Origin of the sequence: Bradyrhizobium ontarionense (assembly GCF_021088345.1) — a bacterium.
Classification (GTDB): Bacteria; Pseudomonadota; Alphaproteobacteria; order Rhizobiales; family Xanthobacteraceae; genus Bradyrhizobium; species Bradyrhizobium ontarionense.
This window is the reverse complement of record NZ_CP088156.1, coordinates 6,109,057-6,165,827: the sequence shown is the minus strand read 5'-3', so window position 1 is coordinate 6,165,827 and position 56,771 is coordinate 6,109,057. Positions and strand designations below refer to the sequence as shown.

The 56,771-nt window shown below is 65.1% G+C and carries 55 protein-coding genes and 1 riboswitch (2 of these 56 only partly in view); of the genes, 24 read left to right on the top strand and 31 right to left on the bottom strand.

From position 1 onward, the window contains the following. Positions 1-612: the 5' end (the start) of a benzoate-CoA ligase family protein gene (locus LQG66_RS27065; protein ID WP_231327965.1), read on the bottom strand. The gene continues 906 nt to the left of window position 1, outside the view; 612 of the gene's 1,518 nt are visible here — the first part of the coding sequence; the start codon lies at positions 610-612; its stop codon lies beyond the left edge, outside the window. A 128-nt stretch (positions 613-740) separates the two neighbouring features. Here LQG66_RS27065 and LQG66_RS27060 point away from each other — a divergent pair, with 128 nt between their 5' ends. Continuing rightward, positions 741-1,658: a helix-turn-helix transcriptional regulator gene (locus tag LQG66_RS27060; protein WP_231318677.1), complete on the top strand. Its 918-nt coding sequence runs from the start codon at positions 741-743 to the stop codon at positions 1,656-1,658. Positions 1,659-1,733: 75 nt separating this feature from the next. On the opposite strand, the gene LQG66_RS27055 is transcribed toward LQG66_RS27060, so the two are convergent. From LQG66_RS27055 to LQG66_RS27030, 6 genes are all read right to left on the bottom strand, one after another. Beyond that, a complete protein-coding gene (locus LQG66_RS27055) occupies positions 1,734-2,096 on the bottom strand; it encodes a hypothetical protein (protein ID WP_231318676.1) in 363 nt (120 codons plus the stop codon). 118 nt (positions 2,097-2,214) lie between these two features. After that, positions 2,215-2,616: a hypothetical protein gene (locus LQG66_RS27050; protein WP_231327964.1), complete on the bottom strand. Its 402-nt coding sequence runs from the start codon at positions 2,614-2,616 to the stop codon at positions 2,215-2,217. 128 nt (positions 2,617-2,744) lie between these two features. Next, entirely contained in the window at positions 2,745-3,950 is a 1,206-nt protein-coding gene (locus LQG66_RS27045) for an agmatinase family protein (protein ID WP_231318675.1), read from the bottom strand. Positions 3,951-3,990: 40 nt separating this feature from the next. Continuing rightward, positions 3,991-4,764 carry an ABC transporter ATP-binding protein gene (locus LQG66_RS27040; protein ID WP_231318674.1) on the bottom strand — a complete coding sequence of 258 codons (774 nt, stop codon included), beginning with the start codon at positions 4,762-4,764 and terminating at the stop codon, positions 3,991-3,993. After that, positions 4,764-5,585, bottom strand: coding sequence for an ABC transporter permease (locus LQG66_RS27035; protein WP_231318673.1), 822 nt, complete (start codon positions 5,583-5,585; stop codon positions 4,764-4,766). Before LQG66_RS27035 ends, LQG66_RS27040 begins: the two co-directional genes overlap by 1 nt. A 148-nt stretch (positions 5,586-5,733) precedes the next feature. Next, positions 5,734-6,804, bottom strand: a complete 1,071-nt coding sequence (locus tag LQG66_RS27030) for a putative urea ABC transporter substrate-binding protein (RefSeq protein WP_231318672.1) — start codon at positions 6,802-6,804, stop codon at positions 5,734-5,736. Between the two features lie 74 nt (positions 6,805-6,878). Further along, a riboswitch (guanidine-I (ykkC/yxkD leader) is annotated at positions 6,879-6,980 on the bottom strand. 220 nt (positions 6,981-7,200) lie between these two features. On the opposite strand from LQG66_RS27030, the gene LQG66_RS27025 reads away from it, so the two are divergent. Continuing rightward, positions 7,201-7,539, top strand: coding sequence for a hypothetical protein (locus LQG66_RS27025; protein ID WP_231318671.1), 339 nt, complete (start codon positions 7,201-7,203; stop codon positions 7,537-7,539). Positions 7,540-7,556: 17 nt separating this feature from the next. Here the strand turns inward: LQG66_RS27025 and LQG66_RS27020 are convergent, their stop codons facing one another. The 10 genes from LQG66_RS27020 to LQG66_RS26975 all read right to left on the bottom strand — a co-directional run bounded on the left by LQG66_RS27020 (position 7,557) and on the right by LQG66_RS26975 (position 17,383). Next, positions 7,557-7,760 (bottom strand): transporter, encoded by a 204-nt coding sequence (locus tag LQG66_RS27020; protein WP_231318670.1) that lies wholly within the window; start codon positions 7,758-7,760, stop codon positions 7,557-7,559. 168 nt (positions 7,761-7,928) lie between these two features. Further along, entirely contained in the window at positions 7,929-9,077 is a 1,149-nt protein-coding gene (locus LQG66_RS27015) for an IS4 family transposase (RefSeq protein ID WP_231327783.1), read from the bottom strand. 287 nt (positions 9,078-9,364) lie between these two features. Further along, the gene (locus LQG66_RS27010; RefSeq protein ID WP_231327963.1) at positions 9,365-10,069 is read right to left on the bottom strand and encodes an ABC transporter ATP-binding protein; all 705 of its coding nucleotides are present in this window, start codon (positions 10,067-10,069) and stop codon (positions 9,365-9,367) included. A 16-nt stretch (positions 10,070-10,085) separates the two neighbouring features. Then, entirely contained in the window at positions 10,086-10,856 is a 771-nt protein-coding gene (locus tag LQG66_RS27005) for an ABC transporter ATP-binding protein (protein ID WP_231318669.1), read from the bottom strand. Continuing rightward, positions 10,849-11,796, bottom strand: a complete 948-nt coding sequence (locus tag LQG66_RS27000; RefSeq protein ID WP_231318668.1) for a branched-chain amino acid ABC transporter permease — start codon at positions 11,794-11,796, stop codon at positions 10,849-10,851. Before LQG66_RS27000 ends, LQG66_RS27005 begins: the two co-directional genes overlap by 8 nt. Continuing rightward, positions 11,793-12,710, bottom strand: a complete 918-nt coding sequence (locus LQG66_RS26995; protein ID WP_015663807.1) for a branched-chain amino acid ABC transporter permease — start codon at positions 12,708-12,710, stop codon at positions 11,793-11,795. The genes LQG66_RS27000 and LQG66_RS26995 overlap by 4 nt, the downstream gene beginning before the upstream one ends. Before the next feature lie 141 nt (positions 12,711-12,851). Beyond that, positions 12,852-14,024, bottom strand: a complete 1,173-nt coding sequence (locus LQG66_RS26990) for an ABC transporter substrate-binding protein (protein ID WP_231318667.1) — start codon at positions 14,022-14,024, stop codon at positions 12,852-12,854. Between the two features lie 503 nt (positions 14,025-14,527). After that, entirely contained in the window at positions 14,528-15,748 is a 1,221-nt protein-coding gene (locus LQG66_RS26985; RefSeq protein WP_231318666.1) for an ABC transporter substrate-binding protein, read from the bottom strand. A gap of 73 nt (positions 15,749-15,821) precedes the next feature. Beyond that, on the bottom strand, positions 15,822-16,145 hold the full coding sequence (locus LQG66_RS26980; protein ID WP_231318665.1) for a 2Fe-2S iron-sulfur cluster-binding protein: 324 nt from the start codon (positions 16,143-16,145) through the stop codon (positions 15,822-15,824). Positions 16,146-16,153: 8 nt separating this feature from the next. After that, complete coding sequence (locus LQG66_RS26975) at positions 16,154-17,383, bottom strand: cytochrome P450 (RefSeq protein ID WP_231318664.1); 1,230 nt, start codon at positions 17,381-17,383, stop codon at positions 16,154-16,156. A gap of 77 nt (positions 17,384-17,460) precedes the next feature. On the opposite strand from LQG66_RS26975, the gene LQG66_RS26970 reads away from it, so the two are divergent. From LQG66_RS26970 to atzF, 3 genes are all read left to right on the top strand, one after another. Then, a complete protein-coding gene (locus LQG66_RS26970; RefSeq protein ID WP_231318663.1) occupies positions 17,461-17,967 on the top strand; it encodes a MarR family winged helix-turn-helix transcriptional regulator in 507 nt (168 codons plus the stop codon). 352 nt (positions 17,968-18,319) lie between these two features. Beyond that, positions 18,320-18,862, top strand: a complete 543-nt coding sequence (locus LQG66_RS26965) for a DUF805 domain-containing protein (protein WP_231327962.1) — start codon at positions 18,320-18,322, stop codon at positions 18,860-18,862. A gap of 247 nt (positions 18,863-19,109) precedes the next feature. Beyond that, positions 19,110-20,900: an allophanate hydrolase gene (gene atzF, locus LQG66_RS26960; protein WP_231318662.1), complete on the top strand. Its 1,791-nt coding sequence runs from the start codon at positions 19,110-19,112 to the stop codon at positions 20,898-20,900. 190 nt (positions 20,901-21,090) lie between these two features. Here the strand turns inward: atzF and LQG66_RS26955 are convergent, their stop codons facing one another. From LQG66_RS26955 to ugpB, 10 genes are all read right to left on the bottom strand, one after another. Continuing rightward, on the bottom strand, positions 21,091-21,822 hold the full coding sequence (locus LQG66_RS26955) for a GntR family transcriptional regulator (RefSeq protein WP_231318661.1): 732 nt from the start codon (positions 21,820-21,822) through the stop codon (positions 21,091-21,093). 3 nt (positions 21,823-21,825) lie between these two features. Next, the gene (gene hpxZ / locus LQG66_RS26950) at positions 21,826-22,218 is read right to left on the bottom strand and encodes an oxalurate catabolism protein HpxZ (RefSeq protein ID WP_231318660.1); all 393 of its coding nucleotides are present in this window, start codon (positions 22,216-22,218) and stop codon (positions 21,826-21,828) included. Beyond that, positions 22,199-23,599, bottom strand: a complete 1,401-nt coding sequence (locus LQG66_RS26945; protein ID WP_231327961.1) for an AtzE family amidohydrolase — start codon at positions 23,597-23,599, stop codon at positions 22,199-22,201. Before LQG66_RS26945 ends, hpxZ begins: the two co-directional genes overlap by 20 nt. 10 nt (positions 23,600-23,609) lie before the next feature. Continuing rightward, on the bottom strand, positions 23,610-23,789 hold the full coding sequence (locus LQG66_RS26940; RefSeq protein ID WP_231318659.1) for a DUF4089 domain-containing protein: 180 nt from the start codon (positions 23,787-23,789) through the stop codon (positions 23,610-23,612). Positions 23,790-23,827: 38 nt separating this feature from the next. Then, positions 23,828-25,624, bottom strand: coding sequence for a dipeptide ABC transporter ATP-binding protein (locus LQG66_RS26935; RefSeq protein ID WP_231318658.1), 1,797 nt, complete (start codon positions 25,622-25,624; stop codon positions 23,828-23,830). Between the two features lie 13 nt (positions 25,625-25,637). Further along, the gene (locus LQG66_RS26930; protein ID WP_231318657.1) at positions 25,638-26,540 is read right to left on the bottom strand and encodes an ABC transporter permease; all 903 of its coding nucleotides are present in this window, start codon (positions 26,538-26,540) and stop codon (positions 25,638-25,640) included. Then, entirely contained in the window at positions 26,537-27,550 is a 1,014-nt protein-coding gene (locus LQG66_RS26925) for an ABC transporter permease (RefSeq protein ID WP_231318656.1), read from the bottom strand. Before LQG66_RS26925 ends, LQG66_RS26930 begins: the two co-directional genes overlap by 4 nt. A 118-nt stretch (positions 27,551-27,668) precedes the next feature. Then, positions 27,669-29,291 (bottom strand): ABC transporter substrate-binding protein, encoded by a 1,623-nt coding sequence (locus LQG66_RS26920; protein ID WP_231318655.1) that lies wholly within the window; start codon positions 29,289-29,291, stop codon positions 27,669-27,671. 243 nt (positions 29,292-29,534) lie between these two features. Further along, positions 29,535-30,488, bottom strand: a complete 954-nt coding sequence (locus LQG66_RS26915; protein ID WP_231318654.1) for an aminoglycoside phosphotransferase family protein — start codon at positions 30,486-30,488, stop codon at positions 29,535-29,537. Further along, complete coding sequence (gene ugpB, locus LQG66_RS26910) at positions 30,488-31,813, bottom strand: sn-glycerol-3-phosphate ABC transporter substrate-binding protein UgpB (RefSeq protein ID WP_425601250.1); 1,326 nt, start codon at positions 31,811-31,813, stop codon at positions 30,488-30,490. Before ugpB ends, LQG66_RS26915 begins: the two co-directional genes overlap by 1 nt. 474 nt (positions 31,814-32,287) lie before the next feature. Here ugpB and LQG66_RS26905 point away from each other — a divergent pair, with 474 nt between their 5' ends. The 10 genes from LQG66_RS26905 to LQG66_RS26860 all read left to right on the top strand — a co-directional run bounded on the left by LQG66_RS26905 (position 32,288) and on the right by LQG66_RS26860 (position 43,863). Continuing rightward, positions 32,288-34,279 (top strand): sensor histidine kinase, encoded by a 1,992-nt coding sequence (locus tag LQG66_RS26905; protein WP_231327959.1) that lies wholly within the window; start codon positions 32,288-32,290, stop codon positions 34,277-34,279. Next, on the top strand, positions 34,249-35,994 hold the full coding sequence (locus LQG66_RS26900; RefSeq protein WP_231318653.1) for an ATP-binding response regulator: 1,746 nt from the start codon (positions 34,249-34,251) through the stop codon (positions 35,992-35,994). Before LQG66_RS26905 ends, LQG66_RS26900 begins: the two co-directional genes overlap by 31 nt. After that, entirely contained in the window at positions 35,991-36,734 is a 744-nt protein-coding gene (locus LQG66_RS26895; RefSeq protein ID WP_231318652.1) for a response regulator, read from the top strand. Before LQG66_RS26900 ends, LQG66_RS26895 begins: the two co-directional genes overlap by 4 nt. 243 nt (positions 36,735-36,977) lie before the next feature. Continuing rightward, positions 36,978-37,589, top strand: coding sequence for a sigma-70 family RNA polymerase sigma factor (locus LQG66_RS26890; RefSeq protein WP_231318651.1), 612 nt, complete (start codon positions 36,978-36,980; stop codon positions 37,587-37,589). 362 nt (positions 37,590-37,951) lie between these two features. Further along, a complete protein-coding gene (locus tag LQG66_RS26885) occupies positions 37,952-39,358 on the top strand; it encodes a cytochrome ubiquinol oxidase subunit I (RefSeq protein WP_231318650.1) in 1,407 nt (468 codons plus the stop codon). Further along, positions 39,355-40,365, top strand: coding sequence for a cytochrome d ubiquinol oxidase subunit II (cydB, locus tag LQG66_RS26880; protein ID WP_231318649.1), 1,011 nt, complete (start codon positions 39,355-39,357; stop codon positions 40,363-40,365). Before LQG66_RS26885 ends, cydB begins: the two co-directional genes overlap by 4 nt. Further along, a complete protein-coding gene (locus LQG66_RS26875; RefSeq protein WP_231318648.1) occupies positions 40,365-40,490 on the top strand; it encodes a DUF2474 family protein in 126 nt (41 codons plus the stop codon). The genes cydB and LQG66_RS26875 overlap by 1 nt, the downstream gene beginning before the upstream one ends. Positions 40,491-40,608: 118 nt before the next feature. Then, positions 40,609-41,202, top strand: coding sequence for a L,D-transpeptidase (locus LQG66_RS26870; protein ID WP_231318647.1), 594 nt, complete (start codon positions 40,609-40,611; stop codon positions 41,200-41,202). A gap of 66 nt (positions 41,203-41,268) precedes the next feature. Then, entirely contained in the window at positions 41,269-42,306 is a 1,038-nt protein-coding gene (locus LQG66_RS26865; protein ID WP_231318646.1) for an amino acid ABC transporter substrate-binding protein, read from the top strand. Between the two features lie 1,101 nt (positions 42,307-43,407). Then, positions 43,408-43,863: a fasciclin domain-containing protein gene (locus LQG66_RS26860; protein WP_231327958.1), complete on the top strand. Its 456-nt coding sequence runs from the start codon at positions 43,408-43,410 to the stop codon at positions 43,861-43,863. A gap of 202 nt (positions 43,864-44,065) precedes the next feature. Here the strand turns inward: LQG66_RS26860 and LQG66_RS26855 are convergent, their stop codons facing one another. Both LQG66_RS26855 and LQG66_RS26850 read right to left on the bottom strand, forming a co-directional pair. Beyond that, entirely contained in the window at positions 44,066-45,205 is a 1,140-nt protein-coding gene (locus LQG66_RS26855; RefSeq protein ID WP_231318645.1) for an acyl-CoA dehydrogenase family protein, read from the bottom strand. Between the two features lie 151 nt (positions 45,206-45,356). Beyond that, positions 45,357-46,541, bottom strand: a complete 1,185-nt coding sequence (locus LQG66_RS26850) for an acyl-CoA dehydrogenase family protein (protein ID WP_231318644.1) — start codon at positions 46,539-46,541, stop codon at positions 45,357-45,359. Between the two features lie 172 nt (positions 46,542-46,713). On the opposite strand from LQG66_RS26850, the gene LQG66_RS26845 reads away from it, so the two are divergent. After that, the gene (locus tag LQG66_RS26845; protein ID WP_231318643.1) at positions 46,714-47,259 is read left to right on the top strand and encodes a carboxymuconolactone decarboxylase family protein; all 546 of its coding nucleotides are present in this window, start codon (positions 46,714-46,716) and stop codon (positions 47,257-47,259) included. Between the two features lie 252 nt (positions 47,260-47,511). On the opposite strand, the gene LQG66_RS26840 is transcribed toward LQG66_RS26845, so the two are convergent. Continuing rightward, a complete protein-coding gene (locus LQG66_RS26840) occupies positions 47,512-48,753 on the bottom strand; it encodes an MFS transporter (protein WP_231318642.1) in 1,242 nt (413 codons plus the stop codon). A 216-nt stretch (positions 48,754-48,969) separates the two neighbouring features. Between LQG66_RS26840 and LQG66_RS26835 the strand changes: the two genes are divergently transcribed. Further along, positions 48,970-51,048: a prolyl oligopeptidase family serine peptidase gene (locus LQG66_RS26835; RefSeq protein ID WP_231318641.1), complete on the top strand. Its 2,079-nt coding sequence runs from the start codon at positions 48,970-48,972 to the stop codon at positions 51,046-51,048. A 107-nt stretch (positions 51,049-51,155) separates the two neighbouring features. On the opposite strand, the gene LQG66_RS26830 is transcribed toward LQG66_RS26835, so the two are convergent. Beyond that, the gene (locus LQG66_RS26830) at positions 51,156-51,833 is read right to left on the bottom strand and encodes a DUF938 domain-containing protein (protein WP_231318640.1); all 678 of its coding nucleotides are present in this window, start codon (positions 51,831-51,833) and stop codon (positions 51,156-51,158) included. A 150-nt stretch (positions 51,834-51,983) separates the two neighbouring features. On the opposite strand from LQG66_RS26830, the gene soxX reads away from it, so the two are divergent. The 7 genes from soxX to LQG66_RS26795 form a co-directional block, all read left to right on the top strand. Further along, entirely contained in the window at positions 51,984-52,313 is a 330-nt protein-coding gene (gene soxX, locus LQG66_RS26825; protein WP_231327957.1) for a sulfur oxidation c-type cytochrome SoxX, read from the top strand. Positions 52,314-52,334: 21 nt separating this feature from the next. Next, positions 52,335-52,829, top strand: a complete 495-nt coding sequence (soxY, locus tag LQG66_RS26820; protein ID WP_231318639.1) for a thiosulfate oxidation carrier protein SoxY — start codon at positions 52,335-52,337, stop codon at positions 52,827-52,829. Between the two features lie 12 nt (positions 52,830-52,841). Beyond that, complete coding sequence (soxZ, locus tag LQG66_RS26815) at positions 52,842-53,153, top strand: thiosulfate oxidation carrier complex protein SoxZ (protein ID WP_231318638.1); 312 nt, start codon at positions 52,842-52,844, stop codon at positions 53,151-53,153. Next, the gene (gene soxA, locus LQG66_RS26810) at positions 53,150-53,998 is read left to right on the top strand and encodes a sulfur oxidation c-type cytochrome SoxA (protein ID WP_231318637.1); all 849 of its coding nucleotides are present in this window, start codon (positions 53,150-53,152) and stop codon (positions 53,996-53,998) included. The genes soxZ and soxA overlap by 4 nt, the downstream gene beginning before the upstream one ends. An 8-nt stretch (positions 53,999-54,006) precedes the next feature. Continuing rightward, positions 54,007-54,324 (top strand): hypothetical protein, encoded by a 318-nt coding sequence (locus LQG66_RS26805; RefSeq protein WP_231318636.1) that lies wholly within the window; start codon positions 54,007-54,009, stop codon positions 54,322-54,324. A gap of 10 nt (positions 54,325-54,334) precedes the next feature. After that, the gene (gene soxB / locus LQG66_RS26800) at positions 54,335-56,086 is read left to right on the top strand and encodes a thiosulfohydrolase SoxB (protein WP_231318635.1); all 1,752 of its coding nucleotides are present in this window, start codon (positions 54,335-54,337) and stop codon (positions 56,084-56,086) included. A 106-nt stretch (positions 56,087-56,192) separates the two neighbouring features. After that, positions 56,193-56,771: the 5' portion of an MBL fold metallo-hydrolase gene (locus LQG66_RS26795; protein ID WP_231318634.1), read on the top strand. The gene runs 462 nt beyond the window's last position; only the first 579 of its 1,041 coding nucleotides appear in the window; it begins with the start codon at positions 56,193-56,195; the stop codon falls past the right edge of the window.

Sequence of the window (56,771 nt, the reverse complement as noted above, 5' to 3'; positions counted from 1 at the left end):
AGCCGACAGGCAGATATCGTCCTCGCGGATACCCAGTACCTGGCTGGCGTAGGTTTCAGCGGTCGCGGCGAGATTGCCGTGCAGATGGCGCACGCCCTTGGGCATGCCGGTCGAGCCGGACGAATACAGCCAGAACGCCGGCTCGTCCTCGTGGGTCGCCACCGTCTCGAACTGATCGCTCTCGCGCGCGAGCTCCTCAGTGAGCAGCTTATGGCCGAACGCGTCTGAGCCGGAGACGACGACGCAATCGAGATCGGCCATCCGCCCGACGATGTCCTTCACCGCGGGATACAGCGCCTCGGAGACGAACAGCACCCGGGCGCGGCAGTCCGCGAGCACATAGGCATATTGCTCCGACGTCAGCAGCGTGTTGAGCGGCACCGGGACGATGCCGGCGCGCATGGCGCCGAGAAACACCGCGGGAAAATCGACCGTATCGAGCATGATCATCGCCACGCGCTCCTCGCGGCGGACGCCGAGGCGACGCAGCATGTTGGCGACGCGGCAGGTCTGCTGCTGCAGGGCCCGATAGGTCAGCTCGGAGACCGTGTCCGTGTAGGCGAGCTTCTCGCCACGGCCCGCCTCGACATTGCGGTCAAGCAACCACGACACCGCATTGTACGACTTCACGGCATTCTCCCCGGATTTTTGAATTATAATTCATAGAAGGCCACCAACGGCGCTTGCTGTCAATCCTTCCCGGCATTATGTTTCCGCTTCACAAGAAGTGTCACGGGAATATGACGCCACACAGCGACGCCGCGCGGGACGATACCGGCCAGTCCGAGACCGACTTCCTCGACCAGCTGGGCCAGCGCGTGCGCCGGATGCGCGGCCTGGCCGGCATGTCGCGCAAGGTGCTGGCCGAGGTCTCCGGCATTTCCGAACGCTACATCGCCCAGCTCGAGAGCGGCAAAGGCAACGTCTCGATCGTGCTGCTGCGCCGGATCGCCAATGCGATCAACGCGCCGCTCGAAGACATCATTCCCGGCGGCGAGCCGTCGCCGGACTGGCCCGTCATCCGCGACCTGCTGAAGAAGGCGAGCCCGAGCCAGATCGCCCAGATCAAGGAGCTGCTCGCCGGCGGCCCATCGGCGCCGCTGCGGCGCTCATTCTCCGGCATTGCGCTGATCGGATTGCGCGGCGCCGGCAAGTCGACGCTCGGCAAGATGCTGGCCGAGCGGATCGGCTGGAGCTTCGTCGAACTGAACAAGGAGATCGAGCGGCAGAACGGGCTCTCGGTCGCCGAGATCATCGCACTCTACGGCCAGGAAGGTTTCCGCCGCATGGAGCAAGCCGCCCTGTTACAGCTGCTCGCGCGAAACGAACTGATGGTGCTGGCGACCGGCGGCGGCATCGTCTCCGAGCCTGTGACCTTCGACCTGATCCTCAACGCGTTCTACACGATCTGGCTCAAGGCCGAGCCGGAGGAGCACATGGCGCGCGTGCGCCGCCAAGGCGATCTGCGCCCGATGGCCGACGACCGCTCGGCGATGGCCGAGCTGCGCAACATCCTGGCGAGCCGCGAGCCGCTCTATGCGCGGGCGAATGCGGTGGTGAATACGGCGGGACTGTCCGTCGACGCGGCAGCGACGCGGCTGGGCGAGGCGGTGAAGCCGGTGCTCCGCGACGAGGCAAGGATGTTCGCACGGATGTGAGGCAAGGGCTGCCTCGGTAGCTCGGCAGTCGACGCTTTGCGGGACCGTAAGCAGCGGGTTGGCGCGCTCAACGTGTTATCTCTTCAAGACCTCGCACTCATCAGCATGAAACACCAGACAGCGCCGTGGAGCGAGGAGTTCGCCGGCATTTTCGCGCCACCAGGCTGCGGCCTCCGGGCTCGACTCGGCGAGAATGCCGACCGCGCGATCAGCATACACCGCATAACCAGTGATGCGTTCTGCGCGCCCCAGCAAAAGGCCCCATACGTGGCCGAGCCATGAGCGCGGCCCCGATACAGCGCCAAAGCCGTAAAAGATGCCCGCCGACGAACCGCCCGCCAGCGGCAATTCGAGACCAACCCATTTCTCGCGCACCCAGAGCGGCGGTTCGCCCTTAGGGATCTCGACGATCCGGACCTTTGTGGAGTTCTCTTTCATATCCCCTGACCCTTGCGCCAATTTCTGCATCGTAGCGCAAAAGCAGGTCAAACGCCGACATCACATCATCTTGCACTGGTTTGGGAACGCCGCGGCAAGCACGAGCGTCCCGGTTCAACTATCCTACAGCAGTCGCCTCAGTGGAAGCGGGTGGTTGGATCCCGTACAAGTCGGCGTAGCTGAGCGGCCGCAATGCGGCGCCATCGAAATAGATGAACCGCAACCGCCGCCGGCGGGAGATGAAGTTCGACGGCAGCGGATCGTAGCGGAAGGTGCCGCCGCCGAGATGCGGCGTCAGGCTGCCGACGTCGGTCAGCGCGTCGATCTCGACCCGCAGCAGCTTCAGGCTCGTGCCGTCGACCGTCATTTCGAACGGGATCCGCGCCAATCTGAGAAAGCTGGTCGGATCCGGCGCGGCGATGAAACCGTCGACAAAGGCGGCCTCGACCTTGTCGAGATCAGGCTCCTGGACAGCCGCGGGCCTGGCGCCCTCGGGCTGATGCGGCGTCTGCCACTGCACCGGTGAACGGCCGTGCGGATGGTTGTGCCCGGGGCCGTGCGGCGGATGATCGTGATCATGATGATGACCGTGGTCATGATCATGGTGATGGTGGTCGCCGTGATGATGATGATGACGCATCGCGGGCCTCAATAGCTGACCGGCTTGTTGATGATGTGTTTGTGGCTGCCGAGCTTGCCGTGCGCGACCATCGAACCCAGCGCCTCGACCACGACGCGGACGCCGATCAGCGCGGTGATGTCGGAGGTGTCATAGGGCGGCGAGACCTCGACCACCTCGAGCCCGCACAGGCCTTCGGCCGCGACGAGACCGAGCAGCTTCAGTGCCTCGCGCGGCAGGAAGCCGCCGGGCTCGGGCCAGCCGGTGCCGGGCACGAAGCCGCAATCGATGGAATCGACGTCGAACGAGATGTAGACCGCGTCCGCATCCTTCCAGGCCAGCTCGAGTGCGATCTCGGCGGTCTTCTCCAGGCCGATCTTCTCGATGTCGGCGATGGTCAGCACGTTGGTGTTGCGCTTGCGCGCGACCTCGACGCCCTCGCGCGGCACCTGCCAGCCGCCGATGCCGAGCTGCACCAGGTTGGTCGGCGAGACGTTCGGCAAATTGGTCGCCCAGTACCAGGGCGTGGTGTGCATGCGCTCGTCGAGATCCTTCTCCTGGATGTCGATGTGACGGTCGAAATGGATGATGCCGATCCGCTTGTCGGTGCATTGCGCGATGCCGCGCACGCACGGAAAGCCGATCGAGTGGTCGCCACCGAGCATGATCGGCAGTGCGCCGGACGAGAACACGTGCGCGACGCCGCGGCTGATCTGGTCAAAACTCTTTTCCAGATTGGCGGGAATGGTGAAGACGTCACCGGCGTCGCACAAGGTCATCTGCTCGCGCAGGTCGACGCCGAGCTCGTAGTTGTAGGGCGTGTACAGCGCGGAGATGCGACGGATGCCCTGCGGCCCGAAGCGCGTGCCGGGGCGATAGGTCGTGCCGGAGTCGAAGGGGATGCCGATCACCGCAGCGTCATACTTGCCGACGTCGCGGACGTTCTCGACATAGGGCGCCTTCATGAAGGTGTTGATCCCGGCGAAATGCGGCAGCTCGCCGCGCGCAAAGGTCGGGATCTCGCGATCGGTCAGGCTGTCGGAGCCGGGCAGGCCCATGTCGAGCGCCCATTGCCGCTCCTTGCGCCAGCCGTTGCTCGGCAGTTTGCCCTCGGCCTCCAGCGCCTGCCAGCCCTGCGTGGCCATCTTGTCGAAGTCCGGATGGTGACGGCGCATGGCCTGGCGCTGCGGCTGCAATCCGGCGCGGCGGGTACGCCGCATCGATGGGAATGACATAGAGACTCTCCTTCGTTTCTTTCGACGTTTCTTGGGTTGATTATTGCGCCGCCTGCAGGCTGGCACGGATGAATCCGAGCACGGGCACCGCGCTATCGCGGGTGAGATCGAGATCATAAGTAATGCGCGCGCCGAACCGCTCCGGCGCCTGCGGATCCTTGCGCGGCCGGTCGAGCGCGATCAGCCGCGTGGCGAGGCCGAACGCCTCCTTGATGTCGTGGGTGACCATCACGATGGTCATCTTGTGCTCGCGCCACAGCGGCTTGATCAGCGCGTGCATCTGGGCGCGGGTGCCGGGATCGAGCGCGCCGAACGGCTCGTCGAGCAACAGCACGCGGGGCTGCTTCGCCAGCGCCTGCGCGATCGCCAGCCGCTGCTGCATGCCGCCGGACAGCGCGCTCGGATATTTGTCACAGTGCGGCCCAAGGCCGACGGCTTCGATCAGCGCACGGCTCTTCTCCACCGCCGCCTTGCGCGCGGTGCCGAACAGCCGCGCGGTAAACGGGCTGGCCGCGAGCTCATAGCCCAGCAGCACGTTGCCGAGCACGGTGAGATGCGGGAACACCGAGTAGCGCTGAAACACGATGCCGCGGTCTGGCCCCGGCTCGGCCGGGAACGGCTGGCCGTCGAGCAGCACGGCACCCTGGCTCGGCTTCTCCTGGCCGAGGATCAGGCGCAGGAAGGTGCTCTTGCCGGCGCCCGAGGGTCCGACGATCGACAGGAACGTCCCCGATGATATCTCGAGATTGATGCGTTCGAGCACGACCTGGTTGCCGTATTCGACCCAGACGTTGCGGAACGACAGCGTGCTCATCAGCGCGCTCCCCCGTCATATGCCCAGGGGAACGCGCGCCGGCCGATCCACACCAAGGCAAGGTCGAACAGATAGGCGAGCAGCGTGATCCAGGCGACATAGGGCAGGATCACATCCATCGACAGATAGCGCCTGACCAGGAAGATGCGGTAGCCGAGCCCGACATCGGAGGCGATGGCCTCCGCCGAGATCAGGAACAGGAACGCCGGGCCGATCATCAGCCGTAGGCACTTGATCAGGCGCGGCATGATCTGCGGCAGTACGACACGGATCGCGACCTGCCAGGTCGAGGCGCCGAGCGTCTGCGCCTTGATCAGCTGCTCACGGGGCATGGCCTGCACCTCGAGCGAGAGATCGCGCACCAGCGTTGGCGTGACGCCGATGACGATCAGCACCACCTTGGACAGCTCGCCGAGCCCGAACACGATAAACAGGACCGGCAGAACCGCCATCGGCGGGATCATCGACAGCACCGCGACCAGGGTGCCGAAGCCGGCGCCGGCGATCGGCAATAGGCCAATGGCAAGGCCGAGCACGAGACCGACGACGGCCGCAATGCCGAGCCCGAGCGCCAGGCGCTGCAGGCTCGCTGCCGTATCGGCCCACAGCACGTAGTCGCCGGAGCGGCGATCCGGCTCGGCCGCGAGCCGCTTCGAGGTCGCGACCATCTCCGACACCGGCGGCAGCAGCTTGTCGTCGGGATTGGCGGCCCGCCGCTCGGCGGAGCCGATCACGTAGATGAGGGCGACGAGCAGGAACGGAAGGAAGGCCAGCAGCAGCCGGCTGCCCCGGTTCGGAACGACGTTCATTGCACGCGGCATCGCGAGGCTCCCTCATTCCTCATGGTGAGGAGGCGCGTCAGCGCCGTCTCGAACCATGAGGCCCGGTCTGGGCCTCATCCTTCGAGACGCTTGCTTGCGCAAGCTCCTCAGGATGAGGGGTGACACTGATTGCTCAGTCTGAAAGCGATCAGAGCTTGCCTTCGGCGGCCATCTTCATGAAGGTCGGATCGAAGCGCAGCTTCACATTGCTGGCCGAGCCAAGCGCCTTCGTAGGCGTCGAGATGCCGACCGCATCCTTCGACTTCACTTTCTCACCGAGGAGATTGTGGTCGAAGCAGAAGGTGCGCACGAGATCCATGATCTTCGGCAGCTCGGCACCGGTCATGAAGGCGAGCGCATCCTTCGGCTCGTAGTACATGAACGTCGTCTTGAGCTGGGTCTCGAAGCCCGCCAGATCAGTGCCCGACAGCTTCGCCATCGCCTCGCGCGCGGCCTTGCCCTTCTCGCTTTGGTCCTTCATCAGCGCGATGGTCTCGTACCAGATGCCGGTCAGCGCCTTGCCGAGCTCCGGATTGTCCTTGAGCGTCGCGCTGTTGACGACCAGGAGATCCTCGATCTCGCCGGGGATCTTGCTCGAGTCGAACACCAGGCTCGCGCCCGGCTCCGCCTTCACTTCCAGCAACTGCGGGTTCCAGGTAACGACCGCCGTCGTGTCCGGCGACTTCGCGGCCGCGACGATGTCGGCATCCGAGGTGTTGACGGTCTTGATGTTCTTCTCGGAGAGCTTCACGGTCTCGAGGCCGCGCGCCAGCAGATAGTGCGACACCGAGAGCTCGACCAGGTTGACCTTCTGGCCCTTGATGTCGGCCAGCGTCTTGCCCTTCTTCAGCACCACGCCGTCATTGCCGTTGGAGTAGTCGCCCATGATGATGGCGGAGGTGTCGACGCCGCCGGCGGCGGGGATCGTCAGCGCGTCCATGTTGGTGACGGTGACGCCGTCGAACTTGCCGGCGGTGTATTGATTGATCGATTCGACGTAGTCGTTGATCTGGGTGACCTTGATCGAGATGCCGTATTTGTCGGCCCACTTCTTGACGATGCCGGACTCGGCCGCATAGGGCCACGGCATCCAGCCGACATAGATCGTCCAGGCGATGTTGAATTCCTTCTTCTTCTCAGCGAAGGCGGGCGATAGCGAGGTGCTCGCCAGCGTCGTAGCAGCGATCAAGGCAACAAACAGATTTCGCGCTTTTCCCATGTCCAGTCCCTCATCGGTTTTCTGACCGCGGACTGGCATGAACAACCTCGAGCCTGCCAAGCGCGGCCTCTGAGGTCTCCCGGGCTTTTATCCCGCCGTGCACCAGGGCTCTCCCCTGGCGGCTGCTCTCGGACCAGCATTCTCCATGGAGAACCGGAACCCTAGCTGCCAACTCTAAGCAACTAGAGGAGCAATCCGCATGCCAAAGAAAAACGCTTGCGATTCAAGGGAACACACTGCAGCCTGTGCTCAAAAAACTGGCACCACGAATTGATCTTGGGCGATGAGGCTCATCGGCGGGCGACGGCCATGCCGGGGGAGCATGAACCGGTCGGCGCGCACGGACGACCTCATCAGGCCAGCACGTCAGCCGCCTTGGTTTGGAGTCTCGTTGTTATGATCAAGTTCTCCGGGATCGCAGTTGCAAGCGTCTTGGCTTTGGGTCTCGCAGTCGGAACGGCCTTCGCACAGAGCGCACCGGCCCCGGATACTCCGGCCCAACCCGCTCCCGCCGCAAGCCCCGCCCCTGTCGCAACAGCGAGTCCTGCGCCCGCGGCCTCGACCGACAAGGCCGGCGACACCAAGCCCGCAGGCGATGCGACCACGCCGAAGAAGAAGCGGACCAAGACCACGCGGCAGGAGGTCGAGCACTCGCTACGCACCGGCAAGGTACCCTCGCGCTACCGCAGCCGGGTGCCGAAGGAATACCAGAGGTACATCCCGTTCGAGCGCTGAGAGCCGATCGACGACGCTCAGGGTGGCGTCAGCTTCACGATGATCCCGACGATCAGCATGAAGGCAAGGCACAGCACGGTCTCGACGTCTGACTCCGCCGACCAGAATCCACGTTTGCGGGAGGCGGCTTTGTTCGGCGCTTCGATTCCAAGGTGACGCGCACGCATTTGCTCAACCTTTGATAAAAGGGCAAACAAACTTCTACCTGGAGAATAGTCCACCCCGAACTGCACCTCAATGCGAAAAAACGGCGCATGTCAGCATGGCTGCCGGATCACGCGACGAGGAGTCCTTCGCGAAACGAGCGCCTATGGCGGTCTGCAATCTTGCGCCTGTCTGTCTCCACGTCGTCATGGCCGGGCCTGACCCACGGCTGTCCGGTTTAGTTTTTAGCATATACTTAGGCTCAACTGGCGGTCATCTTGCCTGGCTGGCGGGGGCCGATCGAGTAGTCGATCGATCCGCTTGCGATGCATGAGGTTTTGCGTGATCAGACCTGTAAACGTCTGCAGGCTCTTGACGCTGTTTTGCAGCTTATGGGTCGCGCGCAGCAACAGATGAGCGATCAGCGCCACGGCGATCTGGATGCGAATGGCGTTCTCGGAGGTTCCGAGAAAGTGGCGGATCTTCAGCGTATGTTTGACCCAGCGAAAGAACAGCTCGATCTGCCAACGGCGCTTATAGAGATCGGCGATTTCATCGGCCGATGCATCGAGATCATTGGTGACGATGCGCAGGATTTTTCCGGTTTCCGTAGAGATCCTGATCTCTCTGACAGGATCCTGGAACGGGTTCTTTCGGGACGCTGCGAGCCTCGCAGGCAGGAGGCCGACACGGTCAGACAGGACGGAAGAGTCTTTCGGGATCTTGTTCTCGGTCACATTTCTGAGCTTGGTATTGGCTTTGAGACGGGTAACGAGACGACACCCTTGCTTGTTGAGCTCGGCCCACCAGCCGTAATCATAGTAACCAAGATCGAAGACGTAGGTGGCGCCTAGGCGGATCGGAAGAGACTTCGCCATGGTGATGTCGTTGACGTTTCCCGCGGTCAACTCAGCCGAGGTTGGATTCTCGGTATCTGGATTATAGACGATGTGCAGCTTGAAGCAGTTGATGCCGCGGCTGAACTTGGCCCAGTCGGCACTGAGCGAGTTCAGGGAAAATCTGGTCGAATCGATCAGATAGACCGCATCCGCGACTTCACCTGCCAGCTTCCGTTCACAGCTTTTCATCATCTCGGCCAGAAGCCCGGTGAAGACCTCATAGGGCCGCCGAGCATTGGCATCAGCCAGCGTGGAACGCGAAACCTCCTTTGCGCCAACGTGATAGAGCCGCGCTGCGTGGCTCTCGAAGGACGCTTCAATGGCACGCAGGCTCTCCGCGCGAGCCAGTTGGCCATAAAGCAGAGCGAGAAACTGGTTCTGGGTACTGAGCCGGCGCACGCGCTTGTTCGCCCGATGTGTTTCCACAAGCCGGTCGAAATCCCTCCACGGAACAAGCTTCTGCAGCGCGTGAAATACAGTATTGTGGTGGCGCATGGCGGGACCTTCCTGGCGTGTCTCGAACATTTGGCGATGCTCAAGACCGCAGAAGAATCCACGCCATGCGCCTTGTCCACTCATTCTAAACCGGACAGCCGTGGGCCTGACCCGGCCATCCACGTCACTTGTGGACCCGGAACGACGTGGATGCCCGGGACAAGCCCGGGCATGACGAGCAACTGATTTGCACAATTGCTCGTCGCGGCCGCTATCATCTAGATTGGCCGTGGCATTTCCGCGAACGGATCCGAACCGGCGCTTCATTCAGCGGCGCTGAGCCGCCGTCAAATACCGAGATAGCGATGCTGCAGCTCGGGCTCGGCCATGAGCTGGACCGACGTGCCGCTCCACACGGTGCGGCCGCGCTCGATAATGTAGTGGCGATCGCAGATGCGGGTCAGATGTCCGACGTTCTTGTCGATGACGAGGATCGACTGCCCGCGCGACTTGAGCAGCGACAGGCAATTCCAGATCTCCTCGCGAATCAAGGGCGCCAAGCCTTCCGTGGCTTCGTCGAGGATCAGCAGCTTCGGATTCGTCATCAGCGCACGGCCGATCGCCAGCATCTGCTGCTCGCCGCCGGAGAGCTGATTGCCCATGTTGCCGCCACGCTCGGCCAGCCGCGGAAACAGCGCGTGGATCTTGGCGAGCGTCCAGGGATCGGAAGCTCCGAGCCGGTTGGTGGAGGCCGCCACCAGATTTTCGGTCACCGTCAGATTGGGGAAGATCTGCCGACCCTCCGGCACCAGACCGATGCCGAGCTGAGCGATCCTGTAGGACGGCAGCCGTCGCGTCTCCTGTCCGCTGAAGCGGATCGTGCCGGCGCGCGCCTGGGTCAGGCCCATGATCGAGCGGATCGTGGTGGTCTTGCCCATGCCGTTGCGGCCCATCAGCGAGACCATCTCGCCGGGGCGAATCGACAAGGACAAGCCGAACAGGACCTGACTGAGACCGTAACAGGTCTCGATGCCGTCGACGGCGAGCAGCATGTCTTCTGCTTTCTGGTCAACCATGGCCGACCACCACATGCTGATCGCCGAGATAGGCGCGCTTGACCTCCTCGTTCTGCCGGATCTCGTCCGGCACGCCCGAGGCGATGATGCGGCCATAGACCAGCACCGAAATGCGGTCGGCCAGCGCGAACACCGCTTCCATGTCGTGCTCGACCAGCACGATCGACACCTCGCGGCGCAGCTCCAACAACAGCTTCACCATGCGCTGGGATTCGGTGACGCCGAGGCCCGCCATCGGCTCATCCAGCAGCAGGAGCTGCGGCTTGGTCGCGAGCGCCACCGCCAATTCGAGCTCGCGCTGCTCGCCATGGCTGAGCTTCAACACAGGCACGTCGGCACGATGACGAAGACCGACGCGATCGAGCGCCGCGTGGGCGGCGTTGCGCAGCGCCTTCTCCTTGCGCGCATTGGCCAAGAAGCGGAACGAATGCCTGCCGTCATGCGCCTGCGCCGCGAGCGCGACGTTGTCGGCCGCGGTGAAGTCGGTCAGCAGCGAGGTGATCTGGAACGAGCGTGCCAGCCCGAGCGCGCTGCGTTTGTAGGCCGGGAAATGCGAGATGTCGCGCCCGCCTAGGAAGATGCGCCCCGAATGCGGGGCGAGATGGCCGGTGAGCTGGCTGATCAGCGTGGTCTTTCCGGCGCCGTTCGGCCCGATGATGGCGTGGATCTCGCCCTTGGCGACGTCGAGGCAGACGTGATCGGTCGCAACGATGCCGCCGAACCGGCGCACCAGATTGTCGACGCGAAGCAGAGGTTCAGCCACGATTCAACCTCCCGAGCATGCCCATGATGCCGCCTCGGCCGAACAGCACGACCAGGAGCAGCAGCGGCCCCATGATGATCGCCCAGTATTCGGTGATCTGCGACAGCACCTCTTCCAGCACCAGGAACGCCACCGAGCCGACGACGGGGCCGAGCAAGGTGCCCATGCCGCCCAGGATCACCATCACCATGAGATCGCCGGAGCGGGTCCAGTACATGACGGCCGGGCTGACAAAATCGGTGTTGTTGGCGAGCAGCGCGCCGGAGAGCCCGCACAGCATGCCGGCGATGACGAAACAGGCGAGCTTGTAGCGCTTGGACGGGAAGCCGATCGCCTGCATGCGCTGCTCGTTGGAGCGCAGGCCCTGCAGCACCAGGCCGAAGCGCGAATTGACGATGCGCCAGATCAGCACCACGACGGCAAGCAGGCAGCCAAGGCAGAGATAGTAGAACTGCACGCGGTTGCCGAGATTGATCAGGCTGCCGAAATCGCTGCGCTTATAGACCGTGAGGCCATCGTCGCCGCCGTAGCGGGCGAGGCCCGAGGCGACGTAATAGGCCATCTGCGCGAACGCGAGCGTGATCATGATGAAATAGACGCCGCGGGTGCGCAAGCTCAGCGCGCCGATCACCAGCGCGTAAAGCGCGGAGACCGCAATGGCGACGGCGAACTGGGCATAGCCGGAGCCTATCCCCTCTTGCGCCAGGATGCCGACGGCATAGCCGCCGATGCCGAGATAGGCGGCATGGCCGAAGCTCATCATGCCGCCGTAGCCCATGATCAGGTTCAGGCTGACCGCTGATAGCGCCAGGATCACGATGCGGGTGAACAGCGTCAGGATGAAGATGTTGCCGCTGAGGTTCGAATAGACCGGCAGCAGCACGAGACCGGCAACGACCGCGGCCGCGACGATGTTCTGGACAGTGAGCGAGGATTTCATCTGCGATTGGCCGGAAACAAGCCTTCAGGCCGCGCCACCAGCACGATCGCCATCAGGAGATAGATCAGCATCGACGACAGCGCCGGCGCCGCCGTCGAGGCCGCGGCCGAATTCAAGACCTGGCGCAGCAGGTTGGGCAGGAAGGCGCGCCCCATCGTGTCGATCAGGCCGATCATGATCGCAGCGATGAAGGCGCCGCGGATCGAGCCGATGCCGCCGATCACGATCACGACGAAGGCGAGGATGAGAATGTTCTCGCCCATGCCGATCTGCACGGTGAGGATCGGCGCCTGCATCAGCCCGGCGAGGCCGGCGAGCGCGGCGCCAAGCCCGAACACCAGCGTGTAGAGCAGCTTGATGTTGATGCCGAGCGCGCCGATCATTTCGCGGTTGGAGGCGCCGGCGCGGATCAGCATCCCGATGCGGGTGCGCATCACGCCGAGATAGAGCAGCAGCGCAACCAGCAGCGCCACCACGATGATGGCGAGCCGATAGGCCGGATATTGGATGCCGGGCAGGATCGTCACCGGGAAGGCGAGCCAGGACGGCAGCGGCAACGCGAGGCCGGCGGGGCCCCAGATCAACCTGACGGCTTCGTTGAAGAACAGGATCAGGCCGAAGGTCGCCAGCACATGATCGAGATGGTCGCGGCCATAGAGGTGCCGCAGTGCCGTAAATTCGAGCACGATGCCGAGCAGAAGCGTGGCACCCAGCGCCAGGATGGCGCCGAGCACGAAGCTGCCGGTCCAGGCCACGAAGGTCGCCGCGAAATAGGCGCCCATCATATAGAGGGAGCCATGGGCGAGGTTCACGAGGTCCATGATGCCGAAAACCAGCGTCAGGCCGGCAGCCAGCAGAAACAGCAGCAGTCCGAACTGCAGCCCGTTCAGGAATTGTTCGACGACGAGAAGCATGCCCCTCACTTCACGCTCAAAAAGAGGGCGGCAGAACCGTTTCAGGCGCTGCCGCCATGTCCGCCCCGATCTTAGGCCGGAGATGTTTTAAGCTTCAAGCAAATTCCAGGCCTGTTTTCGTCCAGGCCGGATTCTTTTCGCCTATTTCATCGGACACTTGTCGTGAAAGCGGTCCTGGTCGTTCTCGACGATGGTCGCGACGGTCTTCAGCGAAAGCTGGCCCTCGGCATCCTTCACCACGTCCTGCAGGTAGAAATTCTGGATCGGGATGTGGTTGTTGCCGAACTTGAACCCGCCGCGCAGCGACTTGAAGTTGGCCTTCTCCATCTCGGCCTTCATCGCGTCCTTCTTGGACGTGTCGCCCTTGACCGCAACCACGGCGCTATTGATCAGCTGCGCCGCGTCGTAGGCCTGGGCGCCGTAATAGGTCGGACGCAGACCGGTGTACTTCTTGCGGTAGTCCGCGACGAACGTCTTGTTCTGCTCGTTCGGCAGGTCGTTGACCCATTCCTGCGCGCCGGGCACGCCGATCGCATTGTCCTTCTGCAGCGGCAGCGCCAATTCGTCGACCGTGAAGGCGGTATAGAGCGGCATCTTCTCCTTGAGGCCGGCCTGCGTGTATTGATTGAGGAACTGCACGCCGGCCGCACCCGGATAGAACACGAAGATGGATTCGGCACCGGAGGCGCGCGCCTTGGAGAGCTCGGCCGAGAAGTCGAGCTGGCTCGGCCACACCGTGTATTCCTCGCCGATCACCTGGCCCTTGAAGGTGCTCTTGACGCCGGCCAGCATGTCCTTGCCGGCCGCATAGTTCGGGCCGATCAGGAACACCGACTTGACGCCCTTCTGGTTCATGTAGAGGCCCATCGCGGCGGGCGTCTGGTCGTTCTGCCAGGAGGTCGAGAACACGTAGGGCGAGCACAATTCGCCGGCGAGCTGCGACGGGCCGGCATTGGCCGAGATCAGGAAGGTCTGCGAATCCACCGCGGTCTTCAGCGACGCCAGCAGCACGTTCGACCAGATGTAGCCGACGATGAAGTCGACCTTGTCGGACTGAACCAGCTTCTCGGTCTTCTGCTTGCCGACATCAGGCTTCTGCTGGTCGTCCTCATAGATCACTTCGACGGGCTTGCCATCGATCTTGCGGCCGAGATGGTCGAGCGCGAGCTCGAACGAATTGCGCATGTCGTTGCCGATCACCGCGGTCGGACCGCTGAACGTCGAGACGAAGCCGATCTTGATGGTGTCGCCGGCACTGGCCGCGTTCGCGAACAAAAGTGCGGCGGCGCCTGCCAGCCAGAAGCTCGTCTTCATGGTCTTCCCTTCCCCTGTCAGATCGTTCTTATCGTTGTTTCATCAGCGGCACCCAGCAGCACGGCGGCGTTTCGCCGCAGCGTCCCGTCGCGTGGTCCTCGTTTCGCGCGCCACCGATCGATGCACCATAATTCCCGGAAACGGCCAAAGGCAAGAACTATAGTGCCTATTAAGGATACTGCACCACAGCACAAGCCAGCCACCTCCTTGTGACATGGCCGGCAGCAACATTCTATCGATGTCATCGGGCGCCGTGCGATCGCCTGCGGCGATCCAATCTCGTACCCCGCACGCCGCCATGGCCGGGCTTGTCCCGGCCATCCACGTCGTCGAAGCCCGGCGCAGCGAGACGTGGATGCCCGGGCCTCCGCCGCGCCGACGCGGCTTCGGCCGCGCAGGCGGGACAGGCCCGGGCATGACGAAGCAACTGATTAGCAGCCTCTCTCGAGGTATCTACCTTCAGGTGTCACAATCGCCCTCTCGGCCGACAGGCGGTTGACGCACTACTTGACGAGCGCACACCCACCATCGGCGATCGGCCGGAACGCCTGCTCCGCCGGGATCGTCGAGACCAGACGATAGTAGTCGTAAGGATATTTCGCCTCGTCCGGCTTCTTGACCTCGAACAGATACATCGGATGGATCACGCGGCCGTCGGCGCGGATGGTCACGTCGCCGAACAGCCTGTCCTTGCCCTTGACCGTCTTCATCTGCGGGACGACGTCCTTGGCGTCATCGCTGCCGGTGGCCGCCACCGCGTTGAGATAGGCGAGCGTGGAGGCATAGACGCCGGCCTGGTTGCCGCTCGGCATCTTGCCGTTCATGCCGGGACGCGCCGCGAAGCGCCTGGCGAACGCGCGGGTGTCGTCGTCCATGTCCCAGTAGAACGCTTCGAGCAGCTGCAGGCCCTGCGCCGCCTTCAGGCCCATGCCGTGGATGTCGTTGATGAACAGCAGGAAGGCGACCAGCGACTGCCCGCCCTGCTGGATGCCGAACTCGGACGCCTGCTTGACCGCGTTGATCGTGTCGCCGCCGGCATTCGCAAGCCCGATCACCTTGGCCTTCGAGCCCTGCGCCTGCAGCAGGAACGAGGCGAAGTCTGCCGTGCCGAGCGGATGCTTGGCCGATCCCAGCACCTTGCCGCCATGCTTCTCGATGTAGTTGGTGGCTTCCGCCTCGATGCCCTGGCCGAGCGCGTAGTTCACCGTGATGAAGTACCAGTCCTTGCCGCCGCGCCCCATCATTGCGGCCGCCGTCGTGTTGCCGGTGGCCCAGGCGTCGTTGACCCACTGGATGGTGTTCGGCGAGCACGCCTTGCCGGTGAGATCGGAGCTCGCGGTCGACGACGCCAGGAAAGCCATGCGGCTGTTGCGCAGCAGCTCGTTGACGGTGAGGCCGACCGCCGAATTGGGGACGTCGACCACGGCGTCGACCTTGTCGACATCGAGCCATTTGCGCGTGATCGCCGAGCCGACATCGGCCTTGTTCTGATGGTCTGCATAGACGATCTCGACCTTGATGCCCTTAGCCTCGCCGTTGAAATCCTCCGCAGCCATGCGCGCGGCCTCGACCGAGCCCATGCCGTTGGTGTCCTGGAAGATGCCGGAGATGTCGTTGAGCACGCCGACGCGCACGACGTTGTCAGAGATCTCCGCGTGCGCCGCCGTCGCCGCCATTCCGAGCGACGCGACCAGCGCGAGCGCGCACCTATTGAGCTGCTTCATGAAGTCCCTCCCCGTATGTTGCTTGTTTTGCTTGTTGTCGTTGCGGCCGGAGATCGGATCCGGCCGAGAATCATTAGCTCTGCCGGTCCGGAATGCGGACCACGAGTCCGGCGACCGCCGGCTGCACCTTGATCTGGCAGGACAGCCGGCTGTTCGGCAGCCGCTCGGCGGCGGTGCCGTCGAGCAGCGCGTCCTCGTCGTCGGAAACGGGATCAAGCTTCGCGGTCCAGGCCTCGTCGACATAGACATGGCAGGTGGCGCAGACGGCATTGCCGCCGCACTCGGCGACGATGCCATCGATGCCGTGGGTGAGCGCGGCCAGCATGACGCTGGCGCCGTCCTCGGCCTCCACGGCCTGGTTGCGGTTGTCGGGATGGATGAAGGTGATCGTCGTCATGGCATCGCTCAGGCTGGAGTGAACGTGACCGGCAGGCTCTCCAGCCCGCGCAGCGTGTTGTTGTAGCGCCGCTTCGGCGCGCCGCTCATCGTGATGGTCCCGACCTTGCGGGCGAGCGCCGTCAGCACCGCCTCGCCTTCGAGCCGCGCGACCAGTTGTCCGACGCACATGTGAATGCCGGAGCCGAAGCCGACATGGCCCGAGACCTTGCGCGTGATGTCGTAACTGTCCGGCTGCTCCCAGCGGCGCGGATCGCGGTTCGCAGCGCCTAAGAACATCAGCACCTTCTCGCCTTCGGGAATGGCGACGCCGCCGAGCGCGACGTCGCGCGTCGTGGTGCGGAAGAACGTCTGCACCGGGCTCTCGAAGCGCACCGCCTCCTCGAACGCATTGCGCGCCAGCGACGGGTCTGCGCACAGCCGCGCCCATTGATCCGGGAAGCGCGCCAGGCAGTAGACCGCAGCGCCGATGCCATAGACGGTGGTATCGAGCCCGGCCGAGAGCAGCGAGCGCACCAGGAGCGGCGCCTCGGCCGGCGTGATCTCACCGCTATCACTGAACGCATGGATGCAGGCACCAAAGCCGCCGGGTGTGAGATTGTCGCGCTGGCACTGCGCGGTGACATAGGCCTGGTGCGGCGCCGAGCGCTCGATGGCCTGCTGGCGCAATTCGTTCGGCGGCCCGAACGCATTGAACACCAGGCTGGCATAGGGAATGAGATGCTCACGTCCCTCGGGCTTGAGCCCGAGCGCATTGGGGAACACCGACAGCGGATAGGCTTCCGCAAGATCGGGGATGGCATCGAACGATCCGCGAGCCACGAGCTCATCGACCTTGGCCTCGGCCGCCGCCATGAAGCCGTCGCGCAGCCGCTTCATCACTGCAGGTGACAGCACCTTGCTCAGCACCGCGCGCGTGCGCGTATGAGCCGGCGGATCGGCCTCGAGGATCAGGCTCGGCGGCCGCCACGGTTTCTCCTTGGCGAAGTCGCTGAGGCCGACGCCGCGGCTGGAGCAGAAGATCTGAGGATCGTTCAGCACCGCATAGACCTCGGCATAGCGGGCGACGCCGTAGACGTTCCATGTGTCGAGATAGACGACCGGCCCGGCCTCGCGCATCTCCTGATGCGCGGGATAGGGATCGTCGAAGAAGTGGAGCGAGAACGGGTCGATGGCGAGATGCGGGATCGCCGGCGGCGGCGCGCCGGCTTCGCTTGCGGAAAGACCTGTTGGGTTCATGCGTTCCTCCCGAAATTTGGCCTTGTCATGCGGCTTTTCGTATCCCTATGACTGGCGATGCATGGACGCTGGGGATCATGAGCGAGAAAACCGGGACGCCGCGCAAAGCGCCGCCGCGCGAGCCTGAGGGGCAAGGCCTCACGCTCGATCTCGACCGCTATGTGCCGGCCTTCATCACCTTCATCGCCAACAAGCTGTCGAACAGCGCCACCGCGTTCTATCAGCGTAATTTCGGCGTCAACGTCACCGAATGGCGGATCATGTCGCTGCTGGCGATCGAGCCGGGGATTCCGGCCTCGCGCATCTGCAGCGTGATCGGCTTCGACAAGGGCCCGGTCAGCCGCACGCTCGCGCTGATGAAGGGCCGCGGCCTGATCGCGATCCGCAACGATCCGGAGGACGGCCGCAGCCATTCGATCTCGCTGACGGCCAAGGGGCGCGCGACCCACGACAAGGTCATCGTCGCCGCGCTGGAGCGCGAGCGGCGCCTGCTGGCTTGCCTCGACAAGAATGAGCAGGAAGTCCTGATCGCGCTGCTGCGCCGGATCCACGACAATCTCGACGCCGTCACCGGCGCGAGCTGAGCGGGCCAGAAACACTCCTTTGCGGAACTGACTGTGCGGGCTCGGCCCTCTGATGGCGCGCGCGCAAGCGGCCGCGCCTGCGGCGTGCAGGCTGCGCATGGCGTTTCCGTCCCCTGGCTCAAGGCGCAGATCATCCGCGCCTCCATTCTTCGTGAGGCCGATCGTTCCACGGATTAGTTGCTTTGGCAACGATAAATTTCGGGCCGACGGATCTATCGCGGCGCCGCAAATGCTATCGCGCGCGATCGCTCCAATTTTAGTCATCGGCGAAGGCGCGCAGCAATTTCGCCCTGTTATGCCATCTCGGGGCAACGCCCTCGGGCGACGGGCCGCCCTGCGGGAGAGGCGGATGTTGGGGTTCATCTTCGGTTTCAATATGCGCCTCGGGCGGCTGCAGTATTTCCTGGCATCGCTCGGTCTCGGCGTCGTTTTCATCGTTCTGGCTGTCGTGATGGCCGCGGGGCTCGGGGCTGTGACCGCACAGACGTCGGCCCTGGCCATCAGTTGGCCGATCATTGCGATGATCGGTTTGTTTCTCATCGCGAACCTGATGCTGCAGGCGATGCGTTTCCGCGACATCGGCTGGGATCCGGTCTGCGTGATCCCGGCCTGGATCGCCGTCATGGTGCTGGATTACGTCATCGCCGGCCGGTTTCCCGAGTATGCGGCGACGTCATCCCATCACGGCACATGGGTCGGCGGGTTGATCAATCTCGGCCTGAGCGTCGCGCTGCTGTTCTTCCCGAGCGGCGCCGACGACGCCCAAGCGTCCGGGGGACCTCCGGTGAGCCGCACGCCGTCTGCGCCCTTACGGAGCGCCCGCAGCGCAGGCTCTGCGACCGAGGCGCGGCTCGCGCGCATCACCGGCGGCGACACGGCGCGGCGCGGGTGGTAGACGGGTCCCCAGGCCTCGAGCTGCCAATTAATTAGGCAATCCGCCGCGATCCGCGACGATCATCGCCCAGAGGCGTCGCCAGCTCGCTCTCAACCCTCTGACATACAAGATTTTTCGTCCCAGCCGCGGCACCTCTGCCGTGTACACAATGGCATGTGCCTTGCTACGTACGCAGCAGCATCGGCGAAGCGGAGCGCAGGGAAATGGCAAGCCAGACATCGGGCTCACGACAGATTCGGAGCCCCGCGTGACCGAGACCGTCGCCGAGATCCTTGCCGCCCACCGCGCGGGCCTGATGACCCCGAAGGAGACCGTCGCGCGCACGTTCGCCCGCATCCGCGCGCACAACGACCCCGCCGTCTTCATCAGCCTGCGCGACGAGACGGATGCGCTCGCCGAGGCCGAGGCTCTTGCGGGCAAGGACGCCGCGGCGCTGCCGCTCTACGGCGTGCCCGTCGCGGTCAAGGACAACATCGACGTCGCGGGTCTGCCGACCACGGCCGCCTGCCCGGCCTTTGCCTATACGCCCGCCCGCGATTCCACCGCGGTGGCGCGGCTGCGCGCGGCCGGCGCCATCATCATCGGCAAGACCAATCTCGACCAGTTCGCCACCGGCCTCGTCGGTGTGCGCTCGCCCTATGGCATCCCGAAAAATCCGGTGCGCGCCGACCTCGTGCCGGGCGGATCGAGCTCCGGCTCGGCCGTCGCGGTGTCGGCCGGTCTCGTTCCGCTGTCGCTCGGCACGGATACCGCGGGCTCCGGCCGTGTACCGGCGATGCTCAACAACATCGTCGGCCTCAAGCCGAGCCTCGGCATGATCTCGACGGCAGGGCTGGTGCCGGCCTGCCGCACGCTCGACTGCATCTCGGTGTTCGCGCTCACGGTCGACGATGCGGTCGCGGCACTGGCCGTCATGGCGGCGCCTGATCCGGTCGATCCGTTCTCGCGCGACCGGCCGCTGGCGACCCTCACCGCATTTCCGCGAGGAGTGCGGCTCGGCATTCCCCGCCCCGGACAACTGATCTTCTTCGGTGACAAGGCGGCCGAGGCCGCGTACGGCGCCGCGGCGGCGCGCTTTGCCAAGCTTGGCGCCGAGCTCGTCGAGTTCGACCTCGAGCCATTCTACGAGACCGCGCGGCTGTTGTACGAAGGCCCCTGGGTCGCCGAGCGCTATCTCGTCATCCGCGATCTCCTGGCATCCGATCCCGAGGCAATCCATCCGGTGACGCGCGAGATCACCATCGGCGGCGCGCGCGGCAGCGCAGCCGACACCTTTGCTGCGCTGTATCGGCTGCAGGCCTTGCGCAAGGTGGCCGAACGTACCTTCGCAGGCGTCGACGCGCTGCTGCTGCCGACGGCGCCGACCGCCTACACGACAGCGGAGGTGCTCGCCGATCCTATACTGCTCAACAGCCGGCTCGGCACCTACACCAACTTCGTCAACCTGCTCGATCTCTGCGGACTGGCCGTGCCGGCCGCGATACGCGGCGACGGGATTCCGTTCGGCGTCACGCTGCTGGCGCCGGCCGGGCGCGACGCGGCACTGGCCAGTCTCGGCCGCGCCTTCCATGCAGACACGGCGCTGCCAGTCGGCGCCAAATCGATCCCGCAGCCGCCGCTTGCCGCGCCATCCTCATCGCTGCATGGCGACGAGATCGCCATCGTCGTCGTCGGCGCGCATCTCTCCGGCATGGCCCTCAATCACGAGCTGACCAGTCTCGGCGGCCGGCTGCTGCAAGCGACCAAGACCGCCGCCGACTACAAGCTCTATGCGCTGTCGACCACGCCGCCGAAGCCCGGCATGCTGCGCATCGAAGAGAGCAAGGGCAGTGCGATGGAGGTCGAGCTCTGGGCGCTGTCGGCAGCCAGCTTCGGCAGGTTCGTCGACCTCGTGCCGCCGCCGCTGTCGATCGGCACCATCAGGCTGGCGGACGGCCGCACCGCCAAGGGCTTCCTCGTCGAGCCAGCGGCCCTCGACGGCGCCCGTGACATCTCGGAGTTCGGCGGCTGGCGCGCGTACATGGCGCAGAAGGCCTGATCGATTTCGCACGTCGTCATCGCGAGCGCTGCCGTAGGGTGGGCAAAGCAGCCGCCGCAAGGCGGCAGCGTGCCCACCGTCGATCAGCGAACTCATCAGTCAGCCGGATGGTGGGCACGGCGCCACCGCGATCTCGGCCGGTGAGACAGCACGAACGCGCCTTTGCCCACCCTACCGCTCAAACTAAGAGCTACACTGACACAGCGTAGATCTCATATTCGCCGCGCACCAGCTCGATATGGGCACGCATCGCATTCGCCGCGCCAACTTTGTCGCCGCGCAGGATGGCGACGACGACGCGGTCATGCTCGGCGTGGGACTTGGCGAGACGGCCGAGATTGCGGAACTGAGCGCGGCGGAACGGCTGCACGCGCACCCGCGTCGCGAGTGTGATCTCGGCGATATAGGCGTTGTGCGCGCCGGCATAGATCGCGTTGTGGAAGCGCTCGTTCACTTCGTGGAAGCGCTCCGGGTTGCCGGCGTGACTGAGATTGCGCAACTCTTCGTGAATGGCCTCCAGACGCTGCCGCTCCACCGGAGTCATCCGCTGCGCGGCGAGGCCGGCGCACAGGCCCTCGAGCTCGGCCATCGCCTCGAACATGCCAGTCAGGCGCTCGACAGAAGGCCGCGCCACGACGGCCCCGCGATGCGCGCGCGCCTCGATCAGGCCCGAGGCTGCCAGCTGTCGCAACGCCTCGCGCACCGGCGTGCGCGACACGTTGAAGCGCTTGGCGATTTCGGTCTCATCCAGCGGGGCGCCGGGGGCCAGCGCGCCGCGCACGATCTCGTCGGCGAGCTGCAGGCGCAGCTCTTCGGCCCGGGTGATCTTGGCCACGACAGCAGGCGCACGATCCACGCGCGGCACATCGGATTCAGGAACGAGCCGCTGACGTGTCCGCGGCGGAAGATCGTCCAGGCTCATGCCTCAGCCGCCCTTTGTTTCGTCGATGATGCTGACATGGGCGGCAACGATTCTCCAGCCCTCGGGAAACCGGATCCAGGTCTGCATCTGGCGCCCGACCTTGCCGGGCGCATTGTCGCGATAGAACAGGGTCGAGGCGACCGCGGTGTCGCGGCCGTAGGTCGAGATGACGGTGCGCGCGGTGCGCCGCATCAGTCCGGCCGGCGAGCGCGCGACGCGAAAGGCCGAGATCTCGCCATGGCCGTAGAGATTTTCGCCAATGCCGTAGCGCAGCGTGCGCGTATCTTTCCGGAACAGCTCGTCGAGCACGGCGACGTCGTTGCTGACCAGGGCCTGTTCATAGCGCTGGAACTGCGCGGTGACTTCCGCGACGACGTCAGGTAGATCGACTTCCATTCTCCAGAACTCCTCTCGGGGCCGGCGCAGCGGCGACGCCAAGCTGTTGCAAGGCGTGGGCCACACGCAATGCGACATGTTCGCACCAGGGCGCGGCGACGATCTGCACGCCGATGGGCATGGGCTCGAGCGGAATCGGAACCGCAACGACGGGGAGTCCGATGAACGAGATCGGCTGGGTGTGAATGCCGATGTTGGCGCGCACCGGCAATTCGACGCCATCGAGCACGAAGGTCGCCTGGCCGAGCTTGGGCGCAATGCACGGCGTTGCGGGCGCGATCAGCACATCGACGGACTTGAAGAGTTCCAGAACCTGGGCCCGGTACCAGCGGCGGAACTTCTGCGCCCGGTCGACCATCGGCGCCGGAATCATCGCACCCGCAATGAGACGATCACGCACCGCCGGATCGAAATCATCGGCGCGCGTCCGCAGACGCTCGAGATGGAGCGAGGCGCCTTCCGTCGTAGAGATGACATAGGCCGCTGCGCGCGCACGCGCGGCTTCCGGCACCTCGACGACGTCTGTTGCGTTCAACGCCTTCGCGACGCGGGCGACAGCTTCGATCGCCTCGGGAAACAGGTGCTTCTGGAAATGACCACCGGCGATGGCGATGCGCAGATCACCGATCCCTTGCGACAACCGGCCGGACACCGGCTCCGGCACGCGCGTCGTACACGCGGCATCATCGGGATCAGGCCCCTGCATGACGTCGTAGGCGAGCGCGAGATCCTCGACCGAGCGCGCGAACGGACCGAGATGATCGAGGCTCGCGACGAACGGAAACGAGCGCGCGCGCGACAGCCGGCCATAGGTCGGCTTGAGACCGAAGATGCCGCAGAACGATGAAGGGACTCGGATCGAGCCGTTGGTGTCGGAGCCGAGCGCGAGCGGCACCAGGCCGCCGCCGACCGCGCTGCCAGAGCCGCCCGACGAGCCGCCGCTCATCCGAGTCGGATCATGCGGATTGCGCGACGGACCGTCATGGATGTTCTCGCCGGTGAAATCATAGGCGTATTCGCCCATGTTGAGCGCGCCGACCAGCACCGCCCCGGCGGCTTCCATGCGCTCGATCAGCGTGGAATCGCGCGCCGCGGGCGGCCGGTCGCGGTTGATCTTCGAGCCGGCACGGGTCGGCAATCCCTCGACGTCGAACAGGTTCTTCACCGCGAACGGCACACCGGCGAGCGGGCCGACACTCTGGCCCGCAGCGATCGCGGCATCGACCGCGCGCGCCTTCGTCCGCGCGCGCTCCGCCGTCACGTCGGTGAAAGAGTTGAGCACGCCGTCACGCTGCCCGATGCGGGCGAGTGCCGCCTCAGTCGCCTCCACGGCAGAGAGTTTGCGGGTGGTTACCGCGGCGGCGATGGCAGCCGCAGTCATCTCGGTGGGATCAAGCGGAGAAGACACTGGCAGGCTCGATTTCGTCAGGCAGGGAGAATTCGTCGACCAGCTTCGCCATCTTCAGCGAGACCTCGAGATTGGCGCGGATCGCGGGACGCCAGGCGTCCTCGATCGGCAGGCCGAGGGCGCGTCCGACGGCGTCGATATAATCATCCAATGGCTCAGCCATCCGCTTTCCCTCTTGGGCTTGCCCTCGCAAGCTCTCCGTCAATGCGCCGGGAGCGGCGGGTGTGGAATCGCCGTCAGCAGCTCGCGCGTATAGGCGTCCTGCGGATCACCCAGCACGCGCTCGGAGCTGCCTTCCTCGACGATTCGGCCCGACCGCATCACGATCACACGATCGCACAACAGCCGCACCACATTCAAATCATGGGAGACGAACAGATAGCTCATACCTAACTGCTGCTTGAGGTCCTGCAGCAGATTGAGCACGACCGCCTGCACGGAAACGTCGAGCGCCGCGGTCGGCTCGTCGAGAATGACGAGCTTCGGGTGCAGCGCGATGGCGCGTGCGATGCCGACGCGGGCCTTCTGGCCGCCGGACAATTGATGCGGAAAGCGGTCGAGCAGGCTGAGCGGCAGGCCGACCATGGTCGCAAGCTCCTCGCAGCGCGTGCGGATCGCATTGCGTCCCTTGATGTCACTGAGCTGCAGGATCGGATCGGCGATGGCCCGGACGGCGGTGAAGCGCGGATTGAGGCTGTCGGTCGGATCCTGGAACACCATCTGGATCCGACTGCGGTCGGGCAGCCGGGCAAAGGCCTGCGGCAGGATGTTGCCGATCTCCTCGCCGTCGAAGCTGATGCGGCCCGAGGTCTGGTCGAGCAGCCGCATCACCATCATCGACGTGGTCGACTTGCCGCAGCCGGATTCGCCGACCAGGCCGACGCTCTCGCCATGACCGACCGTAAAGCTGATGCCGTCGACGGCGCGAAACACCTCCGGCTCGATCGAAGGCTTGCGGCCGAACAGTTTTGACAAGGTCGCCGACGCGCCCTGGCGCGGATATTCCTTCACGAGCTTGTCGACGAGGAGAAGCGGCCTCGCGCTCCCAGCCCTCTGCTCGTCACCCCCGGGCTTGACCCGGGGGTCCATCACCTTCGACGAGTCTTGCGCAACGGGATGGATGGCTGGGTCAAGCCCGGCCATGACGGTATGGGTTTTGGGCGACGCTAATGCCTCCTCCTCCGGCAGCAATTCCCGCAAGGACACGCCGAGCCGTGGCGTCGCCCGCATCAGCTTGCGCGTATAGGGATGCTGCGGATTGGCGAAGATGTCGGCCGCCTTGGCGGTCTCGACCACCCGCCCCTTCTCCATCACCACCACGCGATCGCAATAGGCTGCGGCGAGGCCGAGATCATGCGTGATCAGGATCGTCGACATGCCCCGGCTCTTGGTCAGCTCGACGACGAGATCCATCACCGCCTTCTGCGTGGTGACGTCGAGACCGGTGGTCGGCTCGTCGGCGATCAGGAGCTGCGGATTGCACGCCAGTGCCAGCGCGATGACGACGCGCTGGCACATGCCGCCGGACAATTCGAATGGATAGGCGTGATAGCGCTCGCGCGGGCGCGCGATCTTGACCTGCTCGAGCGCGGCGATCGCCTTCTCGGCGCGGTCGCTGGCGGCCGCCTGGGCATGCTGCTTCAGCACGTCCTCGATCTGCTGACCCACCTTGCGGATCGGGTTGAGCGCCGCGCGCGGGTTCTGGAAGATCATCGAGATCTCGCGGCCGCGCAGATCGCGCATCGCGTCCTCGCCGGCCGCCTTGACGTCGATCCCTGAGAACATCACCGAACCCTCGGCGATGCGCCCGGCACGATCGAGAATACGCATCACCGCGTAGGACGTCACCGACTTGCCCGAGCCGGACTCGCCGACGATCGCGAGCGTCTCGCCCTTGGCGACGGAGATGTCGACATGCTGCACGGCCTTGACGATGCCGCGGCGGGTGGAGAACTCGACGGTGAGGTCGCGGACGTCGAGCAGCGGCTGTGCGGTCATGATGCCCTCCGAATTACGTCCGCCGCTGCGGATCGACGATGTCGCGCAGGCCGTCACCGAGCAGGTTGAAGCAGAACACGGCGATCATCAGCGCGAGGCCGGGAAACAGCGCGATCCACCACTCGCCCGACACCATGAACGACGCGCCCTCCGCGACCATGATGCCCCATTCGGCCGTCGGCGGCCGCACGCCGAGACCGATGAAGGAAAGACCCGCGGCATTGAGGATCGCGTAGCCCATGGTCAGCGACATCTGCACGATCATGATCGGCATGATGTTGGGCAGGATGTGGCCGAGCAGGATGCGCATCTCGCTGTTGCCCGACAGCCGCGCCGCCTGCACGAAGCCGGCGTTGCGGCGGACATTGGCCTCGGCACGCGCGACCCGGGCATAGAGAGGGAAGTTCACGATCGCGGTGGCGATGATGATGTTCTGCACGGTATTGCCGAGTGCGGCGACGATGCCCATCGCCAGCACGAACAGCGGAAACGCCATGATGGTGTCGGCGACGCGGCCGACGATGCGATCGGTCCAGCCGCCGAAGAAGCCCGCCGCGACGCCGGCGAGCCCGCCCATCAGGAACACGAGCACGACTGACGCCACGGCGATGAACGTGTCGAGCCGCGCCGCAACCACGACGCGGCTGAAGATGTCGCGGCCGAGCTGGTCGGTGCCGAACCAATGCGCCGCGGACGGCGGCTTGAGCGCGGAGGCTGTGTCGCTGGCCAGCGGATCGTAGGGAACGATCCATGGCCCGAGCACGGCCGCCAACAGGATCACGACGAGCAGCCCGAAGGCGAAGCCGGTGACCTTGTTCTCGGCCAGCACATAGCGCGTGTGCCCGATCAGGGTTGCCAGCCCCGAGGTCCTCGCCGGAACGGCGGCAGGTTCGACGGTCGGTGCGACAGTGCTCATCCTTCCAGCCTCACACGGGGATCAATGACGCCATAGAGAATGTCGATGACGAGGTTGAGGACGACGTACATGACGGCCATCGTCAGCACGAAGCCCTGAACCGGCGCGAAGTCGGAGGCGATCAGCGCCTCGACCGCATAGGAGCCGATGCCCGGCCAGGCGAACACTTTCTCTACCAGCACATTGGCGCCGAGCAGGAAGGAGAACACCATCGACAGCGTGGTGATCACGGGCAGCATCGCGTTGCGGAACGCATAGGTGACCGTGACGGTCGACGGTGACAGGCCGGAGGCCCGCGCCGTGCGCACGAATTCCGACGACAGCACGGACAGCATCGAAGCGCGCGTCATCCTGGCGATCGGCGCCAGCGAGAAGATCGCCAGCGTCGCCGCAGGCAGAAGCAACTGGCTCAGCGCCGAGCGGAACGCCTCGCCGTCACGCGCGATCAGTGTGTCGATCAGGTAGAATCCGGTCACGGTCGGTGGCGCGCTGTAGAACACGTCGAGCCGGCCGAGCGGCGCCGGCGACCAGCCGAGCCGGAAATAGAACACGTAGACCAGCACGAGCCCGGTGAAGAACACCGGCAGCGAGACGCCCGCCGTCGTCACGATACGGCAGGCGTGGTCGATCAGCGACCCCGGCCGCGTGGCCGCGAGCACGCCGAGCGGCAGCGCGATGGCGACCGAGACCAACAGACCGAGCAGGGTGAGCTCGGCGGAGGCCGGCAGCCGGTTGCGGATCTCGGCCGCGACAGGTTGGCCGGTGGTGAGCGAGCTGCCGAGATCGCCACGGGCGAGATCGACGGTGTAGCGGAAGAACTGCTCGACCAGCGGCTTGTCCAAGCCGAGCTTCTTACGGATCTGCTCCACCGCCTCCTTGGTCGCAGCCGGCCCGGCAAAATAAGCGGCGGGATCGCCGGGCAGCGCGCGTGTCAGCAGGAAGGTGACGATCACCACGCCGATTAGCGAGGGGATCGCGAAGGCGAGACGCTTGGTGATGAGAGCGATCATGCCACGACCTCGTCGCAAGCGAACGGCGAATAGCGAATGGCGAATAGTGGCCGGACGGCTTCAATCATGACACTCCCCTATTCGCTACTCGCCACTCGCCACTCGCTATTCGCCAATCTCACCCCTTCACCAGCGCGCGATAGTCGAGCCGGCGGTGGAACCAGTACTGATAGCCCGAGATGTTCTTCTGCATCGCGACGTTGACGAACGGCTGGTACAGCGGAATGCGCGGCACCTCGGCAAAGGCGAGATCGACGAAGCCCTTCACGTCGGTGTCGTACGTTGCCTTGTCGCCGGTCGCGGCCGCGTCGCGCGCGCCGTCGATGAGCTTGTCCATGACCGGCGACTTGTAGCTCATCGTGTTGAACACGGAATTGTTGCCGTGATAGCACCAGTAGAAGAAGTACTCGGGATAATCGAGCCAGCCCGAGAACACGTTGGTGTAGAGCGGCATCTCCTTCTTGTTCAGCTCGGTGCGCCAGTTGGCGCCGGGCACCTTGTTGATCGTGGTCTTGATGCCGAGCTGCGCGAGGCTCTCCTGCACCAGCACGCACAACGGCTCGTTGACCTGCGCGAAATTAAGATCGAACGAGATCGTGGTCTCGAAACCGTTGGCATAGCCGGCCTCGGCAAGCAGCGCCTTCGCCTTTTCCATGTCGGTGGCGTATTTGGTCGGCTGCGGCCAGGCCACCTCGGTCGCCTTGTCGGCCGCCGCACCGAACATCGGATTGGCGAGGCCGAACAGCACGGCATCCATGATCTTCTGGTACGGCATCGCATAGGCCATCGCCTGCCGCACCTTCGGATTGTCGAACGGCGGTTTGGTGACGTTCATGCCGATGTATTGAATGCCGTTGGAGAACGGCAGCGACACCACGCTGAGCTTGCCGCTCGCCTTCATTTCCTGGAAATCCTTGAACGGCAATTCGTAGGAGATGTCGGCATCACCGCGCTCCAACAGCGCGCGGCGGTTGCCGGCCTGCGGCACCATGCGCCAGATCACGCGCTTGATCTTCGGCAGCGGGCCGGACACCCACTCGTCGTTGCGCTCCATGATGACTTCGGTGCCGGCGGTCCACTTCGTCACCTTGTAGGCGCCGGAGCCTGCGGTCTGCTGCTTGGTGAACTCGAGGCCCCACGGATCCTTGTCGGTGGCGTTCTTCTTGACCAACTCGGAGTTGACGACGCAGGGCACGATGACGGCGAGATCGGGGATCGTCAGCCGGTCCTTCTTGAGGAAGTCGACACGCACCGTGTAGTCGTCGACGATGACGAACTGCTCGGGCTTGGTCAGCGAGCCCGCGCTCATCTGGAAGGTCGGGAAGCCGCCGACGCTGACGGCGCGATCGAGCGACCATTTGACGTCCTTGGCCGTGACCGGCGCGCCGTCGTGGAATTTGGCGTTCTTGCGCAGCTTGAACGTTGCGGACATGTCGCCGATGGTCATGTCCTCGGCCAGTTCGGGCTTGAACTTGTCGCGGTCGTAATAGGGCACGCCGCCTGGGCCGCTCTTCATCTCGTGGCTGATCAGGCGGTCGTAGCAATTCCAGGAGACTTCGTAGCCCGGCACGTTGGTGCCGACGCCATGGATGTCGAGATTGTTGGGGCCGCCCTCGGAGACGATCAGCAGCGTCTCGGACCGCGCATCCGCCTTGGCGGCGGAGATGACCGCCGGCGCCATTGGCAGCGCGGCGCCTGCCGCCAGACCGGACACGGATTTCAGGAAATCGCGACGCTTCATCAAATGCTCCCACGGGAAACGACCGGTGAGAGCGGTGATCGCAAGCTTCGTGCCAAGCCCAGGACCTAGCCAAGTCATTGAAATCTAACGATGGCACCTTTGACTACAGGCGACCTGGAAGGACCATTGCATACAAATCCGCAGATTTGCTCGATTTGCGAGCACCTACCGGAACCTGCGACGGATTTACGCACCTCGACGTCGGCGCAAGCCGCGGGCGCGCCGGTAGATGTCGCCGCGGAATCAATCCGGCCAGATCAGCGCCTGCAGCTCATCGAAGTCGCGGACCTTGCTTGGCCAATCCGGAATGCAGATGTGGCGGACGGGATCGCTGGCCTGATGCAGCATCATCAAGGCGAGCAGCCGGCGCTTCAGCTGCCAGCTGATGTCGGCCGGAGCAAATCCGTAGCCCTCGAACAGGGCGCGCACGCGTCCGGGATGGCCGGCGGCCATGAAGGCACTCGGTCCCAGCAGATCGTATTCGCCGAAGCCGGCCATGACGTCGCCGAAGTCGAACAGACCGCTCACCCGCCAGCCGCCGCCCTCACGTTCGACGAGAAAATTCTCCGGAATGTATTCGCCAGTCAGAATGACGGGCTGCGGATTCGGCGGCAGCAACACAGCCGCCTCCTGCAGCAGATCATCCAGGCCGGCCAGCAGCGTCTGCGGCAGTCCAAGTCGCTGATGGCGCGCATGGCACCCAGCCATTTGCGCCTGCAGGAAGTCCGACCAGCGCGGACCTAGCGTGAGCAGCTCGCCGGGCGGAATCCGCTGCACGCTGCCGATCACACGGCCGACCTGCCGGAGCAGGTGCTGCCTGTCCGGTTCGGACAGTTGCGGCCAGACATCGGATGCGGGAATGCCGTCGAGCCGGGTCATGATCAGATAGAACCAGCCGTCCCGCTCACCCTCGTGCAGAAGCTCCGGCGTTGCGACCTCAGCGAGGCGCCGGGCGAGCACGCGCAACGTCGCCCGCTCGGACAAGAACTTGCCGCGATGGAAGGGCGGGAAGACCTTCAGGATCAACCCATCGTTCAGCGCAGCGACGAGATTGGTGCCCGCCGCGAACGCCACCAGCCGCGCATCGCCATAGCCATGGGCAACCGCAATGTCGCGCCCAGCCGGCAGCCAGCCCGCCTCATCGGCACGCAAGCGCTGGAGCTGCGCGCCATCGGCGACCGGCGGCAGCGCCATCATCAGCGGTCCGGGCTCGCCCGCTCGAACTGGCGCAGCAGGCGGTTGCCGCGTTCGACGGCGGCATCGAGCGCGGCCTGCGGCGATTTGCGGCCGCCGAACGCCTGCTCCATCTCATCCTCGATGGCGTCGCGGACCAGCACGAACGAGCCGAGCCGCAGGCCGCGCGAATTTTCCGTGGGCGGATGGAGCGTCACCTGCTCGATGGAAATTGCCGTTCCCGGATTGCGGTCATAGAACCCTTGTGCGCGCGTGAGATCGAACGCCGCCTGCGTGATCGGCAGATAGCCCGTGTTCTGGTGCCAGGCAGCCTGGATGTCGGGCCGTGACAGATAGGCAAAGAATTTGGCCGCACCCTTGTATTCCGCGGCAGGACGGTTCCGCAGCACCCACAGGGTCGCGCCGCCGATGATGGAGTTCTGCGGCGCACCCGCGATGTCCGGCCAGTACGGCAACATGCCGTAGCCGACTTCGAACTTCGAATTCGCCTTGATGTCGGCGCGCGTAGCCGACGATCCGATGAAGATGCCGCACTCGCCCTTCTGGAACCGCGGTTCGGCGGCCTGGCCGCGACCGCCGTAGTCGAAAAGTTTGCTCTTCTGCCAGTCCACGAGCTGGGCGATGTGGCGGGTGACGTGCGGATTGTTGAAGGTCAGGACGGCGTCGAGCCCGGCAAAGCCGTTGGCGCGGGTCGAGATCGGCAGATTGTGGAAGGCGGAGAAATTCTCGATGTTGATCCAGGCCGGCCACGAGGTGGTGAAGCCGCAGGCTACGCCGCTGTCACGCAGCCGCTTGGCTGCTTTTCCAAGCTCCGGCCAGGTCTTCGGCGCAATTTCGGGGTCGAGCCCGGCGGCGCGAAACTCGCTCTTGTTGTAGTAGAGGATCGGCGTGGACGCGTTGAACGGAAACGACAGCAGATTGCCGTCAGCATCGGCATAATAGCCGGTCACCGCCGGAAGAAAGGCGGACGGCGAAAAACTCTCCTGCTCGTCATGCATCAGTTCGTAGACAGGATAGATCGCGCCCTTGGCTGCCGTCATCGTGGCGGTTGCGATCTCGTTGACCTGCACGATCGCGGGCTGGCTGCGCGACCGGAATGCGAAGATCGCGGCCGTGACCGTTTCGGTGTAGCTGCCCTTGTAGGTCGGAACGATGCGATAGTCCGGCTGGGACGCGTTGAACTCGGCCGCGAGCCTGTCGACCTGCTTGCCGAGTTCGCCCGACATCGCATGCCACCACATGATCTCGGTTACAGCATGAGCAGGTGCTGCGGCGGCGGCGATGACAAGGACGACGACGCTCCACAAAGAACGCGAAATAAACGTCACCAGAAGACATCCTCAATTCGCGAAGGAAAACTGCGGCCCGACTGAAATGAACTGGGCGCCCGGACAAACAACCAAAAGCTGCAACAACTTCTTAACAAACCATTGACGCGTATCGCTTTGGCGTCAGAATGGCCTTATAGCACCTGTTCGGGAGAGCGTTGAACCTTTTCGTCTCCGGGCCGACCTCATCATCAAGGGGAAAGTGTTGCCTGTGTACCGCGCCCGTCGTTCGTGGATATCGAGGGTGGACGTCACGCCGGTGCCGAGTCGGGTTGTGGCGGACGCGGGGTGGCGTTCGCGGGCCGCACTGCACCATGCGAGGCCTGCGGCACGCCCCGGCCTGGGCGGGCTGAAGCGCCCCGCGGCCGGCTCGAGGTAGCGATCGTGGCGAGATCCGAGCAGCGAGGTTCCGCCGACCGGACGCTCAGTCGGGCGGCGCTGGGCCGGGCGAGGATCGTCCGCGTGCTCCGGGCAGTGCCGATCCGCTGGCGCATCCTCTCGATTGCCGCTCTGAACTCGGCCGTCGTGATCGTCCTCGCAGCGCTGATCTGGAACGGTGCGCAAGTGCTGGGCACGGCCTGGGACGACGTCCGCCAGGTCCGCGAATCCGACAAGGTGCTGGCGCTGCTGGAGAGTGAAACAAGCCGGCTGCAGAACCTGATCCATCGCTACATCAACCAGCCGAGCCCTGAGCTGTTCGCCGAGATCCTGCTGCTCCGCGAAGCGGTGCTGGGTACACTGACGACGCGCGCCTCGACCGATCCGATGCTGTCGGGATCGGTCGAGGAGCTCGAGCGGGTCACGGTGCGCTTCCTCGACGGCTTCGGCGAGCTGCGCAGCCTGCAGGCGACGATCTCGAAGACCTATGAGGAAGAGGTGCTCGGTCCCGCCCGCGACATCGCGGGACTCTACTCGGTCATCGAAGGCGCGACCGGCCATCGCGATGCGCAGATCTGGCCGTCGCTCGGCAAGTCGCGCGAAGCCTTCACGGCGATGCTGGTGGCGGCGAATTCGTATTATCTCTCGCTCGCGCCCGCCTCCGCCGAGGACGCGCGCCGCAACACCGAGACGATCGAGAAGACCATTCCCGTGATGTCGAGCCTCGCCGACAATGATCTGCAGCGGCTGGCCTTGCAGCGGCTGTCGGCTCGGACGGCTGCGCTCCGGGAGGGGTTTTCCAAGCTGACCGAGCAACTGAGCAATCGGACCGAACTGCTGCGCAACACCATCGACGCCAGCCAGGCCGAGACCATCGGCGCCATCGATGGACTGTCGGTGAAGATGCGCCAGCGCGAGCAGAAGGCGCAGACGACGTTCGACCGGACGCTGCGCGACATCTCCCGCCGCGTGCTGTCGATCGCGGTGGTTTTCCTCGGCATCATCCTCTCCGCCGGCGTCCTGATCGCGCTTTCGATCAGGCTTCCGCTGCAGCAGATCATGGCGTCCATGCGCGCCATCACCTTGGGCGACTACGACCGCAAGGTCGTTGGGACCGAGGCGCGCGACGAAGTCGGCGCGATGGCCCGCGCAGTCGAAGTCTTTCGCGAAAACGCAGTCGCCAAGCGCAAGACCGAGGATGAGCTGCGCACCGCGAAGGAAAAGGCCGAGAGCGCCCTGCTCGAGCTCAATGCGGCCCAGCGCAACCTGATCGATGCCGAGCGGCTCGCAGCACTCGGAGGGCTGGTGGCCGGGGTTGCGCATGAGGTGAACAATCCGATCGGCATCAGCCTGACGGTGGCCTCCAGCTTCGCGCGCCGCGTCGAGATGTTCGAAGCCGCGTTGAGATCGCCCGAAGGCGGGCTGCGCCGGTCGCAACTGGAGGAATTCGTACGCACGTCGCGGGATGCATCCGAGCAATTGGTCGCCAACCTGCAGCGCGCCGGCGAGCTCATTCAGTCGTTCAAGCAGGTTGCCGTCGACCGCTCGCATGCCGAACGGCGCACCTTCATCCTGAGCGAGGCGACCGATCAGATCATCACCAGCCTGAAGCCGGTGCTCAAGCGCGCTCCGATCACGCTGTCCGTCGATGTCCCGGAGGGACTCTTCATCGACGGCTATCCCGGCTTCTACGGCCAGATCCTGACCAACCTGTTCCTCAACGCCGTCAACCATGCCTTCGCCGACGGCCGTTCGGGGACGATCTCGATCACGGCGCGGCCGCGCGGCGCGGATGACATCGAGATCATTTTCGCCGATAACGGGGCCGGCATGACCCCCGACGTCCAGCGTCAGGCCTTCGATCCGTTCTTCACGACGCGCCGCAACGAGGGCGGGACGGGTCTCGGGCTGCATATCGTCTACAATCTCGTGACGCAGCAGCTTGGTGGCCGCATGATGCTGGAGTCCAGGGTAGGACAAGGCACGACTTTTCGCATAATCATGCCGCGGGTCGCCAAGGGCGGCTCCGAGACAGCAACGGGCGACGGAACGACGCAATGGCCGAACAGGACGATGTCCTCCACCTGATCGAGGATACCGGATTCGACGAGGACGACCGTTCGGCCCGGAAATGGAAGATCGCCGTCATCGACGACGACCATGCGGTGCACGACGGCACGCGCTTTGCGCTCTCGGACTACAGCCTCAACGGCCAAGGCCTCGAGATCCTCTCGGCCTATTCGGCGGCCGAAGGCCGTACCCTGATGCGGGAACATACCGACATCGCCGCCGTGCTGCTCGATGTCATCATGGAGACCGACGTCGCCGGTCTCGAGCTCGTCGAGTTCATCCGCAACGAGATCAAGAACGAGACCGTCCGCATCATCCTGCGCACCGGCCAGCCCGGGCAGGCGCCGGAGCGGCGCGTGATCGTTCAGTACGACATCAACGACTACAAGGCCAAGACCGAGCTCACGGCGGACAAGCTCTTCACCTCGCTCACGGCCGCGCTGCGCAGCTATCAACAGCTCGAGCGCATGGTGCAGACCCGGCGCGGCCTCGAGATCATCATCGACGCCGCCTCGACGCTCTACGATTTCAAATCGATGCAGCGCCTGGCCGAGGGCGTGCTGACCCAGATCGCGTCCCTGCTCAACGTCGATTGCGCCGGGATCCTGGTGCTGCGCGACGACGGCAGCCAGGCCGAGGACTTCTCGGTGCTGGCCGGCTCCGGCTGCTACAGCCGCTTCACCGGCGCCGCCACCTCGCGTTCGCTCGATCCCGACCTGCGCGACATGGTCGAGGCCGCCTTCAAGAAGCGTGCGAACGAATTCGCCGACCACCGCACGGTGCTCTACGTACGCACCGGCTCCGGCCGCGAGGTGGTGGTGCTGCTGCAGGCGGAACGGCCGCTGTCCGAGACCGATCGCTCGCTGGTCGAGATCTTCTCCAGCCGGCTGTCGATCGCGTTCGACAATGTGCTGCTCTATCAGCAGCTGCACGAGGCCAACACCCAGCTCGAGGATCGCGTCGCGCAGCGCACCCGCGCGCTGATGCAGGCCAACCGGCGGCTGTCGGCGCAGTGGCTGCGGCTGCAGCGTGCCAACGGCTTCAAGAACGAAATTCTGGGCACGGTCGCCCACGATTTGAAGAATCCACTCGGCGTCATCCTCGGCCGCACCGAGATGCTGACCGAACTGATCGCGACCGGCGCCTCCAAGGACGGCGTCACCACCCAGATCGAACACATCCGCGATGCCGCCAAGCGCCTGACCTCCATGGTCGACCATCTCATCTCCGATGCGATGGCGGACGCATTCGACATCACGATCCGCCGTGAGCCGGTCGACGTTGCAGCCCTTGTCCACGAGGTGGTCGAAGCCAACCAGCCGCTGGCGCTCAACAAGCAGCAGGTCATTGCGATATCCGCGCCACCGCATCTGTCCACCATGTGCGACATCGACCGGATTCGCGAAGCGATCGACAACCTGCTGAGCAATGCGATCAAATACAGTCCGATCGGCGGCAGGATCGCTGTCGATGTCGCCGACGATGGCGACAACACGATCATCGGCATCGCCGACCAGGGCGCCGGGCTGTCGCCGGAGGATCTTGGTCGCCTATTCGGCCGGTTCCAGCGGCTGTCGGCCAAGCCGACGGCCGGCGAGAGCTCGACCGGGCTTGGCCTGTCGATTGTCAAACGCATCGTCGACATGCATGGTGGAGAGGTGACGGCCAAGAGCGACGGGCCGGGATCCGGATCGACGTTCACCATCACACTGCCTGCGACTGAGTTGTCATGAGTCAAAGCCAGCACATCATCATCGTCGACGACGAGGCCCCTGCCCGCGAGATGGTGGGCGATTACCTCAAGATGCACGGCTTCACCGTGACCCTGTGTGACGGCGGCAAGAGCCTGCGGAGCGCGATCGAGACCGGCCCCGCCGACCTCGTCGTGCTCGACCTCAACATGCCCGAAGAGGACGGATTGTCGATCATCCGCGACCTCAAGGGCCGAACCAACATTCCCGTCATCATGCTGACGGCGACCGCCAGTCCGATCGACCGCGTGGTGGGGCTCGAGCTCGGGGCCGACGATTACGTCGCCAAGCCGTGCGAATTGCGCGAGTTGATGGCCCGGATCCGCTCCGTGCTGCGCCGGAGCGCCCCGGCCAAGGCGGCAGCCGCCGTTGCAGAACCTGCCGCCGCCAAGGCCAAGGACCCGCAGCTGGTGCGATTCGGCACCAAATGGCTCGATCTCGATGCCCAGGCACTGCGCGACGACGAAGGCAACGAGCATCCGCTGACGGCCTCCGAATTCGGCCTGCTCAAGGTGTTTGCCGCCAACCCCAAGCGGGTGCTATCGCGCGAACGGCTTCTCGAGCTGGCCAACGCCCGGGACGCCGAGGCGTTCGACCGCGCCGTCGACCTCCGAATCATGCGCATCCGGCGCAAGATCGAGCCGGATCCGACCAAACCCGCCGTGATCCGGACGATCCGCGGTGGCGGCTACCTGTTCTCGCCGGCCGGCGAAAAGGCGTAACATCCGCCGTCGAGACGCGAGGTCCGGCTGGCATGCCAGTACGACCTCCACCGCCCCATTTCCCGTCCCTTGAAATAATTCACAATTCCGCCACGAGTGTTTCGCGATGTGCGGTGCGACGAAACACTTCTGCCCTGCGACGAAACCATTTTCCCATTTTCGTGCAGACGTCCCGAAACCGGCGCTCATTAACAATCCGACCCGTCGAAACGCCGCAAGGGGGCGGCGGAACGGGAGAGTGCCATGCAGAACGTCATTGCCATCAATTCCGCAGCCAGCCAGGGCATTATCGCGGCCCAGGCGACCACGGACGGCATGCTCCTGGAGAGCATCGCCGATGGCGATCGCACCGCGATGCACACGCTTTATGCGCGCCATAATGTGCGGGTCTATCGCTTCATCCTGCGCATCGTGCGTGACACCACGATTGCCGAGGACCTCGTCAGCCAAGTGTTCCTGGACGTCTGGCGGACTGCCAAGCAGTTCGAGGGCCGCTCGCAGGTTTCGACCTGGCTGCTGTCGATCGCCCGCTTCAAGGCGCTGACCGCGCTGCGCCAGCGCCGGTTCGAGGACATCGACCAGGACGAGGTGCGTGAGATCGCCGACGACTCCGACACGCCGGAGACCTCGCTCGAGCGCTCCACGACCAGCGCGATCCTGCGCGCCTGCGTCGCGAAGCTCTCGCCGGCTCATCGCGAGATCATCACCCTGATCTACTACCACGAGAAGTCGGTGGAGGAGGTCGGGCACATCATCGGCATCCCGCAGAGCACGGTGAAGACGCGCATGTTCTATGCCCGCAAGCACCTCGCCGAGCTCTTGCGCGGTGCCGGCGTCCACAGCATCGCCGCCTGACCTTCCCTCGTCGGGGCCGGCGTCGCGCCGGGTTCCGACGACACCGAGAAAATCGCCGAACGAAACAATTGAAACAATCAGTGAAATCACTCCGAAAACGTCGCCTGCTACACCATCTCCATCAACTGAACGTCAGTCCCCCAGCTGATCTCAGTTTTGAACGAGCAAATTCAAGGATACCTCCACCTTCCAAGGTTGCTCCGAAGACCCGGCGGATGCCCCCCGCCGGGTCTTCGTCGTTTTGCGGAACGGCCACGTCTCTGTAGGGCGATTTGACCATTTGATATCGACGGGCACCGGTGCGATCCTGCCGTCATGGGGCTGTGCTACAGGCCCGACAGCAATGACGACGGACGGTGCGCATGTTCGGTTTGGACGCGGTGGAGCTGGCGCGCGCGCAATTCGCCTTCACGGTCACGTTCCACATCATCTTCCCCGCCTTCTCGATCGGGCTCGCCTCCTACCTCGCCGTGCTGGAGGCGCTGTGGCTGTGGACCGGCCGCGACGTCTATCTCAACGTCTTCAATTACTGGCTCAAGATCTTCGCCATCGTCTTCGGCATGGGCGTGGTCTCCGGCATCGTGATGTCGTATCAGTTCGGCACCAACTGGTCGGTCTACTCCGACAAGGTCGGTCCGGTGATCGGCCCGCTGATGGCCTATGAGGTGCTGACCGCCTTCTTCCTCGAGGCGGGATTCCTCGGCGTCATGCTGTTCGGCCTCAAGCGCGTCGGACCCAAGCTGCATTTCCTCGCCACCTTGATGGTGGCGATCGGCACCCTGATCTCGGCGTTCTGGATCCTCTCGGCCAATTCCTGGATGCAGACCCCGGCGGGCTATGCCGTCAACGCCGACGGCCAGTTCGTCTCGGTCGACTGGCTCAAGGTGATCTTCAATCCGTCGTTCCCCTACCGGCTGGTCCACATGGTGCTGGCGGCCTATCTGACCACCTCGCTGGTGGTCGGCGCCGTCGGGGCCTTTCATCTGCTGCGCAACCCGCACCTGCCCGGCCCCCGCGTGATGTTCTCGATGGCGATGTGGATGGCGACGTTGGTGGCGCCGATCCAGATCCTCGCCGGCGACCAGCATGGGCTGAACACGCTGGAGCACCAGCCGGTGAAGATCATGGCCATGGAAGGCCATTTCGAGAGCCACAAGGACGGCGCGCCGCTGTATCTGTTCGGCTGGCCCGACCAGGCCAAGGGCGAGCTGAAATGGGCAATCGGCATCCCGAAATTCGGCTCGCTGATCCTGAAACATTCGATCGACGCGCCGATGGCCGGCCTCGACACTGTGCCGCGCAAGGACTGGCCGCCGGTGCCGATCACGTTCTGGTCGTTCCGCATCATGGTCGGCCTCGGCTTCCTGATGCTGGCGCTCGGCCTGTTCAGCCTGTGGGAGCGCTGGCGCGGCCGGCTGTATGTCAATCGGCTGCTGCATCGTTTCGCGATCGCCATGGGGCCGGCCGGCTTCGTCGCCGTGATGGCCGGCTGGATCACGACCGAGACCGGCCGCCAGCCCTTCACCGTGTACGGGCTGCTGCGCACTGCCGATTCGGTGTCGCCGCTGGCCGCACCCGCCGTCGGCACCTCGCTGCTCGTCTTCATCATCGTCTATTTCATCATTTTCGCCGCGGGTGTGCTCTACATCCTGCGCCTGATGGCCGAGCCGCCGCATGCCGGTGAGCCCGGACCGAGCAGCGCGCAGCCGATCCGCACCGCAGGCGTCACGCCCGCCGCCGGCGTCGTGCAGGGAGCCGTCGGATCATGACCGTCCCCTTCGACCTCACCGTGCTCTGGGCCTTCATCATCGCGCTTGCGGTGTTCATCTATGTCGTGATGGACGGCTTCGATCTCGGCCTCGGCATCCTCTTCCCACTGTTTCCGGGCAAGCAGGACCGCGACGTCATCACCAACACCGTCGCGCCGGTGTGGGACGGCAACGAAACCTGGCTGGTGCTCGGCGGCGGCGGCCTGATGGCGGCGTTCCCGCTCGCCTACGCCGTCCTGCTGCCGGCGCTGTATGCGCCGCTGATCGCGATGCTGGTCGGGCTGATCTTCCGCGGCGTCGCCTTCGAATTCCGCTGGCGCACGCGTGCCACACGCAATCTCTGGGACATCGCCTTTACCGGCGGCTCGTGGGTCGCGGCATTGGCGCAGGGCATCGCGCTCGGCGCCATCCTGCAGGGCGTGCATGTCGAGGGACGCCACTATGCCGGCGGCTGGTGGGACTGGCTGACGCCGTTCAGCATCCTCACCGGCGTCTCGCTCGTGGTCGGCTATGCGCTGCTCGGCGCCACCTGGCTGATCCTGAAGACCGAGGGTGACCTGCGCGACAAGGCGTATCGCATCAGCTGGTACCTGATGATCGCGATGCTGCTGGCGATCGCCGCCGTCAGCCTGGCGACTCCGCTGCTGACGAACCAGTACGCGCAGCGTTGGTTCACCCGGCCGGCCGTGTTCCTGACCGCGCCGGTGCCGCTCGCCGTCGTCGCGGTCACCGTGCTGCTGATGAAGAACCTCGCCCAGAAGCACGATGTCTGGCCGTTCTTTCTCGCGCTGGCGCTGTTCTTCCTGTCCTACGCCGGGCTCGGCATCAGCATCTATCCCTATGTCGTGCCGCAGAGCATCACGATCTGGCAGGCTGCGGCGCCCGAACGCAGCCAGCTGCTGATGCTGCCCGGCGTCCTGGTGCTGGTGCCGCTGATCCTCGGCTACACCGGCTGGGCCTATTGGGTGTTTCGCGGCAAGGTGGGACACGACAGCGGCTATCATTGATGCCCGTTCCCCAACCCCCACCGCTCGCGAAGCGTCTTGCCTGGTTCGCGGCGCTGTGGCTCGCGGGAGTGGCCACTGTCGGCACGATCGCTTTCCTGTTGCGGCTCTGGATGAAGCTCGGATGACGTGCCCCGCGCACTGCGCACCCGTCCTCGCCTTGACTTTGCAGCCGTTATGCCCCTGAGATTTGGCGGGTGATTTCGTTGGGCGAGCTTCGCAGGGGTCCGTTGAGGAGAGCTTTGAATGCCGAGTTTTCGTCGCCTGCTTTGTGTCACCAGCGCCGCCATCGCGCTGGCGCTGTCCGCATCGCACAGCTTCGCCCAGTCCGAGGATCCGGGCGACCAGCCCGGCCTCGTCGCCGATGACGGCTACGAGCTCGATCCCGAATGGCGCAAGCAGGTCGTCTATTTCCGCACCACCGAGCCGCCGGGCACCATCATCGTCTCCACCGCGGAGCGCCACCTCTATCTGGTGCAGCCGGGCGGCCGTGCCATCCGCTACGGCATCGGCGTCGGCCGTGACGGCTTCCAGTGGCAGGGGCTGCTCAACATCACCAAGAAGGCCGAGTGGCCGGACTGGACGCCGCCGCCGGAGATGATCCAGCGCCAGCCTTATCTGCCGCGCTTCATGGCGGGCGGCCCCGGCAACCCGCTGGGGGCGCGGGCGATGTATCTGGGCACCACCGTGTACCGCATTCACGGCACCAACCAGCCCTGGACCATCGGCACCAAGATTTCCTCTGGCTGCTTCCGCCTGGTGAATGCCGATGTTGCCGACCTGTTCGACCGCGTGCCGGTCGGCACCAAGGTCGTCGTGAAGCAGAAGCCGGAACTGTGACGGCGGCCAAGGCCGCCGGATTTCCAGCCATCGCTTTGTCCTGACATTTTTCGAAAGAGATTGACCATGCGCACTTTCCGAGGCGGCCTGCTGATCGGGCTCGCCGTTGCCGTTCTCGTTGCGGCCCTCGCCGTCACCTATGAGATGTACGACACCCGCACCCTGAAGCGGACCGTCCGCCGCGGCGAGGTGCTGTGCGGCGTCAATGCCGGTCTGCCCGGCTTTTCGATTCCCGACGACAAGGGCAACTGGACCGGCTTCGACGTCGACTTCTGCCGCGCGGTGGCGGCTGCGATCTTCGACGATCCGACCAAGGCGAGGTTCGTGCCGCTCGACGCCAATGAGCGCTTCAAGGAGCTGCAGAGCCGCAAGGTCGACATCCTCTCGCGCAACACCACCTGGAGCATGGCGCGCGAGCAGAATTACGACCTGTATTTCCCGGCCGTGGCCTATTACGACGGCCAGGGCTTCATGGTGCCGCGGTCGCGCAAGCTCGAGACCGCGCTGGATCTCAATGGCAGCAAGGTCTGCGTGCAGGACGCGACCACCAACGCGCTCAACCTCGGTGACTACTTCCGTGCCAACAACATGAAGTATGAGGAAGTGAAGCTTCCGAAGCTCGACGACGTCATCAAGGCCTATGACAGCGGCCGGTGCGACACCTTCACCGCCGACGTCTCGCAGCTCTACGCGCTGCGCCAGATCCTGTCGAAGCCGAACGATCACGACATCCTGCCGGACATGATCTCCAAGGAGCCGCTGGCGCCCGTGGTGCGCCAGCGCGACGACGACTGGATGATGATCGTGAAGTGGACGCTGTATGCGATGATCAATGCCGAGGAGCTCGGCGTCACCTCCAAGAACATCGACGAGGCGCTGAAGTCGACGAAGCCCGACGTGATGCGGCTGGTCGGCAACGAGGGCACCTATGGCCAGGACCTCGGTTTGTCGAAAGACTGGGTGGCGCGTGTCATCCGTCACGTCGGCAATTACGGCGAGGTCTATGAGCGCAACGTCGGCAGCGAGTCGAAGCTGAAGATTCCGCGCGGCATGAACCAATTGTGGAACGCCGGCGGAATTCAGTACGCACCGCCGATCCGGTAGGGGTGGGTTTCGCTAACTAACTCCCAATTGGCGCACCATGCCGCCAAGGACTCGGTGCACCCTCTCCCCTTGTGGGAGAGGGTGGTTTCGATGCGAAGCATCGAAACCGGGGGAGGGGTAGCCGCGGGCTCAGGCCTGAATATGTGGCACCAACCCCTCACCCGAGTGAGCTTGGAGTTGGCTTTCGTGTAGCCCTCTCCCGCAAGGGGAGAGGGCGCAGTCATGAGCACCGCGATTGACTTTCGATATTCGCGCGCTGTGGGCACGACACGGGCTGTGAGCACGGCACCGACGTCGAACGGCACACAACAATCACCGTTCTCGCGACGCGTCACGCGCCCGAGCTTTGCCAAATTCGTCCGCCCTCTCCAGACAGAGGGCGCAGGGAAGGCCGGGCCTCGGCTGAGGCCCGTGGCCCCCGTGCAAAAAAAAGCACGGGGCAGGAACCACAGGTACAGCCGGAACGACCCGGCCCTCCCTGCGCGATGGTGTTAACGCTTATGTCGCGCTCTCCCCGGTGTCCGGCTTGTTAGCCACCGTCGCCGGCTGGGATCATCACCCGCCAACTTGGCGCCAGCATCGGGGCGCCAGGACCACGCGTCTTCACGTCCGCATCGCAATCGTTCGTCGGCGCGATCACCTCACGCTGCGATCCGATGCGTCCATCGCATCATCAGCCCGACACCCGTGACGACCGCGAAGCGTCCCTCTTGTGGGCCAAGACGGCAGGGAATGTGCCGGTGATTTGCCCGACGGCACAACGCCCGTCGGGTTGCGACAAATTGGCCCGACGGGCAGCGCGCATGCGCGGATCGGGCAATTAGTTCAGCGGATTCATGCGTGTCGCGGCCGGCATTGGCCGCGCAGATGCTCGCGCTCACGAGTTCGTGAACGCATCCGAAAATCCATCCGAGCGCACCATTCGTAACGAACCCGACCAATCTGGTCAGGGTGATGCGACCCGGACGAAGGGGCGAACGAGGGCCGCAAATCCTTGTCGCGCATCAGCCAACTCATTAGTTCAGTTCACAGGGGAAAATTCGAATGACGCTGGGATTTCGTTCGTTCGTGGCCGGCGCGTTGATGCTGGGCGCGCTCTCCATGTCAGCAACGGCGGCGCGCGCTGCCGACATCGTCGATACCGCCGTCGGCGCCGGCCAGTTCAAGACGCTGGTCACCGCAGCCAAGGCCGCTGGCGTCGTGCCGGTGCTGAAGAGCAAGGGCCCGTTCACCGTGTTCGCGCCGACTGACGCGGCGTTCGCCGCGCTGCCGCCCGGCACGGTCGAGGATCTGCCGAAGCCGAAGAACAAGGGCAAGCTCGCCGCGATCCTGAAGTATCACGTGATCCCCGGCGCGGTGAAGGCGGGCGACGTCGCCGGCAAGAAGCTGACCGTGAAGACCGCGCAGGGCCAGAAGGTCGACGTCGACGGCACCATGCTCGGCGTGCAGGTCAACGACGCGCACGTCGTGCAGGCCGACATCATGGCCTCGAACGGCGTCATCCACGTCATCGACAAGGTGCTGCTGCCGCCCGCGAAGATGCCGATGCATCATTGATGCGGCGAGGGCGCGTCCTCGATGAGGGCGCGCTCATTGTCGCGATCTACAAAGACTGTCGTACCCCGCGAAGGCGGGGTACCCAGTACGCCGCGGCTTCTCGATTCACGACTGCTGTCTCGGCGTACTGGATCGTCCGCCTGCGCGGACGATGACAGCTGAGTTTTTGGGCGATGAGCGCGCTCAGCAATGAAGCCTGCACTCAATACCCCCTCAACTGCGCCAGTTGGGCGGCGTGGTAGTTGGCGTCGCCAAGCAGTTCCTCGCAGACCCGGGCGCGCTTCATGAAGAAGCCGATGTCGAACTGGTCGGTCATGCCCATGCCGCCATGCATCTGCACGCCCTCCTGGACGGCAAGCGTCGCCGTCGCACCGGCGCGCGCCTTGGCGACTGCGACCGCGGCAGCGGCCTTGGCGGGATCGGCATCGAGCGCCTGCAATGCCTTCAGCACCGCGGCGCGGGTGATCTCGATCTCGATATAGAGGTGCGCGGCACGATGCTGCAGCGCCTGGAATTCGCCGATCGCCTTGCCGAATTGTTTGCGCTCTTTCAGATACGCGACCGTGCGGCCGAACACCTCCTCGCTCAGACCGACCATCTCGGAGGCCACCGCGCCGCGGCCGAGATCGAGCACGGCGTTCAGCACGTTCGCGCCACCGTCGACGTCGCCCAGCACGTGATCCGCCGTGACCTCGACAGCGTCGAAGCTGATGCGCGCGGCGTTGTGCGCGTCGACCATGATCGTGCGCTCGATCGCGACGCCCTTCGCCTTGGGATCGACCAGGAACAAGGTCAGGCCGTCGCGCTCGCCCGGCGCGCCGGCGCTGCGCGCGACGACGAGCAGGAGATCAGCGACGTGGCCGTCGACCACCATTGCCTTGGCGCCGTTGAGCTTGAAGCCGTTGCCCGAGCGCGCGGCCTGCAGCGCCGTGTGCAAAGGACGATGCTTGGCGCCTTCATCGAGCGCGAGCGCGGCGAGCAGCGCACCGCTCGCGATCTTCGGCAAGTACTCCGATTTCTGCGCCGCCGAGCCGGCACGCGTCAGCGCCGCGGCTGACAACACCGCGGTCGCCAGGAACGGCGACGGCATCAAGGTGCGGCCGATCTCCTCCATCACGACGCCGGCCTCGACCGCGCCAAGGCCGGAGCCGCCGTGCTCTTCCGGCACCAACAGGCCGGCAAAGCCCATCTCGGCGAAGGTGGCCCAGAGCTCGCGGGAGAAGCCGGTCTCGTCGCGGGAGTCGCGCAGCTTGCGCAGATGGGCGACCGGCGCGTGATCCGAGATCAGGCCGCGCGCGCTGTCGCGGAGCATCGATTGTTCTTCGGTGAGGAGGAGAGGCATGGGAATCCCGTTGCAGCGATGGCAATCAATTTGGCCTCGTCATTCCGGGATGGCCCGAAGGGCCAGGCCCGGAATCCATACTCACGATCGTGGTTATGGATTCCGGGCTCGCCGCTTCGCGGCGCCCCGGAATGACGGCGAGTGTGGCGAACTACGCCCCCGGCAGATCGAGGATGCGCTTGGCGACGATGCCGAGCATGACCTCGGAGGTGCCACCTTCGATCGAGTTGGCCTTGGTACGCAGCCAGGCGCGCGAACGCGCGCCCTCGCCCGACCGCGCGCTCTCCCATTCCAGCGCGTCGATGCCGCCGGCCGACATCAGCAGCTCGTAGCGTCGCTTGTTGAGCTCGGTGCCGTAATATTTCATCGCCGAGGAGAACGCCGGATGGCCTTGGCCCGCCTTGGCGAGATCGACCATGCGCTCGGCGGCGGCCGCAAGCGCGGCCTCGTCGACATCGAAGGTCGCGATGTCGGCGCGCAAGAGAGCATCGTCGAGCCTGCCCTGTCCGTCGCTGCCGACCGAATCCGCCGCGACCTGGCCGAGCGGCCGGCTGCCACCGCGCTCGCCCATGCCGGAGATCATCGCACGCTCGTGCTGCAGCAGATATTTCGCAACGTCCCAGCCGCGATTGACGGTGCCCAGCACGTTCGCCTTGGGCACCCGGACATTGTCGAAGAAGGTCTCGCAGAACGGCGAGCGGCCGGAGATGAGCAGGATCGGCTTGGTCGAGACGCCCTTGGAGGTCATGTCGAACAGGATGAAGCTGATGCCGTCATGCTTCTTCGCCGCGGGATCGGTGCGCACCAGGCAGAAGATCCAGTCGGCGTAGTTGGCGTAGGAGGTCCAGATCTTCTGGCCGTTGATGATGTAGTCGTCGCCGTCGCTGTCCGCCCGCGTCTGCAGCGAGGCGAGATCGGAGCCGGCGTTCGGTTCGGAATAGCCCTGGCACCAGCGGATCAGGCCTGCAGTGATCTTCGGCAGGTGCTCGCGCTTCTGCGCGTCGGTGCCGTATTTCAGCAGCGCCGGCCCGAGCATCGAGATGCCGAACGAGGTGATCGGCGCCCGCGCGCCGGTCGCGGCCATCTCCTGGCGCACGATCTTGGCCTCCTCGCCGTCGAGGCCGCCGCCGCCATATTCTTTCGGCCAATGCGGCACGGTCCAGCCCTTGTCGCGCATGCGCTCGAACCAGATGCGCTGCGGCTCGGAGGAGAATTTCGCATTGCGGCCGCCCCAGAAGGTATCCTCCTCCGAGGTCATCGGCCGGCGCATCTCAGGCGGACAATTGGCCTCCAGCCAGGCCCGGGCTTCGCGGCGGAATGTGTCGAGATCGGCCATCTCAGGTCCTCACGCGTTTCCATGATTGCTGTCGTTGCACAGACCTAACCTCAGCCATTCCTGGAATTCAACATCGATGTCGCGGCATCGGGCGGGCGGCGTCGCCTCCGACCTCGCCTTGGTCCGCGTTCTATGGTCATGATGCCGCCGCGTGAAATACGAGGAAACGAACATGCGCCTGAAACTTCTTTCGCCTGGCGAAATGAGCGCCGACCAGCGCCAGACATACGACGAGTCGATCGCCAGCAAGCGCGGCTCGCCGCCGCCGCCGATGATGGCCTGGCTCAACAGCCCGGAGATGGCGCGCCATGCGACCCGGCTCGGCGCCTTCCTGCGCTACGACACGGTGTTTCCGGCTGTGTTGTCGGAGATCGCGATCCTGGTGACGGCGCGGCACTGGACGGCGCATTACGAATGGTACGCGCACAAGCGCCTGGCGCTGGCCGGCGGGCTCGACATTGAGATCATCGAGGACATCCGCGACCACCGCACGCCTGAGTTCAAAGATCCCAAGGCGAAGATGATCTACGACGTCGCCAAGTCGCTGCACGAGGGCCACGGCCTGACGGATGCGCTCTATGCCGAGGCGATCGCGCTGCTCGGCGAGCGCGGCCTGGTCGAGATCATCGGCCTGTGCGGCTACTACACGATGGTGTCGATGACGCTGAACACGTTCGCGTTCGACCTGCCCGAGGGCGAGGTGTCGGAGCTGAAGTGAGGCCAGCGCAGACATGGCTCCCACCATCGCGATGCCCATGACTGCGCCCTCTCCCCTTGTGGGAGAGGGCTACACAGCTGACAGCCACAGGCTCACTCGGGTGAGGGGTTCGTGCCGCACATTCAGGCCTGAGCCAGGGGCAACCCCTCACCCGGCTTTCATGCTGCGCATGAAAGCCACCCTCTCCCACAAGGGGAGAGGGTGCACCGAGCACGCCGCTCGCCTAGCGTGGCTTCTTGTAGAACGCGTCTGTTAACCGCGCTCCGCCCCGTCCACCGCTGCCAGCCGCGCATCACGCCGCTTCGACGACCACACCAGCGCGAGCACACACAGGCCCAGCAGCACCGGCGGGAAGACGACGAGATTGACCGCCGACCAGCCAAAATTCGCGAGCAGCTGGCCCGACGAGAACGAGCCCAGCGCCATCAGGCCGAAGATCAGGAAATCATTGAACGCCTGCACCTTGTTGCGCTCCGCCGCCGTATGCGTTTCCAGCACCAGGGCCGAGGCGCCGACGAAGCCGAAATTCCAGCCCAAGCCGAGCATGATCAGCGTGGCCCAGAAATGCATTGCGGTCAGACCCGACAGGCCGATGACAGCGGCGAGCGCTTCGCAGGCGAGCCCGATCGCCACGATCGTCGGCGCGCCGAAGCGTGCGATCAGCGAGCCGGTGAAGAAGCTCGGGCCATACATCGCGACGATGTGCCATTGCAGGCCGAAATTGGAATCCGACACCGTGAGCCCGCACATCTGCATCGCCAGCGGCGCCGAGGTCATCACCAGGTTCATCACGGGATAGGCGATGGTGCCGCATAGCGCCGCCGCAATGAAGCGCGGCTGGCGCACGATCTCGGACAGCGCCCGGCCGCCATGCAGGTCGGCGGCCGCAGGCTTCGGCAGATCAACGCCGGCGACGATGCCCATCGCGATCAGCGCGACCGCGGCCTGCACCAGATAGCTGAAGGCGAACAGATAAGGCTGCCAGACGTCCATGGTCCATTGCACGAGCTGCGGACCGAGCAGCCCCGCGAAGATGCCGCCCGCCATCACCCATGACACCGCCTTGGGCCTGAATGCGGCGCTGGCGCCATCGGCCGCCGCGAAGCGGTAGGATTGTGCGACCGCGCCATAGAGGCCGCCGAGGAAGGTCGCAAGACAGAACAGCGCGAACGAGCCGCGCAGGATGGCGAGGCAGCCGATCACACCGGTGACGGCGCCGCAGCCGGTGCCGATGAGGAAGGCGGCGCGCCGGCCGAAGCGGCGCGAGATCGCGCCGGTCGGCAGGGTGCCGGCGGCGAGGCCGACGACGTACATCGAGATCGGAACGGTCGCGAGCCCGATGCTCGGCGCGATGGTGACCCCGACGATCGCACCGGTCGCGAAGATCACGGCCGAGTTGGCGCCGGTCAGCGCCTGCGCGGCGGCGAGCCGTGCCACGTTGCGACGGGCGCGGGCATCATCGGAGGTGTCTTCGGTCACGGTCAGGTCGATCATCTCGATGTCCGGATGCGCGGCGCGCCCCTCTTGAACGGCCGCACTATTGCGGGATGGCCGGCGACAAGGCAACCGGCCCGAACGGGCGCAAGCCATGCACCACAAGCCATGCACCAACGGAGTTGCGGACAACGAGCGTGATTCGACAGGCCCGTCCGGCCCGGCTAATCCGGTCGGCGATAGTCTCGCCTCAACGGCGCCTGCGGAGCTTGAGCCATGTCAATCGACCATTCGATCGACGAACGTCCCACCATCGCGGCGCCCGATGACGACCCCTATCTCTGGCTCGAGGACATCGAGGGCGATCGCGCGCTCGGCTATGTCGAGGCACAGAACCAGCGCACGCTCGCCGCATTCGGCGATGCCGGCTTCGAACGCGATCGCGACGCGCTCGCCGCGATCTTCGACCGGCCCGACAACATCCCCTTCGTGAGCCGCCGCGGCGGCCTGCTGTACAATCTCTGGAAGGATGCCGCGCATCCGCGCGGGCTGTGGCGGCGCGCGACGCTGGCGGAATTTCGCAAACCCCAACCGCAATGGGATGACCTGCTCGACCTCGACAAGCTGTCAGCCGACGAAGGCGAGGACTGGGCTTTGAACTGGGTGACGAGCCTGCCGCCGGCGCACGACCGCGCGATCGTCAGCCTGTCGCGCGGCGGCAGCGACGCCGTGGTGCTGCGCGAGTTCGACCTGACGACGAAGCGCTTCGTCATCGATGGCTTCACGCTTCCCGAGGCCAAGGGCAGCCTCGACTGGCTCGATGCCGATACGCTGTTGCTGACAAGCGCCTTTGGCGAGGGCATGGCGACACCCTCCGGCTATGCACGCACGGTGCGGCGGTGGCGACGCGGCCAGCCGATCGAGGCGGCCGAGGTGATCTTCGCGGCCGAGAGCAGCCAGTCGATATGGGTGCGGGTCTCGGTCGACCGCAGCGTGACGCCGGCGCGTGTGTGGTTCTCGGAGGGGCTCGACTTCTTCAACCATCATCTGTGGCTCGGCGACGCGGCCGGCGCGCGCACGAAGCTCGACCTGCCGACCGATTCCTGGACGACGCCTTATGGCGACTGGATGGCGATCAAGCTGCGGCAGCCCTGGACGATCGGCGAGACCACCCATGCGGCCGACGTCGTGCTGGGCATTCGGCTGTCGGCGTTCCTCGAAGGCCGGCGCGATTTCGTCCGCCTGTTCGAACCCGGCCCGCGCCGGGCGCTGCAGTCCCTGTATTGGGCCGGTAGCCGGCTGGTGCTGGCGATCCTCGACGAGCTCAGGACTCAATTCGAGGTCTGGAGCCCGTCGCCGCAGGGCTGGAGCAGCAGCCGGCTGCCCGGACTGCCCGAGATTGCGACGGTCGATGTCTGGCCGCTCGACACCGACGAGGCGGAAGGCAATGGCGACCTGCTCGCCCAAATCCAGGATCCGCTGACGCCGCTCTCGCTGCAGCTGATCGAGGGCTTCGCAGCGCCAACCGTGCTGAAACAGGCGCCCCGCACCTTCACCGCCGAGGGGTTCGTGGTCACCCGACACGAGGCGATCTCGGTGGATGGCGTCAGCATCCCCTACACCCAGACCGGGCCGTCCGATCCGACCGGCGATGCGCCGGTGCACATGCACGCCTATGGCGGCTTCGGCCACACGGTGCGCCCCGGCTACAATTCCGCGCTCGGCAAGCTCTGGCTGGAGCGTGGCGGCACCATCGTCGAGGCCAATATCCGCGGCGGCGGCGAGTTCGGCACCGCCTGGCACGATGCCGGCCGCTACGCCGGCAAGCGGCTCGCGCATGATGATTTCGCGGCCGTCGCCGCCGACCTGGTCCGCCGCGGCGTGACCCGGCCGCAGCGGATCGCCGCCGAGGGCGGCTCCAATGGCGGCATCCTGATCACCAACATGCTGGTGCGCTATCCCGAGCGGTTCGGCGCGCTGTTCTGCACCATCCCGCTGATCGACATGCGCCGCTATACCAAGCTGCTCGCCGGCGCGAGCTGGATCGCCGAATATGGCGATCCGGACAAGGCGGAAGACTGGGGCTGGCTGCAGACCTACTCGGCCTATCACATGGCGAAGCCCGGACAGGCCTACCCGCCGATCCTGATCGCAACGACACGGCGCGACGACCGCGTGCATCCCGGTCATGCCCGCAAGATGACGGCGAAGCTGCAGGCCATGGGCTACGACGCCTGGCTCTACGAGCCGGCCGCGGGCGGTCATGGCTACGGCAAGGACAACCGCGAGCGCGCGGCGTTCATCACGCTGGGCTACCGCTTCCTCGCGCAGCATGTGGGATTGACGATGGATTGAGCAGCACTCTTCGTCGTCATTGCGAGGAGCCGAAGGCGACGACGCAATCCAGGGCCAAGCAAGAAGTCTGGATTGCGTCGCTTCGCTCGCAATGACGGAGGGAGCTGTCAACCCGTGCGCGCGAACACCAGGATCATGTTGTTGGCGGGCATCTCGACGGTCTCGCGCAAGGCAAGGCCGTTGCGCGCCGCGAGCGTTTCGAGATCGGCAATGTCGCGCACGCCCCAATCCGGATTGCCCTCGCGCAAGGACGTGTCGAACACCGCATTGCTGAGCGCGCTGTGCCTGCCGTCGCGCTTGAACGGGCCGTACAGCGCGAGGAAGCCGTCCGCAGACAGGATCTGCGCGGCGCCGGCCAACAATCCCTCCGCCACCGACCACGGCGCAATGTGGATCACATTGGCACAGAAGATCGCGCTGAGCTGCGAAGGCCCGCCGGCGGCGCGAAACGCGGCGACCCAGCCGGGATCGGCAAGGTCGATGCGCTGAGCCTCGCGGACGTTGGACAGGCCGGCATGCGCGCGCCAGGCCGCGATGCTCGTGAGATGATTGGCGTTGAGGTCGCTCGGCCACCAGGTGAGATCCGGCCGTTGGGCGGCGAAATGCACGACATGCTGGCCGGTGCCGCTGCCGGCCTCCAGCACGTCGCCCGAGCGGCCCTCGAGCAGCCGCGCCAGCACGGCCCAGATCGGCTGGTGGTTACGGTGGAAGGCGGCCGCATCCAGCCGCCCATCCGGTTCCACCGGCCGGCCATCCCGCCCGAACTCCACGACATACTCCGCCATCCCGTTCTCCCGGCCATCGCCGCACGCGCCATTAACCGCGTTGCGGCGGCCACCATAGCTGCATTGTCAGCCGATGGTCTTTATGCTTTGCAGCTCTTATATTGCCCGCGTTGACCGAGACTTCGGAACTTCACCTTGATCACATCCGTCATGCGAACCGCCCTGGCGCTGGGGCTCTCGCTCGTCGTTTCTACCGCCGCTCACGCCCAGTCCGGCGCGGCCGACGGCCAGAAGCTGGCGTTCGATCGCGGCAAGGGCAATTGCCTGACCTGCCACGAGATCAAGGGCGGCGACCTGCCGGGCTCGATCGGGCCGAAGCTGGAGAATCTCAAGGGCAAATACGACCGTGCCGAGCTGAGCGCGATCCTCAACGACGAGACGATTCGCAATCCGCAGACGGTGATGCCGCCGTTCGGCCGCAACCGCATCCTGACCGGGCAGGAGATCGACGCCATCGTCGATTTCCTGCAGACCCTCTGACTTCGCGCCTGGAGAGACATGATGACCGCCTCGTTCGGCCCGTTGGCCAACCGCCGCCTGATCCTGAAAGGCGCTGGCCTCGTCGCGCTGATCGGCCTCGGCAACGCCGTGCTGCACGCATCTCCCGCCTTCGCCGCGACCAACGACAACAAATATCCGGAAGACGCCTTCAGGCAGAAGAACGCCGGTGATGCAATCAAGGCGCTGTACGGCCGGGATCACGAGGCCTCCGACAAGATCAAGCTGGACGCGCCGGAGATCGCCGAAAATGGTGGCGTGGTCCCGGTCGCGGTGACGACGACCCTGCCCAACGTGACCTCGATCGCCTTCATCGTCGCCGAGAATCCGAGCGCGCTGGCGGCGTCGTATCGCATCCCCGAAGGCACCGTGCCGGCGGTGGCGAACCGGCTCAAGATGGCCAAGACCTCCAACGTGATCGCGCTCGTCGAATCCGGCGGCAAGCTCTACAGCGCGACCAAGGAGGTCAAGGTCACCGTCGGCGGCTGCGGCGGCTAAGGGAGATCCATCATGGCATCGAGCATCCGCGTCCGCGCCATCCTGAACGGCGACACCGCCGAGGTTCAGACCCTGATCCAGCATCCGATGGATACCGGCCTGGTCAAGGACGCCAAGGGCGAGCTGATCCCGGCGCACTACATCCAGCAGCTGACATTCACGCACAAGGACAAGACCGTGTTCCTCGCCGACTGGGGCACCGCGGTCTCCAAGGACCCCTATGTCAAGTTCGCCTTCAAGGGCGCCGCCAAGGGCGACGAGCTGAAGGTGAGTTGGGTCGACAACAAGGGCGCGACCGACAGCCTGACGGCGACGATCCAATGACGGCGCTGCGCCTCGCGCTTGGTCTGACCGTCGCGCTTGGTCTCGGCGTGTCCGCCGTTGCCGCTGCCGACAAGCCCGACCCGGTCGCCGATGCCAAGGCGTTCCAGGCGTTCTTCGTCAAGAAGTTCCCGAAGGTGGCGTTCGACGATTTCGTCAACGGCCCGTATTCGATGAACGAAGACATGCGCCGGCAGTGGGAAGAGAAGGAGCAGTTTCCTCCGTACGAGTTCGCGCTCGAGGCCGGCAAGGAGATGTTCTCCAAGCCGTTCAAGAACGGCAAGACCTACGCCGACTGCTTCCCCAACGGCGGCATCGGCATCCGCCAGACCTATCCCGCTTTCGACGCGACCGAAGGCAAGGTCATCACGCTGGAGCTGGCGCTGAACCGCTGCCGCGAGGCCAACGGCGAACAGCCCTACTCCTACGTCAAGGACGAGATGGCTTCACTGACCGCCTACATGGCGTACACCTCGCGCGGCAAGCGGTTCGACATCAAGATCCCGGACGATCCGCGCGCGCTGCAGGCCTATGAGAACGGCAAGGAGTATTTCTACACCCGCCGCGGCCAGCTCAACTTCTCCTGCGCGAGCTGCCATGTGCAGAGCCCGGGCGAGCGCATCCGCGCCGAGATCCTGGCGCCGGCGCTCGGCATCCTCAATGCGATGCCGATCTATCGTTCGGAATGGAGCGGCATGGGCACGATCAGCCGCCGCTTCGTCACCTGCAACAGCCAGACCCGCGCCGTACCGCTGGAACCGCAGTCGGACGAATACCGCAACCTCGAATATTATCTGTCCTACGTCTCGAACGGCCTGCCGGTGTCGGGACCAGGAGCACGGCCATGACACCGGTCATGAAAAAGATCGTCTTGAAAAAGATCGTCTTGGCCATGATGGTGCTCGCGGTCGGCGCAGGCTCCGCGCGGGCCGCGTCGGAAGCCGATTACCTCGCGGCCTTCGCGGCGGCCGAGAGCGCCAACAAGGAAGCCAGACGTCTGCGCAACCAATGGACCGTAACCCAGGCCGCACTCACCGCCGCGAAGAAGGCGGCAGACACCGGCAATTTCGACCAGGCCCTCAAATCAGCGCAGGAGGCCGAGGCGCTCGCCAAGGCCTCGATCGTGCAGGCCACCAGCGAGAAGCAACGCTGGAAAGACGTGGAGATCCGGTAGGACGCTGGCCATGACGATGCCGCGCCGGGATTTTCTCAAGCTGTCAGGTGCCGCTGCGCTCGCCGCACCGGCGCTGCTGCGCAGTGCGCAGGCGGCCGACACGGTCAGCCTCTACGACGTCGAGCGCTTCGGCAACGCGCGCATCCTGCACATGACGGACACCCATGCGCAGCTGCGGCCGGTGTATTTCCGCGAACCGAGCGTCAATATCGGCATCGGCGAGATGTGGGGCCGGCCGCCGCATCTGGTGGAACGCGCCTTCCTCGACCGCTACGGCATCCGCCCGGATAGCGCCGAGGCCTATGCCTTCACCTCCTTCGAGTTCGAGAAATCGGCCGGCCGCTTCGGCCGGATGGGCGGCTTCGCGCATCTCAAGACGCTGATCGACAAGCTGCGCGCCGATGTCGGCGACCATCGCTCGCTGCTGCTCGACGGCGGCGATCTCTGGCAGGGCACCGGGCTGGCCAACGCCATGCGCGGCGCCGACATGGTGAACGCGGCCAATCTGCTCGGCATCGATGCGATGACCGGCCATTGGGAGTTCACCTATGGCGAGGAGGCGCTGCGCGCCAACCTCGCACGCTTCAAGGGCGAGTTCCTGGCACAGAACGTGTTCCTGACCGAGGAGGCTGCCTTCAACGACGCCAAGGCGTTCGATACCGGGTCGGGGCGCGTCTTCAAGCCGGCCATGATCAAGGAGATCGGCGGCGCGCGCATTGCCGTGATCGGACAGGCCTTCCCTTACGTGCCAATCGCCCATCCGCGCCGCTTCACGCCGGACTGGACCTTCGGCATCCGCGAGGAGGAGCTGCAGAAGCTCGTCGATGCGTTACGCGGCGCCGACAAGGTCGATGCGGTGATCCTGCTGTCGCACAACGGCATGGACGTCGACCTCAAGCTGGCGAGCCGCGTCACCGGCATCGACGTGATTCTCGGCGGCCACACCCACGATGCGATTCCGCAACCGGTCGCGGTGAGCAACGCCAAGGGCGCGACGCTCGTGACCAATGCCGGCTCGAGCGGCAAATTCCTCGCCGTGCTCGATCTCGACATCGCCAAGGGCCGCGTCGCCGATGCGCGCTACAAGCTGCTGCCGGTCTACTCGGAGCTGGTGAAGCCCGATCCTGCGATGCAGGCGCTGATCGACCAGACGCAGCAGCCGCAGATCGCGGCCTGGAGCGAAAAGCTCGCAACCTCGGACCGGCTGCTCTATCGGCGCGGTAATTTCGAAGGCACCATCGACGACGTGATCTGCGAGGCGCTGCGCCGCGAGCTCGATGCGGAGATCGCGTTGTCGCCGGGGTTCCGCTGGGGCCCCACTCTGCTCGCCGGCCAGTCCATCCTGCTCGAAGACGTGCTGGCGCAAACCGCGATCAGCTATCCCGAGACCTACGTGCAGCAGCTGACGGGAGCGCAGATCAAGGACGTGCTGGAAGACGTCTGCGACAATCTGTTCAACGCCGATCCGTATCTGCAGCAGGGCGGCGACATGGTGCGCCTCGAGGGCCTGTCCTACCGCTGCGCGCCCTCCGAGACGATCGGCAGCCGCATCTCGGATCTTACGCTCGACAATGGCCAGGCGCTCAGCAGCGGCAAGACCTACAAGGTCGCCGGCTGGGCCTCGATGAACGCGCAGGACGGCAAGCCGGTGTGGGACGTCGTCGCCACTTACCTGCGCGGCGTCGGTCTGACGTCGGGTGGAACCAACAAGGTCACGCTGTCGGGCGTTGACGGCAATCCGGGGTTTGCGTCGCAGTCGTAGCAGGTACCTGCGCTGCAGCGCACGGAACTCGCAGCCCATGATGTTGGCGGCGCCGTGCTGGTCGTGCAGTAATCGCAACAGCCCACCGAATCGGAAGGAGGCGCCGATGATCTTCCGCCAATTGTTCGACAGCGTCTCCGGCACCTACAGCTACATCCTTGCCAGCCGCGCCGGCGGCGAGGCACTGATCATCGATCCCGTGCTGGAGAAGGTCGACCGCTACTGCCAGCTGTTGCGCGAGCTCGACCTCAGGCTGGTCAAGGCCGTCGATACGCATCTGCATGCCGATCACGTCACGGGCCTCGGCGCGCTGCGCGACCGCACCCATTGCGTCACCATCATGGGCGAGCAGACCAAGGCCGACGTGGTGGCGATGCGCGTGGCCGAAGGCGACCGGATCGCCATCGAGGGCATCAGCCTGAACGTGATGTACACGCCGGGGCATACCGACGATTCCTACAGCTTCCTGATGGGCGACCGCGTCTTCACCGGCGACACCTTGCTGATTCGCGGCACCGGCCGCACCGACTTCCAGAACGGCGACGCGCGCCAGCAATACGAGTCGATCTTCGACAGGCTGTTGCGCCTGCCCGATGATACGCTGGTCTATCCCGCGCACGACTACAAGGGCGACACCGTCTCCACCATCGGCGAGGAGCGCCGCTACAATCCGCGGCTCCAGGTT

Coding starts and splice junctions, on each gene's coding strand:
- LQG66_RS26830 (WP_231318640.1), bottom strand. CDS start 51,833: ATGGCGGAGTATGTCGTGGAGTTCGGGCGGGATGGCCGGCCGGTGGAA.
- LQG66_RS27025 (WP_231318671.1), top strand. CDS start 7,201: ATGATCAAGTTCTCCGGGATCGCAGTTGCAAGCGTCTTGGCTTTGGGT.
- LQG66_RS27040 (WP_231318674.1), bottom strand. CDS start 4,764: ATGAGCACGCTGTCGTTCCGCAACGTCTGGGTCGAATACGGCAACCAG.
- LQG66_RS26985 (WP_231318666.1), bottom strand. CDS start 15,748: ATGAAGCAGCTCAATAGGTGCGCGCTCGCGCTGGTCGCGTCGCTCGGA.
- LQG66_RS27055 (WP_231318676.1), bottom strand. CDS start 2,096: ATGAAAGAGAACTCCACAAAGGTCCGGATCGTCGAGATCCCTAAGGGC.
- cydB (WP_231318649.1), top strand. CDS start 39,355: ATGACCGTCCCCTTCGACCTCACCGTGCTCTGGGCCTTCATCATCGCG.
- LQG66_RS26945 (WP_231327961.1), bottom strand. CDS start 23,599: ATGACTGCGGCTGCCATCGCCGCCGCGGTAACCACCCGCAAACTCTCT.
- LQG66_RS26900 (WP_231318653.1), top strand. CDS start 34,249: ATGGCCGAACAGGACGATGTCCTCCACCTGATCGAGGATACCGGATTC.
- LQG66_RS26925 (WP_231318656.1), bottom strand. CDS start 27,550: ATGATCGCTCTCATCACCAAGCGTCTCGCCTTCGCGATCCCCTCGCTA.
- LQG66_RS26865 (WP_231318646.1), top strand. CDS start 41,269: ATGCGCACTTTCCGAGGCGGCCTGCTGATCGGGCTCGCCGTTGCCGTT.
- LQG66_RS26955 (WP_231318661.1), bottom strand. CDS start 21,822: ATGAGCCTGGACGATCTTCCGCCGCGGACACGTCAGCGGCTCGTTCCT.
- LQG66_RS26930 (WP_231318657.1), bottom strand. CDS start 26,540: ATGAGCACTGTCGCACCGACCGTCGAACCTGCCGCCGTTCCGGCGAGG.
- soxY (WP_231318639.1), top strand. CDS start 52,335: ATGACCGCCTCGTTCGGCCCGTTGGCCAACCGCCGCCTGATCCTGAAA.
- LQG66_RS26980 (WP_231318665.1), bottom strand. CDS start 16,145: ATGACGACGATCACCTTCATCCATCCCGACAACCGCAACCAGGCCGTG.
- LQG66_RS26895 (WP_231318652.1), top strand. CDS start 35,991: ATGAGTCAAAGCCAGCACATCATCATCGTCGACGACGAGGCCCCTGCC.
- LQG66_RS26885 (WP_231318650.1), top strand. CDS start 37,952: ATGTTCGGTTTGGACGCGGTGGAGCTGGCGCGCGCGCAATTCGCCTTC.
- LQG66_RS26890 (WP_231318651.1), top strand. CDS start 36,978: ATGCAGAACGTCATTGCCATCAATTCCGCAGCCAGCCAGGGCATTATC.
- hpxZ (WP_231318660.1), bottom strand. CDS start 22,218: ATGGAAGTCGATCTACCTGACGTCGTCGCGGAAGTCACCGCGCAGTTC.
- LQG66_RS27000 (WP_231318668.1), bottom strand. CDS start 11,796: ATGAAATCCTCGCTCACTGTCCAGAACATCGTCGCGGCCGCGGTCGTT.
- LQG66_RS26975 (WP_231318664.1), bottom strand. CDS start 17,383: ATGAACCCAACAGGTCTTTCCGCAAGCGAAGCCGGCGCGCCGCCGCCG.
- LQG66_RS27030 (WP_231318672.1), bottom strand. CDS start 6,804: ATGGGAAAAGCGCGAAATCTGTTTGTTGCCTTGATCGCTGCTACGACG.
- LQG66_RS26870 (WP_231318647.1), top strand. CDS start 40,609: ATGCCGAGTTTTCGTCGCCTGCTTTGTGTCACCAGCGCCGCCATCGCG.
- LQG66_RS26805 (WP_231318636.1), top strand. CDS start 54,007: ATGAAAAAGATCGTCTTGAAAAAGATCGTCTTGGCCATGATGGTGCTC.
- LQG66_RS26915 (WP_231318654.1), bottom strand. CDS start 30,488: ATGATGGCGCTGCCGCCGGTCGCCGATGGCGCGCAGCTCCAGCGCTTG.
- LQG66_RS26970 (WP_231318663.1), top strand. CDS start 17,461: ATGAGCGAGAAAACCGGGACGCCGCGCAAAGCGCCGCCGCGCGAGCCT.
- LQG66_RS26855 (WP_231318645.1), bottom strand. CDS start 45,205: ATGCCTCTCCTCCTCACCGAAGAACAATCGATGCTCCGCGACAGCGCG.
- soxX (WP_231327957.1), top strand. CDS start 51,984: ATGCGAACCGCCCTGGCGCTGGGGCTCTCGCTCGTCGTTTCTACCGCC.
- LQG66_RS26835 (WP_231318641.1), top strand. CDS start 48,970: ATGTCAATCGACCATTCGATCGACGAACGTCCCACCATCGCGGCGCCC.
- LQG66_RS26840 (WP_231318642.1), bottom strand. CDS start 48,753: ATGATCGACCTGACCGTGACCGAAGACACCTCCGATGATGCCCGCGCC.
- LQG66_RS27035 (WP_231318673.1), bottom strand. CDS start 5,585: ATGCCGCGTGCAATGAACGTCGTTCCGAACCGGGGCAGCCGGCTGCTG.
- LQG66_RS27060 (WP_231318677.1), top strand. CDS start 741: ATGACGCCACACAGCGACGCCGCGCGGGACGATACCGGCCAGTCCGAG.
- LQG66_RS26995 (WP_015663807.1), bottom strand. CDS start 12,710: ATGCTTCTCGTCGTCGAACAATTCCTGAACGGGCTGCAGTTCGGACTG.
- LQG66_RS26935 (WP_231318658.1), bottom strand. CDS start 25,624: ATGACCGCACAGCCGCTGCTCGACGTCCGCGACCTCACCGTCGAGTTC.
- LQG66_RS26920 (WP_231318655.1), bottom strand. CDS start 29,291: ATGAAGCGTCGCGATTTCCTGAAATCCGTGTCCGGTCTGGCGGCAGGC.
- soxZ (WP_231318638.1), top strand. CDS start 52,842: ATGGCATCGAGCATCCGCGTCCGCGCCATCCTGAACGGCGACACCGCC.
- soxA (WP_231318637.1), top strand. CDS start 53,150: ATGACGGCGCTGCGCCTCGCGCTTGGTCTGACCGTCGCGCTTGGTCTC.
- soxB (WP_231318635.1), top strand. CDS start 54,335: ATGACGATGCCGCGCCGGGATTTTCTCAAGCTGTCAGGTGCCGCTGCG.
- LQG66_RS26860 (WP_231327958.1), top strand. CDS start 43,408: ATGTCAGCAACGGCGGCGCGCGCTGCCGACATCGTCGATACCGCCGTC.
- LQG66_RS26990 (WP_231318667.1), bottom strand. CDS start 14,024: ATGAAGACGAGCTTCTGGCTGGCAGGCGCCGCCGCACTTTTGTTCGCG.
- LQG66_RS26875 (WP_231318648.1), top strand. CDS start 40,365: ATGCCCGTTCCCCAACCCCCACCGCTCGCGAAGCGTCTTGCCTGGTTC.
- LQG66_RS26845 (WP_231318643.1), top strand. CDS start 46,714: ATGCGCCTGAAACTTCTTTCGCCTGGCGAAATGAGCGCCGACCAGCGC.
- LQG66_RS26850 (WP_231318644.1), bottom strand. CDS start 46,541: ATGGCCGATCTCGACACATTCCGCCGCGAAGCCCGGGCCTGGCTGGAG.
- LQG66_RS27010 (WP_231327963.1), bottom strand. CDS start 10,069: ATGCTGCTCGCCGTCGACGGCATCGAGACCTGTTACGGTCTCAGTCAG.
- LQG66_RS26940 (WP_231318659.1), bottom strand. CDS start 23,789: ATGGCTGAGCCATTGGATGATTATATCGACGCCGTCGGACGCGCCCTC.
- LQG66_RS27045 (WP_231318675.1), bottom strand. CDS start 3,950: ATGTCATTCCCATCGATGCGGCGTACCCGCCGCGCCGGATTGCAGCCG.
- LQG66_RS27015 (WP_231327783.1), bottom strand. CDS start 9,077: ATGCGCCACCACAATACTGTATTTCACGCGCTGCAGAAGCTTGTTCCG.